Here is a 42,605-nt window from a genome sequence, read left to right as displayed (position 1 = left end):
CTCAACAAGAGCGGAACATTGCTAACGGTTGCCGCATGTTGATTATGAACGCGATCAACTTCTATAATCTGTTGTATCTATCGGAAAAACTGCGTCAGTGCAATCCAATCGAGCGAAATGAACTCTTAAAAACGATCCTGAAATCATCAACGCATACCTGGCATCACATCAATCTGGCTGGCGAGTACGATTTCTCTGATGGAACTATATCACCCGCAGTCTTTGACTGGAAAGCGTTGATGGATTTCCAACTTATACGCCCCTTTAGCGAGCAAACGCCCAAGTGACGGTTTTTGTACGAAACGGCAAAACTACCCTACCTCGAAAACAACAATCCGTCGCTGACGTTGCGGTATGCCAAAGGAATTCCGACGATTGGAAACAGCGCCGTTGACTATGATCGCGTGGAGTTTGATATTCGTCAAGACCTAGAAACGGGCATCAAAAGTGAGCTCCATTATGCCGTTTCGGCGGGGGTATTTCTGAATCGTCGGTCGGTGTATCTGATGGATTATAAGCACTTTATGGGAAATCGCACGTTCATCTTGTACGGCGATAGCTATACCAGATTTCGGTCGTTGCCTTTTTATGAATATAGCACGTCGGAACGTTATTTGGAAGCACACGTTACCAACGTTTACCGCCGCTTTTTGCTTACTCGCTTACCTTTTGTGCGCTTGGCGGGTCTAAAAGAAAACCTAATGGTACATTATTTACTAACTCCGATGGCCAAGCATTACACCGAAGTGGGTTATGCGTTGGATGGCCTTATTCCAGGTTTTCCGTTTTTTAGGGTAGAAGCGATTGCGGTTTTCAATAACTTCAAGTACGACCACACAGCTTTTCGGGTGGGGACAACGTTTAAGTTTGGTAATTAAAATCAAACCTCCCGAAAGTTTTAAAACTTTCGGGAGGTTAAAACGCGCTTCGTATGGATGCCATCACTTTGGCCGTAGCACCCGCGTTTTTCTGTACATAATTGTGGCAAATACCCGCCTTTTGCTGGCGGATTTCAAGGTTTTGATATACTTCAGTAAAAGCCGTCGTAAATTCTTGGGTAGTTGCAATCGTGGTAGCACCGCCCAAATGCAACAAATCCAGCGCTTCTTGGAATTTCTGATAATAGGGTTGCCCAAAGAAAATCGGCATTCCATACACCGCAGGCTCCATCGTATTGTGCAATCCATCCTTAAATGCCCCGCCGACGTAAGCAAAATCGGCATACCGAAATAGCGAAGCTAGCATACCAATCGTATCTAGGAAAAGAATGTCGAGGGGAGAATGCAGAGTGTCGAGTGGAGATGCTTCCTTACCCAACTCTAAACCGTCAACCTTAAACTCTAAACTGTAAACCGTAAACCGCTCACTATGTTTCTTGAGTAATTTTTGCCATTGTTGGATTTGTTCGGTATTGATTTCGTGAGGGGCAACGATGACCTTGAGCGGAGCTTCCCATTGATTCAAAAACGGAATCAACACCTCCATATCGTCGGGCCAGGCAGAGCCAATGACCAAAAGCGGGGCTGTGCCTTTAAATGCTTCAATCGCAGGATAACTTTTGGCTTGTTTGGCAATTTGCACGACGCGGTCGAGGCGGGTATCACCTGCAACGGTCGCGGACGAATAGCCTACGGAATTGAGTAATTGTTTGGATGCCTCGTTTTGTACCAAAATCTCGTTGAAACAAAACAACATTCGTCGGTAAAAGCCTCCGTAGGGTTTGAAAAACAGTTGGTTGGGACGAAAAATTGCAGAAAATAAAAAAGTGGGAATTTGTCTTTTTTTGAGTTCGTGGAGGTAGTTATACCAAAATTCGTATTTGATAAACAACGCCACGTCGGGTTGGACGCTATCCAAAAAACGCTTGACGTTTCGGGGAGTATCGACGGGTAAATAACAAACATCGTCCACCTGGTCGTAATCTTTGCGGATTTCGTAGCCCGACGGCGAGAAAAAACTTAGGACAATACGCGCATGAGGGTATTCGGCACGAATGGCTTCGATGACAGGCCGCCCTTGTTCAAATTCTCCCAACGACGCGGCATGAACCCAGAAGACGAGGGTGTTAGGTTCCTCGTTCCGTCGGAATGACAAAGTGCCTCTCTGCCCCTCTACCCATTTGCGCGTTTTGGGATGAAAAAGTGCGACGATGTTGGCCAGAAAGACCAAAAGATGTAGGCCAATGGTATAGAAAAATGCGAACAATTTTTGAATAAGTTACGTTAGACCAGTAAAAGTATTTAATCAACCTCTTACGTGTCAAATTAAATGAACTGGAATCGACTTACTGACGTCGCTCAATTAGAAGAAATCAAGGAAGAATCCCGCCAACATCCTGTTTTACTTTTTAAACACAGTACCCGTTGTTCAATTAGTGCCACTACACTGCGTCGGTTGGAAAGGGATTGGAACGAACAAGAAGTCGGCAATCTCAAGCCATATTACCTCGATTTGATAGCGTACCGACCCATTTCCAATAAAATTGCCGAAGAATTTGATGTATGGCATGAGTCACCCCAAGCCATACTGATTCGCAACGGAGAAAGTGTTTTCGACGCCTCGCACTACGATGTGACCTTCGACGCAATCAAAGAACAAGTAGCGTCATAGTTTGCTAAAAACAATACACAAGTGCTTGTGAAGGAGTACCGTCGGATGGGTATTGAGCTGGTGTTGTTCGCGTAAAACTTCCTTTTCTCGGTCATTGTGCGCGTGTTTTGTCATCTTCTTAAAAGTCAAAAACGAACGCAAGTAGAGGTACGCCCCAAAAAACACAAACCAAACCAAAGAGCTTACACTCACTTGGTTGGCATAAACAGCTCGGTACCGCAACCCTGCCAAACTCGCCATCGTTCGCAGGCGCTGCACGTTGCAGAGATACACCCGACCGTTGTAGAGGTGCTGGTCGTCGTAGCCTATCACCTCTGCTTCGTTCGACAAAAACATGTCGCTCCGCTCGGCTTCTACCCACACATTGGCCATTCGGCCGCTCATGCTGCTGTTGTTGGGTTTGGTGATAATCAGTAAACCGTTGGGTTTGAGGATTCTAGCCAGCTCTTTTAGCAAAGAGGCTTGGTCAGGAATATGCTCAATCGTTTCCATCAAAAGCACATAGTCGGCAGAGTTTGACGCAATGGGTAACGGCTTGGTCAAATCAATGGGAGAACAAGTCAAAGCATCGCTTCGGAGGATGTCGGGGTGCATATCAAAGGCACGGACGGTGGCCCCAGCTTTGTGCCAAAGATTAGCCACGTAGCCCGACCCCGCTGAGACGTCAATCACGGTTTTTTGCCGAACGTCGTTTTGGGCAAGGTATTGGTGGATAAACGTCAGTGCATTGCCTTTTGAATGCGGAACCAGCTTGATTTGCTCTTTTAAAGTTGACATAAGGTGTTAGGATATATCCACGGGGCGGCTTTTGAATTTTACCTTCCAGCGATCAATTTGTTTTTTGAGCCTTAACGTGGTATTTTCTTCGGGTTCTGGAAGGACTCCCAAAAATTTTGCCCCAATTTTAAGGTAATTTTTGAAAAAAGTATTGCTACTCAGCCCCCATTTTAAGATAAATTGCGTTCGACCGTCGTTGCGCTTTACCCGCGCGGTGCTTCGACTGGCAAAATGATACACCCTACTTTTGCCAATTCCCTTGTAATACCGAACCCCATAATGCCAGAGTTTGATCATAAAGTCGGGGTCGCTGTACATACCAGGAAAAAACTCAATGCTCAACCCACCTACGGCCCGATACACAAACGTTGGTAAGACCATCGGGTACCATTGGCTGCCATTCCAGTCGTCTTTGGGAAAGCTGGCGTATTCTGACAAAAATATTGCTTCGTCAAACTCCGAGGGGTGTTTTCCGTAGTTTTTGTTGGTAATAACACAGGCGTTGCCATTGTCAAAACCTTCAATCATCGTTCCGCTGATGCACCACTTGTCGTTTTTTTGCTGTTTTATTTCTTCCAACAAATACAAATCCCAATCAGGACAGACATACATGTCGTCGTCGATAAACACCAAATAATCGGCAATGGCCAAGTGGGATGCGGCGTTAAAGCCGTAACAAACCCCTGAGTTCTGGCTACTTTTGGTATAGCTAATATCGCCCTGCGCTTTTACCCATTCTTCGGTACCATCTTTTCCTTCGTTGACGTGAACGATGATTTGGTGCTGATAACGGCTATTTTTACGGAGGCTATTGACAAGGCACCTAAGGTAGTCGAGGTTGTTCCACGAAGGGATGAGAATCGAAAAGACGGGAGAATAGGAGAGGGAGACTTTTGTGTGCGTAAACTCCATGAAAGTATTTTGAGAATGAAAAAGACGGAGCTTTTCAGGAGGCAATCAACGCCCCCTGAAAAGCTCCGTCAAATTAAATTTACCAACCTTTTTGAAGAACGTACGCAATGTATCGAATGTCGTCTTCGGTCACGCGGGCGTGTAGTGGAAGCACGAGATAGCGCTCTTCGATGGCATCCATTTTGGGGAATTGCCCTGGCGTACGACCGCCAAAAATCGAATATTTATCGTTGCGATAATGCACCTGTCCCGACTCAATGCCGTGTTCGCGGAGGTGACGCATGAGGTCTTCGCGATGATCTACTTCGGCCGTGAGTAGCCATGCCGCGTGTTCACGGTCTGTGTATTCGCTACCAATCACCCGAATGCCAGGAATATCTTTGAGCAGCTCGCAGTACAAGCGGTAAAGCCGCTGACGATGTGCCAAATGTTCGTCAAATTCTTCCAAACCTGCCAAGCCCAAGCTGGCCGCAAGGTCGGTCATTTGGTATTTGTAGCCTACTTCTACAATGTCGTTTTCCCAAATTCCTTTTTGTTTGCTGGTGCGGTCAATGCCAAACCAACGCAGTCGTTTTGCTTTTTCGACCAAGGTTGGGTCTTTCACCACCAACATACCGCCGTCGCCCGTGGTAATGTGTTTGATGGCTTGGAACGAAAACATCGTAAAGTCGCTTTCGCTACCGATGTAGCGTCCTTTGTATTTGGCACCCACGGCGTGCGCCGCGTCTTCAATAATGAAGAGATTGTGCTTCTTTCCGAGTGCCCACAGTTCGTCCATTTCGCAGGGAAGACCGCCGTAATGAACGCAGACAATTGCCTTTGTTTTGGGCGTAATGAGCTGCTCCACGTGTTTTACGTCGATGTTGAGGTTGTCATCCACATCGGCAAACACAATGTTGACTCCCATATAAAGGAATGGGATGTTGGTGGCCGTACAAGTAAATACGGGGGCAATGACTTCATCGCCTGGTTGCAAATCGGCCAACAAATAAGCCAAGTGAAGAGCATCCGTCCCAGAGCCAACTGCCAAGCATTTGTTGGGGTACGTAAATTTTAACTCGAAGCGACGTTCAAATTCGTCCACTTTAGGGCCTTGGCCAATCCAACGTGAATGAAGGACTTCTGTGATGTTAGAAGCGGCTTTGGCAGGAATGTTAGGGTAGAACAGTACAATACCCTCCCTCGTATCCATAACAGGATACTCATTCATGGGTTTCTCCAGAATCTTGTCAAGAATCATACAAAGTTTGATAGATAATAGTACTCGTTTTTCTCAAAATTGGGCTGTGGAAAGAAGTGTAGGTTAAGCACTTCTTTTGTTAGAGAGACAACATAGCGTCTTATCGTTCAATAAAGATTCCTGAATATCCAAAAACCTTGTTTGTTTAGATATAAAACCGTATTGTCGAGACAAATATACAATAAATAGCGATAATGCAATATACAATATAGAAGAAAGCAAGAGAAATCAAAATTATTTTTAATGACTGTTGCAGTGTATTGATTTACAGTGAGTTATTGGGTGTGAGAACGCAGTTTGGCGCTGGGAAAATGGTAATTTTTAATGATTTTTGGGCTATTTTAACCACTTTGTAGCGACTTTTTAATCTAAAATTGGACTACAAAAGCACTTTTTTTCAAAAGTCTAGTGTGACACGGCTTTTAGTCCGATGATAGAGCCAATTAAAGTAATAAGAAAGAGGAGTCTCCAAAAAGTGATGGGTTCTTTAAATACAATGATGCCAATCAAAACAGTACCGACCGCACCAATCCCCGTCCACACGGCATAAGCAGAACCAAGAGGCAGTGTTTGAGTTGCTTTCAGCAAAAGCCCCATACTGGTACAAAGGGCGACCAAAAACCCAGCGTACCATAAATACATTTCGTTGCCTGTACATGTTTTTGCTTTACCTAAACAAAAGGCAAATACGACCTCAAATAAGCCTGCGATGGTCAAGATAATCCAGTTCATCCCTTTTTAATTTTGAGCAAAGGTCTAAAATTAGCTTGGGACAAAATTTTACAAATGATAAAAAATGAGGTCTATTTGAGTTCGGCCCTGATTCTGCTCAAACTCACTTGGGTTATGCCCAAATAAGAGGCAATGTATCCTAGCTGAACGCGTTGAATGAGGGCAGGGTTCTTTTGCAAAAGCTCGTTGTAGCGTTGGCCTGCCGTTCGGAACTGCCGAGAGATGAGCCGTTCTTCTGTTTTGACAAGCTCTTGTTCCGCCAATTTTCTCCCCCAATTAGCAAGGTGAATGTCTTGGCCGAAAAGTTGTTGTAGGTCGTGTATCTTGAGTTGATATAGGTCACAGTTATCCAACAGTTCAACGTCTTCATAGCCTTTCTGGTTTTCGACGTAGCTTTTCATTGAAATAACGATGTCGCCCTCTTGTCCAAACCAAAAAGTAATTTCATTGGCGGGAGTCTGTGCATAAGCGCGGACAATCCCTTTTTTGATAAAATAAATATCAGTTTCGACTTTGTCGGCCCGCAACAAAATATACCCTTTGGGATAACTCACTTCGCGAATATACTTTTTGAGCGCAAGTCTCGACAGGGCTGGAAGCAAGTATATTTTATCAAGTAGTGGGTCTAGTAAATCAGGTTGGTTTGCCAACTCATCACTCATTCCGCCTTGTATGGTCATCGTAATTAGTGGTCAGTACATTCCATTGCTTAGTAAACAACCGTTCCTTGGTATATCAACGACTTGATGGGGGAGATGCGGGAAACTGCTTCGGCGGAGCAACTCGCATCTACCAATACCACATTGGCATCGTCGCCTGCTTTGGGCCACTGCTGTTCGCCTTTGTCGGTGAGCGGCAAAGGGCCTGCTGTGGCCAATTTCAAGATTCTCGACAGACCAAACTCGGTCGAATACCCGTATAATTGAGCCGCGAGATTGGCTTTTTGCAAAACGCTTCCCGTACCGAACGTATTCCAATGATCTACGATGCTGTCGTTGCCTGTCATGACGTTGACTCCGTACTTCAACAGCGTAGGAATGGGCATGATGGTGGTTCCAAACGGAATGGTGGATAAAATTCCGATGCGGGCAGCGCCAAGTTTTTCGGCAATTTCTTCTTGTTTTGCTTTCTCAAGTTTGGCTAACGCGAAAGCGTGACTTACGTATGTTTTGCCTTTTAAAATGGGGTTTTCGTTGACTTTGGCAATCAAATATTCGATGGTTTTGAGCCCAGACTCTCCTGATTCATGCAAGTGAATATCAATGCCTTTGTGGTGGTCTAAGGCCAATTGGATGGTAAAGTCCATGGTTTTTTCGATGGCACCATCTAGGGTAAACGGATCAACGCCACCGATAAAATCAATGTCTGTTTGAGCGGCTTCTTTCATATAAGGGGCGGAGTCGGTATAGAACACTCCATGCTGAGGAAATGCCACCAATTCGGCACCAAAAACGTCTTTTTTGTTGCGCAAAGCCGCTTGCAGATTTTTCAGCGATTGGAGCTTAGAAGTAGGTTCAATATTGACGTGGCTACGCGCAAACCCCGTGCCGCGCGATTGCAACAATTCGATGAGTTTTTCGGCTTTTTGGGTCGAATTTTTGAGCATTTCGGGCAAAATCTGCTGCTCGAGCGCAATCATGCCTTTTACGCCATTGGTGCGTCTTTTGGTAGCTTGCCACTTATCGCCGTAAAACGTTTTGTCCAAATGGATGTGCATATCTTTGAACGAAGGCAGCATCAAGAGACCCTTCGCGTCGATAGCGTCGGCGGGTGGTTTTTGCGTGCTCACGTTTTTGATTTTCCCATTTTCAATTTCGACCGAAAACAATCCTGTTTTTGTACCCACAATCTCTTCGCCATCGTAATCAAATCCAGTTTCGAGGCGTACGTTTTTTAGGGTATAATGGCGGGCTGTTCCCGTTGGAGTATTCCAGATTATTTCCTTTTCGGAGAACTGAGAAGAGGGGCTAGGAACTAGCGACAGCCCAGACAAGCCAACGACTGAGTTTTGAAGAAAAGCTTTGCGAGAAAGAGTGGATGGCTTCATGATGGAAGTTGTTTTATTCTTTGGTATATTTTTGGGTGAGCAGCACCATCATTTCATCAATGCGTTTTTGACGGGTTTCGGGGCGTTTGGCAAAAAGCAATCGGGCTAATAGTTCTTTTTTAGCCGACTTACTCAGTCCCAAAAACTGAGCCATCAATCCCTCATGCCCCGCAAGTGCTTGTTCCAAATCGGGAGGAATGACTAAGGCTTCTACTTCGTCGAGCATCGTCCAAGAGCCATTGCGCTTGGCCACTTCGATACTTGCAAAACCCGTTTCCGTCATCAATCCTGCCTCGATAAGCTGCTCAACCTTTACTTTATTGATTTTCGACCACGTACTTTTTGCCTTGCGAGGGCAAAAAAACTGGTGTGATTTTTTGGAATCGACGGCTACTTTTTTGCTGTCTATCCAGCCAAAGCACAGCGCGACATCCACGGCCTCACTCCAAGTAATGGATGGTATAGCCGACGATTTTTTATAAAAAACAACCCAAACGGCCTGTTGAGATTGGTGATTTTGTTCCAACCAAGCGCGCCATTCCGCCTGATTTTGAGGGTAGAATACGTCTATTTCCATGCTATGTGGTACGGGCGTCCCGCCCGTCATTTTTAACCAAAGTATCTCACCTAGCTAATATCCTCATGGAAGTGATTAGGTAAAACATAGAAAGCGTAAGTGGGGTGCTTGCACTAGCTGCTTTCCTAGGCTGGAATAATTACCAACGAGTTGCATCAATGAGCGGCTCCATTGTTCAGTAGCAAGGTTAGATTTGAATTTGGGTGCAAGCATTAAAATTGAGAACTCCTGTTTATTGCTCCAGAGGAGCTACATCTTCGTAGAAAGCATGAACCACGCCTACAACGAAGTCAGTAGGGCAATGCTTGCGATGACAAGCACAAAGTTTTTGCCCCATTTCGATAGGTCGATGGCATGAGGTGTAAAACTGACCTCGGCTTTGCAAATACGTATTCACTCGTGGCACAAATTATCGGATTTCTAGCTTTGGATTGAAAATTGCTCGGTAGGTAATCTGTTAATAGCTAGCTAACACAAGCGAAACCCTCGCGCTATCAAGATTGTAAATCTTGAAATTTACGCCTACGTTTGAAGTATGAAACGCGACGATAGCTTGTGGAAAGCCATTTTGGAAGATGTTTTTGACGATTTTCTAAGATTTTTCTTCGAAAACGCCCATGAACTCTTCGATTTTGAGCGGCCTTTTGAATTTTTGGATAAAGAACTCGAACAGCTTTTTCCGACAAACCCCGACGATTTCTCGCCCAAGTACGTGGATAAACTTGTAAAAGTTTTTACCAAAGAAGGGAGTGAGCAGTGGATTTTGGTTCATATCGAAGTACAGGGAAGTAGTGATGCGACTTTTGAACATCGTATGTTTCAGTATTTTTATCGCATCTACGACAAATACCAACGCCCTGTCACGGCTTTTGCCATTCTGACCGACCGCAATAAGGGCTTTAAACCGAGTCATTTTCAACAGACCTATTTGGGTACACGTTTGCGCTATGATTTTAATGTTTACAAGGTGTTGCATCAGCGAGAGGACTTACTTTTAAAAAGTGAAAACCCTTTTGCGATGGTGGTACTGACGGCATTGGTTGCTTTGAAGAAGGGGAAAATAACCGAAGACGAGTTGTTTAGTAAGAAACTTGTTTTGGCCAAAAGTCTTTTGGAACGACAATTTAGCAAAGACAAAATCAGAGCCTTGATGAACTTTTTAAAACTCTATGTTCGTTTTGGAGAGGTGGAAAAAAACCATAAATTTGAAGAAGAAATAGCACTGTTGGCCAATAAAACAAAGAAAACCATGGGCATTGAAGAATTTGTCTTGGAGCGCGAGCGGCGTATCGGTGAAAAGAAAGGAATCGCAAAAGGTATTGAAAAGGGTATTGAAAAGGGTATTGAAAAAGGCATTGAAGCCAAAAGCATTGCATTTGCACAAGCTTTGCTCGCCGAGACTGATTTTGATGATGCCAAAATAGCCTCTTTGACAGGGCTAAGCCTCGAAGCTGTGCAGAAATTGAGGGTATCACAAAAATAAAACGTCACGTTGTGACCTCTGCGCTCTCGCTTGGCTCTGCCAAGAAGTGAGCAATATACAAAGGTTTCAAGTCGTCAGGATGCTTTTTGTCAATTGGCATTCATCTTGACGACCCGAAAATGTACTCCAAATGAAACGGGGTTTACTTTATCTATTGTTTTGACAAAAGCCGCCTTAATTTCCGATGAAAGGCTAGACTCAATGACCAAAGAATACCTAGGAATCACTTTTAATTCTACGCCAGCCCGTAAAAAAGCCCGATTTCTGAAGGTAGCACTACCTACACCGAACGTCTGAGTTTCAATCGTATTTCCAAAATCATCCCTCCAGTGCTGATACTGTTTCCCAATCACATCTTGGGTTAAGCCACCTGTAGTTAGAATAATAACCATGGGCGAGACGGGGGTTTTGCGCATTGCTCCCCATGCAACTTCAATCCCCCTTGTATCTCTTTGTAGTAAAACAACGGCAGAGGAACCACTGTAAGGTTGTAAACGATTGAGTTCAAAACGGCGTTGGTTATAGGAAAAATTCCAGAACCAATGCCAATGTCTGTGATGTTTCATTTTGTTTGTCCAGCCCAATCCTAAGCTGAACCCGCCTCTAAAATGAGTGTTTTTGTCGTTGTAATGAAGTGAGTTTCTGACCACTCCATAAGTCTGAGTAGAGCCGTAATCTATGAAATAATTTTCCTTCTGTCCATAGGCTGAATTACTTCTAACAAATACTAAAAAACAGAGAAGTGTAACGTAGCAACCACTTGAAATTTGCTTATTTGCTAATAACATAATCAATAATTTCTAAGGAGCGTGTCACTTTTTATAGTTACCATAATGGGAGTTTTTGCATTGATTCGCCGTAAGTCAACCGTAAAGAGAGAGCGTTCAAGTACTGGAGCCTGTATTTCTTTAAATTTTACAACCACTTTGCAACTCAAATCAGAAAAACCTTCTACTTGCTCTAAATTATACAAGACATTCATTACTTTCTGATTTTGGAGATTTTTTATAACGATAGAATCTCCACGGTAAGCAGGGAATTCATAATTGAAAAACTTGATAACGACTTTTTCTATTTCCAATCCGCTTTCATTGGTAAGAGTGATTTTCATTTGACGGGTGTATCCAAAAACAAAGCAACCCGATAGGAATGCCGTTAGTAAGGTGACAATAATCCATTTCATACGCGCTTAGTTTATTTTTCCATTCCCCTTGACTAATAACTCAAACACTGCTGATATCCTTGGCGAGAGCCCAATTCAGATGCCCCTCCTTTACACTCCACAACGTTCCATGTTACAGCACCAGTTTGGGGGGCAGTTGTCTTGTAAACTCGGTCAAACTGTCCTTGTTTTGACGTTGTATTAGGCAAAGATAAAATAACCCTAACATCCCGAGCATTCCACCCAATTACTAATAAAACAAAAAAAGCGTCGGTTGCCCAACGCTTTTTTGCAAAAAAAACTTTATTTCTTCTCCTCCACAGGTGGCGGAGCGCCAAAACGCTTATGGCTATTTTTGAGCTCTCCGTGTGAACTAATCAAAATGAGCGTTAGGAGCGCAATGCTTGCAATAACGAGCACAAAGTTTTTGCCCCATTTCGATAGGTCGATGGTACGCGGTGTAAAATTGACCTCGGCTTTACGAATCAGCACCGCCACAATCACCCAATTGACGATATAGAGGTACTGTTCGATGCGGTACGTACTCAAAAATGCCCCCGTTACCAGCAGGCTATATACCACATACAGCCCCCAATGTCCCAAAAACAAGGCATACACTTCGGAAGCGGAGTAGGAGAGAGGATTGGTTTTGGTAAGGTAATAGCGCACCCACCACAGCGCAGCCATCAATAAAACAAACGCCAACGCCACCAACTGCACCGTACGGTAAATGTCGCTTTCGGGCGCAAATTCGAGTTTGCTAAAGATGCCTTGCAGGCGCTCGACCGAAAACGATTGTTCCCATACCACGTAAGGAATAAAGAGCATGGACATCAGCAACGGAAACCAAGTTTTGGACTTGGGTTGGGTGTCGGCGGTGCGTTCCCAATCCGAGGTAAACGTGCCGTAGGCCATGCCTAATCCCCCAAAAAAGCCCAACGAATATTCCATCACGTTCCAGAAATTGAACTTAATCTCCGTAAGGCCGCCCAACACTTGTAAGAAATTGCCAAACGCAAACCCAAAGCCCCCGCCAAGTCCCGAAAATGCCGCTACGCGCAGGGCAGAGGTGTAGTTGTTGCGGACGAGGTACCACGTCAGGGCTGCTGCCGCCCCAAATACAGCCGCCCACATTTCGGAGCGGGGAGGGGTCATGTACCATTCAAATTCTTCAATGAGGAAAAAATAGGCAACGGCCGCTCCCACGACCATCTCGACAATCACTTCGTGCCACTTGACGGGATTTTGGGGGCTGTCAGTGAGGGCTAATCCAAATAATCCACCGCCCACGTAGCCGTATAGGCCACCCACGACAAACAACATAAGAAGGCCGTAGTAAACATTGACAAAATCGTCGCCGCGACCGTAGCCAACAAGGATTCCGTAGCTGGCAATTCCGCCCAAGCCCCAGCCGATGGCCCCCGCGAGGGTAGCAGCAAAGAGTTTGGCGTACCAGTCGGTGCGTCGCGCAACAAATAGAATGCTAAGGGTGCCCACTGCCCCCGCCCAAGCAGCCCCGTACTCGTGTCCGAATTGGCCACGAATGGCCCAAGCGGTTCCGAGCGACATCGCCACGAGGAGCATGGGGAAGTAAAGTTGTTTGTTTTTCATTGGATAAGAAAGGTGTTTATCAGGGTTTAGTATCGTTTTTAGATATACCTTTTTGGCCTTGAAAAAGGCTATTTGAGTAGTCTAAAAAACTAGCTAGTCAGTATTGTAATTATCCGATGAACATTAAAAACCTCCCACCCGTGGAAATAACAGAAAAGACTGTCAAAAAGAGTTTTGCGTGGCCGATTTTTGACGAAACAGAAGTAGAAGCCGTCGCTGAAGTAGTCCGTAGTGGCAAATGGGGTAACCCTGATTGCGGTGATTCGGTAGAGGAGTTTGAAAAAGAGTTTGCGGCTTATTGCGGTAGTAAATACGCCATTAGCTGTGTCAATGGCTCGGTGTCGCTGCGATTGGCCCTGATTGCTTGTGGTGTGAAGCCTGGTGATGAGGTTATCGTTCCTCCTTATACGTTTATTGCAACGGCATCGACGGTGATTGAGGCCAACTGTGTGCCTGTTTTTGTTGATATTGACCCCGAAACGTATAACATTAGCCCCGCTGCCATCGAAGCTGCCATCACGCCTCGCACCAAAGTGATTATTCCCGTACATTTTGGCGGGCAAGCTTGCGACATGGAGGCGATTATGGACATTGCGAAACGCCACAACCTGCGCGTTATCGAAGACGCCGCGCACGCCCACGGTGCCGAGTATAAAGGCAAAAAACTAGGGGCAATTGGGGACGTAGGGAGCTTCAGTTTTCAGTCTTCCAAAAACCTAACGGCGGGTGAAGGTGGCATCGTTGTCACCGACGACGACGAACTGTACGCCATGATGCACTCCTTGCGCAACGTCGGTCGCATTGAGGGCGGGCAGTGGTACGATCATTATAACCCAGGCTGTAACTACCGCATTACCCAAATGCAAGCGGTGTTGTTGTCGGCGCAATTGAAGCGTTTGGAACAACAAACCCTCGTGCGCGATGCCAATGGGTTGTATTTGAATCAATTACTGGAAAATGTTGAAGGCATTACTCCTTTGAAAAGAGGTTTTGGCGAAACCCGTCACTGTTACCATTTGTACATCATCAAGTACGACAAAACGTATTTTAATGGGTTGTCGAAAGTGGAATTTGTGGAGCGTTTGGCGGCTGAGGGTGTCCCTTGTTTTAGAGGATACCCGCATCCGTTGTACAAGCAACCGTTGTTCCAAAACAAAAACTTTATGTGTTATGCCATCCCCGACTACGTGGATTACAGCCAAGTACATTGCCCCGTGGCCGAACACGCGTGTAGCGATGAAGGGGTGTGGATTTTGCAACACGGAATGTTAGGAACAAAGGAAGACATGGAGTCGTTTGCCGAAGCGATTCTGAAAGTAAAACGCGAAGCATAACCATTCACCAACCATTTCTCAACTCATGTTTAAACAACGTACTTTTCTGCTTTTGATAGCGGTGCTGGGTGGAATGTTTTCGACCTATGCCCAATCGTTATCCCTCAAAAATGCCACAATTTTGGTGTCGCCGTCAGTGCCAGTGCCTATGCGTGAGACGGCGCCTAAAGTTCTCACGGAAGAAATAAACAAACGGACGCAGTTGCTGCTCAAACCCGCTGCGGCTTGGCCCAAAACGGGAGTAACGGTGGCAATGGCGCTGTCGAGCGATCGTGAACTGTTCGGAAAAGCGCTGCCTGCCCGAAAAGCAGGCGATGCGGCTGAGACTCGGGCGGAAGGTTTTCGGGTGGTGGCCGACGGAAACGTGGTGTGGATTATTGGCGCCGATGCCCGTGGGGTATTATTTGGAACGGGCTGGGTGCTGCGCCATTTGGAGATGTCGGCGGGGAATGCGTTGCTCGCACTTAATACCGACGTAGCGACGGCACCCGTTTATCCGATTCGCGGACACCAACTCGGCTATCGCCATACCGCCAATTCGTACGACGCGTGGACGGTGGGGCAGTTTGATCAACATTTCAGAGAATTAGCGATTTTTGGCACCAACGCCGTGGAAGGAATTCCGTTTCACGAAGATGAAAAACCCAATCCCCATTTTAAAATTCCTGCGTCGGAGATGCGGGTAAAAATGGGGGAGTTATGCCAACAATATGACCTCGATTACTGGGTATGGACGCCCGTGACATTTGAGCTGACCGATGCCGACAAGCGTGCGGCCGAATTGCGATTGCACGAAGAGTTTTATAAAAAATGTCCTCGCCTCGACCATATTTTTGTGCCAGGTGGCGACCCAGGTGACAATCACCCAAAATTGGTTTTGCCTTTTTTGAAAGACTTACACCAATTACTGACGAAGTACCACCCCAAAGCGAAAGTGTGGGTGTCATTACAGGGTTTTAGCGTGGAGCAAACTGATTATTTTTACCGCTATTTGGCCGAAAATAGTCCCGATTGGCTGCAAGGCGTGGTGTCGGGGCCAGGAAGTCCGCCAATGGCTGAAACGCGTTTTCGTTTGCCAAAAAAATACCAACACCGCCAGTACCCCGACATCACGCACAATGTTCGCTGTGAGTTTCCTGTGCGCGGTTGGGACCAAGCCTACGCGCTGACCCTCGGTCGCGAAGCGTCCAATCCGCGACCTTACGCGTTCTCCGAAATCCACCAAACGTACGCTCCTTTTACCGACGGCTTTGTGTCGTATTCGGATGGCTGTCACGACGACGTCAACAAGGTGGTATGGAGCATGAGAGGATGGAATCCCACGATGGATGTACGTGAAATTATGACGGATTATACCCGCTTCTTTTTTGGAAAAACCGCCGCCGAAAGCGCTGCTGACGGGATTGCGGCCCTCGAAAATAACTGGAAAGGCCCGTTGGTTCAAAATGGCGGGGTAGAGGCTACGTTTACTTTCTGGAAAGGGCTGGAAACGGCTAACCCTGCCTTGAAAAACAATTGGCGTTGGCAGATGCTTTTGCTACGTGCCAATTACGATACCTACACCCGCCGTCGATTGGTGTATGAGCAATCGCTTGAAAAACAGGCGAATGGAGTGCTTTCTCAGGCAACAGAGCTAGGCACTGAAAAAGCCATGAACGAGGCGTTGGCGCTAGTAAATCGGGCTGACCAACAAAATTGTGCGCCTGAGTTACGTCAGAAAATAGAGCAATTGTGTGCCGATTTATTCACATCAATTGGTTTGCAAACGAGCGTCAAGAAACACAATGCCAAAGGCTATGAGCGTGGTTGTGTGCTCGATTTTGTGGACTATCCGCTCAATAACCGTTGGTGGTTGGCCGATGAGTTTAAAAAAGTGTCAGCTTTACCTTCGGAGGAAGCCAAAAAAGCAAGATTGAAAGACATAGCCACGTGGGAAAACCCAGGTCAAGGAAGTTTTTACGACGACGTGTCGAGCGTAGCGAAAGGTCCCCGCGTGAAGACCGTTTCCGAAGATGCAACCGACGTAGCATGGTGGGAAGATGGTTTCAGTCGGACTCGTTTGTCGGCGCAGTTGTTTCAGAAATGTCCTGATTTAGAGTACGATAACCTCCAAATGGATGCGCGTTATATTGTTCGGGTGGTTGGGTCAGGAGAAGCGTTGTTGCGCGTGGATGGGCGTCGTTTGGAGCCGATTACGTACAGCCGTGAACCCAATGGCGTTAAAGAATGGATTGTGCCCTTGACGTTGACCCAAGACGGTAAATTGCACGTTACGTTTGATGAACCCGAGGAGTCACATTTGAACTGGCGGAAACAATCCAAAATCTCGGATGTTTGGTTGTTGAAGCAGTAGTTTATGAGCTAGAAAATCGGATAAACACATAGAACACTTAGAATTTTCACAGTAGATACATAGCCATAACTTATGTTTTCTTATGTGTATATTCTTATGTGATCTATGTGTTTTAAAATGAATGGCACAAACAATTACAACTCCCGAATCCGAATCGCACGGAAAGCCGCTTCGTCACCGTGGTCTTGAAGGAGAATATGCCCGCCAGGCATTCCAAAATCCTCCACTTCCTTAAACTTGCTAGCCGCCTTAGCTTCCTTAAATTCAGGGCTTCCAATGGTATATTCCACCACTTTTACGCCGTTGAGCCAGTGCGTTACGCGTTTGCCCTCTACTCGAATCCGTCCACGGTTCCACTCACCAATCGGTTTTTGCTGGCGCGAATTAGGCTCAATCAATTCATACAAACTCGCCGTACGACGTTTATCATTAGTATCTTTGGCAATGTCCTTGTTCCCTAAATCGTCAATGAGCTGATATTCTGGGCCTAGCATAGCGCCATTGGGGTATTTTTTGACAAAATATTTGAGACCCGTATTCGCACTTGGGGCGAGTTTAAATTCAAATTCTAAATCAAACTGCGTGTACGTTTTCTTGGTAATGATGTCGCCGCCCCGCACTACGGCCTTGCTTTCCCCTCGGCCTTTGTTGACCACCAATTCATTGTTTTCGATACCCCAACCTTCTTTGGGAAACTGATCACTTTTGGACGAAGTCCATTTACTGGTAGAGGTACCGTCAAACAGCATTTCCCACGGGCTTGGGGTGTGTAATTGTACCGAAGGGTGCATGGTATATAGACGGAATTGTTTACCATCGTTTACCACCATCCCGCTCGATTTGTCGCTTCCGAGAATAGGGTTTTGGTCGTATTTTATCCAGTGAATGAGGTCATTAGAGACGGCCACGTTGGTGCTCCATTCGCGCCAATCTTTAAAGGCCGATGCGTGGTAATAGCCATAATATTTTCCTTGGTATTTGATGATTTGGTTCATTGCTACCGCAAATTTGTCGTACCCATCAGGCCCTAAAGCAATCACAGGCTCATCTTGCACGTTTTTCCAAACCTTCAAATCGCTGGAGGTTGCGAGCCAAATTCCCAAGTCAGCCCGCTCGTAAAAGAGGTACCAAGTTTTGTTTTCGTACCAGATTGCAGGCGTCCCGTAAGCCCCTTTGCTGATGGGCGCTCCGTTGGTTTGGCGAATGTCCAAATTACCTTTTTCTTTCCAGTGAATGCGGTCGGTGGATGTCAACAAGTGAGCGACGTCGTCGCGGCCTTCGGCAAACATGTAATAAACACCATTAACTTTCACCACCGACATATCTTCTACCCAATCCAACCTATAAATAGGGTTTTGAGGGTGGCGTTTCCAGTGAATCCCGTCGGAAGAAGAGGCATAGCCGAGAAATTTGGTGGATTTGGGCTCGTTTTTGTAGCCCGTGTACCAAAGGTGGTAGGTATTTCCTTCGCGCAGGATATACCCCCGTTCGCGAATTTTTTCGTCCCACGTTTTTTTGCCTGTTCCTTCAAAAACGGGATTTTGAGGGTAAGCTTTAAAATCCACGATTTCGGAGGGAAATTGGGCGAAACTTTGATGTAAATAACAGTAAGAAAGGGCGAGGAAAAGGAGTTTTTTCATAGTGGGAAATAGAAATGGAAGGGAGGGGAAATTTACTCTTTCCCCAGTGAAAATGTGATGCCAAAGGTATTTTGGAAACGAACGGGCTTGCCCCATTTAACGGCAGGACTCCAGTTGTTCATTAGTTTGATAAGGCGAACAGCTTCTTCGTCGCAACCACCACCGATGCCCTTGATGACCCGTACCGATTCGGGAATTACTTTCCCTTTTTCATTGATGATAAAGCCTAGCCATACCTTCCCGCTGATTTTCTCTTTGGCGGCTTTTTCTGGATATTTCATGTTGTTGGCAATGACATTGCTGATGCCTTTTAATCCAGAAGCGTAGGCGGCAGGAACTTCCACGTCGGGGGCGATAAAACCTTCGTTGAGGCTTTTGGCGTAGATGTCGCTGCTATCGGCCAATACCCTCGCTTCGGCAGTATAAGGCGATTGGGGGTAGCCACTCACTTTACGAAAGAGTTCACCTGCCCGTTGGAAGTCGAGTTGTTGGTAGCGTTGTTTGGCAAGGGTCCAATAGTTGGTCATCAGCGTGGCTTGTACGGTGCTGTCTTTGGGATTAATGTCTAATATTTTTTCATAGATGGTCATGGTTACTTTGGCGGCGTCAGCATCTTTGGATAACTCCTGAATCGAACGCCAAAAACCTAAGCACTTGTCGCAGTTTTCGAGTTGCATGATGAGGTAGTCATCGTTTTCATTGCCAGTTACTTGTTTCGCCTTTTCGTACAGTTCTTTGGCTTGTTGATACTTGCCTGCTAAAAAGAGCTTGTCGGCTTGCGCTTTATGGCCAGTGCTGTCTTTGGGTGGGGTAGATTGTGCATGTAATGCGTTACTTATCAGGAATGTAAGTATGGTCAGTAGCGTAAGAAATCTCATATTTCTGGGTTAGATAATTTTGGGCAAAAATACCTTGATTTCTTAATTCTCCCACTATTTTTAATGTCGCTTTATGCCTTTTTTCTTTAAATTTTGACCTTTTTTGAGCCAAAAAAGGCTTTTTTGTTCAAATTAAAGTTTAACTATTTTCCTGCTAAATACTTATTACGGTATTCGATGGGGGTACAGCCTTTGATTTGCCGAAATTGTCGCGCAATATTTTTACTGTCGGTGAGGCCCATGTCAAGCGCGATTTCAAAAACCGTCATGTCAGTTTCGAGCAATTTTTGGGTAAATTTCTCAATACGTAAATTAAAAATATACTTATAAATCGGGTAGCCCGTAATGTCCTGAAAACGTTGCTCCAACGCCCGCCGCGACAACGGCACTTGTTTGACCACGTCATCAACTTGCAGGTTTTTGTCGATGTTTTGGTGAATAAATTTCAAAGACGAAGCAATGTACTTGTCGTTGGTGGCATAAATATCGGTGGATTGGCGCGTGATTACTTGCGTTGGTTTTACGTAAATGTCGTAGAAATCCGACGTGCCGTGTTCAATCATGTGGTGCAACAACTTGGCCGCATCGTAGCCGCCTTTTTCGGTGTCTTGGGCAATGCTCGAAAGCGGTGGATCCGAAAATTCACAAATCATTTCGTCATTATCGACGCCCAGTACGGCCACTTCTTCGGGGATACGAATATTGGCCAAACGGCAGGCTTCCGTAATGTGCTGCCCTTGGTTGTCGTCGCAAGCCATGAGGGCAAGGGGTTTGGGGAGCGAATTGAGCCATTGGCTCAGGGGGCTAGGTTTGTAGTACCAGAGCTCACTCGACCGCGACATGGCGTGCTCAAAATAATGCACGGTGTAGCCCGCTTTCTGGATGCGGGCTTCAAAACCTTCGGCTCGCTCGCGCGACCAAACGATGTCCTTGAAACCGTAAAACGCAAAATGTTTGAAGCCTTTGCGCAAAAAATATTCGGCTCCCAGGTGCCCCGCTTCGTAGTGGTCGCCCGTGATGTTGGGAATCTCTTTGAAACGTTCCTTGAAGTCTTGGGCAATGACAGGAATCCCCGCTTCCACGATTTTAGAAATCTTGGGGTCGTTGTACAACTGCCCAATGATGCCGTCGGCTTCCCATTCGAGGGCCCATTCCAAAATCCCGTCGATACCAATCGTTTCGCGCTGAAACAGGGGCATTCGACAGAAAATCCACGGGCCATGCTCTTTGGAGTACTTCGAAATTCCTTGAAGTAAGCCTTTACTGTATTCTTCGGCAAAGTCGATGAGAAGGATAATTTTGTACATCTAGGAAAAAAGTTCTTTCCAACTTTTAATGGTTGCGTTGGTCACAAGGGGTTTTGCCCAAAAACCAATGCTCAAAATATATCCCAAAGTAATCATCAAAAACAACATCGCCAAACGCAAGCCCACCAATTCGGCCAAACCTCCAATGACGAGGGGCACCACCGCACCGCCCGCAATGCCCGAACACAAAATACCCGAAAACGTCCCGTGGTGATAAGGAACGGAGTTGAGTGCCAACGAGACGATAATCGACCACATCACCGACGCAAAAAAACCACTCATTGGGAAGGCATACAGGGCCATTTCGAGTGGTCCAAACAAGCCTACTAAGACCGAAACAATGGCTCCAACGGTGAAAAGCAACAATACCCGACGGCTATCGAAGAGTTTTAATAAAACAAGCCCTAGAATACACCCGATTGTCAGAAGACCCCAAAAATACGAAATTACCGAAGCCCCTTCCGTAGCTGGGTCAACGTTGTGGTAGGTTTGCAGAAATTTTGACGTCCAGTTAGCAATGCCTTGCTCCGTACCGACGTACGCAAAAATTCCTAGAAAAAACAGGTAAACGTAGCGGTTTTTGAGTAAGTCGTTGAAGGCATTTTGGGTGTCAATCTTTTCGTCTTCTTTGAGCTCCACTTCGGGAAAATGTACCATTTTTACAACGATGACCATCAAAAGGGCTACCACCGCAAACACCCAATACAACGAAACCCATTTCAACTCGGCAGGTACGATGCCGTTGAGCGTAGAAATAAAGGCGTTAGCTTCTTGGCCAGAATGAACATTCAGTACTAAGTAGCTGTAAAGCATGGGACTTAAAAACGAAGCGCCGCCAAAAAACAACTGCGCCATCACGGAGTTGAAGGCAAAATTAGCTTCACCTCCTGCTACGCGCAGTAGAGGGTTAATCACCACTTGAAGCATGGCCATGCCGATGCCGATGATAAAAAGCGATAACAGCGATACTGTAAACGTGGGAACTAGCGCAAATAACAACGCACCACCAAATGCCAACAAAAAAGCCCAGAAAAGCACCTTTTTCTCGCGATATTTTTCGACCAATATCCCCGAAGGAATGGAGGCCACCCCGTAGGCCACAAAAAAGGCAAACGGTAAAAAGCCCGCCAAGCCGATGCTTAGGTTGAAGCTATCGACAATGTCGGGGATAATGGGGCCAAGAATATTACTCAAAAACGATATAACGAAGAAGATAACGAAAATGAGAATAACAATAAAGGTGTTTCTTTTCATGTGGTTTTGGGTTTTGGATTTGGTCGGGTTGTGAGCAACCCTCTGCACATTATCTCAAACTGCCCACCGTTACTTTGGCATCTTGCGATACCAACGCCGCAGCACCTAAGAGAGCGATGTCATCGTTTTGAGACTGAAGGATTTTGATTCTTTTGAGGGTTTCGGGATAGGCAAAATCCTCCAATGCTTCGCGCATTCCCGCTTCAAAAAACGAGTAAGCTTTGGCAATAGAACCACCCAATACAATGGCTTCGGGGTCGTAGGTGTACATGGCTGCTTTGATGGCAAAACCCAAATGTACACCAAATTCTTGCCATAAACGAAGGGCTTTTTTGTCGCCGTCGAGGGCGGCGTTGCTCACAAGCAGGGCCGTAGTGCCGTGAATGGCTTCAAAGAAGTTGCTCCCTGCGTAGTATTCGAGGTTGTGCTCGCGGTAAGGCAAAAGACCGATTTCGCCCGCGCCGCAGTTGCTCCCGTTGTATAATTGATTGTCGATGATAATGCCTGACCCTAAGCCAGTTCCGATGGTCATTCCAACGACCGAATTGTAGTGTTGGGCAACGCCATAACGGTGCTCGCCGAGGCTAAAACAGTTGGCATCGTTGTTGACATACACGGGTATGTTAAATTCTTCTTCTAAAATATCACGTAACGCTACTTTTTCCCACGAAGGGATATTGGCTACGTTATAAACGATGCCTTTTTCGACATCGACGACTGAGGGGACACCAATCCCAATGCTGCCAATGGGATGTTGGGTGAGGGGACGTATCAGGTCAAACAACTGCTCTAAAGTAGCCGACATGGACTCCTTTTCTTGGAGGAAAACCGTGTTTTGGTGGATAATTTCCCCGTTAAACTCGATTCCCGCTTTTACTTTGGTTCCTCCTAAATCTACTCCTATTTTCATTGGTGCTACTTTTTAAGTGTTAACGTTGCGTATTTACTTGAGCGAACGCGCGGTGGGTAACTATGAATTACGAATGATGAATGACGAATGAGCTACTTTACTTCGACTGTGCGGCTTGCTTTGCCTGCGGCGTCAAATGCTTTGAGCTTGATTTTGCCTGTTACTTGGACAGGGGCGGTGTATTCTGCTGACTTATCGGTAGGTTCGCTGCCGTCGGTTGTGTAGCGTACCCGAAGCCCAGGATAAGCGATATTGGCCTTCAATGTTCCGTTTTCGACGATTGCCCCTGGCAGCGGAATGCGGTAGTTGTAGCCACCGTTGAGGTAGCTAAGGCGAGGTAGGTCTTTTTGGGCGAGGGTATTGACAAAAATATTCCAGCTTGCCTGAATCGCTTTTTCGCGCGTGGTGCGGTCGGCAATGGTTTCCCAAGGGCGCTCGGCGCTCCATGCACTTTCGGCAAAGCCCATCAATTTGGGTAATGTATAATATTCGAGCATGTCGCGTCCTTTGATGGTTTCGCTCCACAATTGACATTCTACGCCAACGATATTTTTGCGGGCCTCGGGTCGTAAACGCTCTACGTTGTTGAATACCAAAGGTTTGCCAAAATTGTTGGTATAGGTAGTTTTAAACATGTCGTACGGGGCAAAAGTGTAGTTGTCGCGGGTATCGACAAAGCCAGCCCAGTAAAGCCCTGGCTCTTGCGACTCATTGTTGTAGGCCAAATCGAAGTAAAAATTGGTGACGTTGCACAGCACTACAGGATAACCCGCATTCGCCAAACGATAACCTAAATCAGGGTCGTAGAGGTTGTTCCACACGTACGGAACCACATTTTTACCCGCAAACTCAGGATTGACCTTGAGCGCACCGTCTTTGGTTTTTGTTAATCCTACTTCTTCCCAACCGTGTACTTGGAGGCCGCGTTTTTGTAAACGAGGCAGCAAACGGCGAATGAAATACGCGTGGAGGTTATGAAATTCGCCGATGCTCGGGTCTTTTTTGAGCAGGTCTTGGGCCCAAGGCGACTTGGTCCACGCACCTCCTGCTACTTCGTCGCCTCCAATGTGGAAAATATCCAACGAAAGCCCCGCTTCCTTGTACATTTTGATGATTTCGTCGGTCACTTTTTCGTAGAATCGGTAGGTGGACTCTTGCGTCACATCCGTCACGTTGTCTTTGTAGCTTTGTGCCGACAAATAAACAGATTCGTCCTTGGGATCCACCAAGCGGTATTCGTTGGCTTCCTTCTCTTTGCCTTCTTTCATCAAACGTTGATAACGTGCTTCCATCGCTTTGATGGCCGCCCGAGCGTGGCCTGGCAAGTTGACTTCGGGGATAATTTTGATGTGGCGAGCGTGGGCGTATTTTAGAATTTCAATAAAATCAGCTTTGGTATAAAAACCGCTTCCGTGGCGTCCTTTGCCATAAGCCTGAGGGCCAGAGCCGTAGCCTGGGTGCAAAGCGGCATCTTTGTACGACTTAACGTGCTGACGCTGACCGCCTACTTGCGTAAGTTCAGGTAAACCGTCGATTTCAACGCGCCAGCCTTCATCTTCCGTTACGTAAAACAAAAAATGGTTGAGTTTGTAAAATGCCAACACATCCAACTGACGGAGAATGGTCTCTTTGGTTTGAAAATTACGGCCTACGTCGAGGTGCATACTGCGGAATGGAAAGCGAGGAGCATCCTCGATTTGCAGAGCTTCCAACGCAATGGTGCCTGATTTTTGGGCTAAAGCCGCCGTTGGAATGAGCGCAACAAGGCTCTGAGTGCCGTAAAACACGCCCGCAGCGTCACTACCAACAATGGAAACTCCTTGTGGACTCACGCCTAATTTGTAAGCTTCTTTGCTAATTCCTTTGACATTTAACGCGGTGGTACTCAACGAAATGGTATTGGGGGCGGCTGGTGCATTTTTGGTTTTAAACTCGCTACCCGTTAGCTCTTTGAGGCGTTGAGCCAACAAATTGGCTTCATTTTCGAGTCCTGCGGCGTAGTGAATTGGGGTGGATGAGGTCAATGAAAAAGAACCTTGCCCCGTTACCACACTGATGGGAGAGGGGATAATGCGTTGCAATTGGTTAGCGGCCACGGGGCTTACTTGAAGATTTTCATTGTAGCGCAAACTGGCCGTAATGATGGGGTCTTGGTCATTGGGGCCGCGCAAAAGTTGCTCTTTGCGCGTAAACGGAACCACCGCACATTTTTCTATGGGAACAATTTGTGATTCTTCACCTTTGGCATCATAAAAGACAAAATATAACCCCAGTGGAGCGTCGGTTTCTTTGATAACACTTTCGGTACCACGGTAGCTAATGGCAACCGAATCGCCAGGCGCAAGACGAAATCCTTTGTTAGGAGAAAGCTTGTACCAGTCGCCGTTGATGTGCTCCAGGGTCGCGAGCTGGGGTGTAGGCGTGGGCGTAAGCGGGCGAGGAGCCATGTTAAAAAACAGTGCCCAAGCGCTATCGCTGAGGGTAAGTGAGCCATTGTTTTTGAGGTAAAATTTTGCTTCAAAAACATCGTTAGGCCCTGCAAAATTGTCAGTCAATTCCCACGAAATAGCAATATTACTTGCTTGATCGAACGCTCCTTCTGACGCAGATTTGCAGCCACTGAGCCACCAAATAAAAATACATAAGACAGTGATAGACGAAATAGTACGCATAAATACCGAGGTTAAGTAGCCCTAATAGTACGCTGATGCGTATTAAAAATACCATTCTGAGTACAGTATTTTTAATTCTTTCTTTAACCGACACCAACTAAGATGTCTCTTTCAAGCTCCCGTCTTATTTCGCTCGACGCACTTCGTGGGTTTACGGTGGCCGCCATGATTATGGTCAACTTCCCAGGTAGTAGCGATCACGTCTTTTTTACGCTTCGCCACACCGTTTGGAATGGGCTTTCGTTTACCGACTTGGTAGCTCCTATTTTTCTGTACGTCATTGGGGTATCCATTGTGCTGGCTTATTCAAAAAAGAAAGACGGCGACAAAAAAGAGTTGTATAAAAAAATCGTTGTTCGGTCGCTGAAAATCTACGCAGTAGGGATGTTTTTGAACCTGATGCCCGATTTTAATTTTGCCGAAGCCCGTTGGACAGGGACACTTCACCGTATTGCATTTGTGTTTTTGGGATGTGCAATTTTGTTTTTAAATACCAATTGGCGGCAACAGGCGTGGATAACCGCTGGTATTTTGGTAGGTTATTGGTTGGCCTTAACGCTCATTCCTACCCCAGGCGTGGGCAAAGTAATGCTCGAACCGGGTGTAAACATTGTGGCGTGGTTTGACTCAAAGTTTTTGCCAGGAAAAATGTGGCAAGGCACCTGGGATCCCGAAAGTATTTTGAGTACGTTGCCCTCAATCGCTTCGGGTATCACTGGGATGTTGGCTGGGCACTTGTTAATCACCGATTTAAACCCAAACCTAAAGGTCAATTACCTGATGACGGCGGGGGTGATTTCGTCAGTGCTGGGGTATTTTTGGGGACTTGGGTTTCCTGTCAACGAAAACCTTTGGACGAGTTCGTTCGTACTGGTAACTTCTGGTTTTGCGAGTTTGCTGTTGGGGGCGTTGTATTTTGCAGTTGATATTTTAGGAAAAACCAAAGGGACGCAAGTGGGAATCATCTTTGGGGCTAATGCTATTTCGGTATATGTGCTCGGAGACATCTTGGCGTTGTTTTTTTACGGAACCAAACTTGGTGATAAAACCCCGAACGAACACGCTGTCAATACTTTGGTGGGAATGGGAATGAGTCCTAACCTTGCTAGTTGGCTATATGCCCTGTTCTTTGTAGCCATCAACTTCGTCCCAGCCTATTGGCTGTATCGAAAAAAGATTTTTATCAAATTGTAATATGAGAAAACAATTCATTTGCCTTTGTTTTGCTTTGTGGGGAATCCAAACCACAGTGGAGGCACAAAAAGTAAAATTTGGGGTGCTTTCGGACGTACACGTTCCGACCATGCACGATGCCAAAGAACGCTTGACGGCGTTTGTGGACAGCATGAAAACGGCCAAGCCCGATTTTGTCGTTGATTTGGGCGATTTTGGAACCCCTGCGCCCAAGTATGCCTATGGTTTTGAGCTTTGGAATAGCATCCCAGGCCCCAAGTACCATGTTATTGGCAACCACGAAATGGACGGTGGATTTTCGCTGAAACAGGCGTTGGAGTACCGAAAAATGACTTCGTCATATTATTCGTTTGAGCAAAAAGGCTTCAATTTTATCGTCCTAGACGGCAACGACAAAAAATCGCCTGACGTGAAGGGCTACCAAGAACATTTAAACCCGCCGCAAATAGCGTGGCTACGCGACGAACTCGCCAAAGCCAAAGGACCGATTGTGATTTTCTCGCACCAAGGCTTAGGCAAAGACGGGGTGGACAATGCCGAAGAAGTTCGACAAATCCTTGAAAACCATAATGTAAAGGCGAAAAAAAACAAAGTAATTGCTAATTTCTACGGGCATATTCACTACGACCGCGCCGATAACATCAACGGAATCTGGTACGTCTGTATCAACTCCATGTCTTACAAATGGCTTGGGGAAGAGTACGGACGCGTTCGTTACAGCGAGGAAGTCGATAAAAATTTCAAATGGATAAAATACACTGCACCTTACCGTGATCCGCTGTTTACGGTGATTGAAATTTCTAAAAAAGGCAAAATCACTATGTCGGGGAAGAAGTCGCAGTGGGTCGGGCCTTCGCCCAAAGAAGTAGGGTTTCCACAAGGCAATAAAGACTACGATGTCCCCGAGATTCGCCCAAAAGTGTTGAAATTTTGACGAAAAAGCCCTTTCAGATGATGAAACTGCCGCTATTATTGATTGCTTTTTTGACGGCGTTTATGAGTTTGGCAAAACCCATTGACCTCACCAAAGCGCGCATTTATACTTCGATTTCGGACAAACAAGTACTGCTCCGAAGCCTTGAAATTCTTCAAGAAGAGGTAAAAAAACGAACCCAATTGACCTGGGAAGTGACGGATAAACTACCAATAGCTGCAACACCGCTGGTCGTGATTGTGCTGGAAAAAGACGTAGCTCTTTTGCCGACTGCGTGGCAAAAGGAGGTACGAAAACTGTCCACTATCTCAGCCGAAGGGTTTAAATTAGTGACTATTCCTGCTTCACAAGCTGTGTTGGTTGTGGGTAAAGATGCGCGCGGTGTTTTGTACGGAGTGGGGCGTTTGCTCCGAAAATTGGCTATGTACCCGCAAAAAATAACCATCGACGAGGAGGTACAACTAGCTACGAGTCCGCGCTATCCCGTGAGAGGTCATCAGCTAGGCTACCGCCCCAAAACCAATGCCTACGACGCCTTTTCGGTGGCACAATTTGACCAATACATCCGCGAATTAGCCCTTTTTGGAGCCAATAGCATCGAACTCGTTCCACCCCGCACCGACGACGACGTGAAAAGTGGGCACATGAAACTGCCTGCCATGGACATGATTCGGGAGCAGTCGCGGATTTGTAAAGAATATGGGCTGGACGTTTGGATGTGGTATCCCAACATGGGTTCTGATTATACGCACCCCGACTCCATTAAACTAGAATTGGAAGAACGTCACAAAGTATTTTCGGCCATTCCAAAGCTGGATCACGTCTTTGTACCAGGGGGCGACCCGGGCGATTTAGAACCCGATATTATGTTTGCGTGGCTCGATAAAATGTCTGTGGTTTTGAAAAAATACCATCCCAAAGCCAAAATCTGGGTGTCGCCGCAGGTATTTAAACCTAGTAAAAAGTGGTTTGATTCGTTTTTTGCACAGGTCAATCGAGGGTATCCGTGGTTTGGTGGTGTGGTGTTTGGGCCGTGGGTAAAAATGCCCGTGCAAGAAATTCGTCGCATCACCAAAGCGTCGATTCCGATTCGGCATTATCCCGATATTACCCACAATTACAGTTCTCAATACCCCGTTCCTCACTGGGATTTGATTTTTGCGCAAACGCTTGGTCGTGAAAGTATTAACCCCCGACCGCACGACGAAAAAACGATTCACAATGCCCTCGACGAATACGGCGTTGGGAGCATCAGTTACTCAGAAGGTACCAATGACGACGTGAATAAATTTGTGTGGAGCGACCAAGATTGGAATCCCGAAACTCCTGTTATCGAGACGCTTCGCGATTATGCGCGTTTGTTTGTTGGAATGGACTACCAAGAAACCGTAGCGCAGGGGCTTATTTCGCTCGAAAATACGTTTCGAGGGCTGTTACTGACCAACGAATCGGTGGAAAGAACCCTGATGCAATGGCAAGCAATGGAGCAAAAAGCACCGTTGGCAGTGTTACAAAATCCTCGTTTTCAAATGGGGCTGATTCGGGCGTATTACGATGCTTATACCCGCCGCCGATTGCTGTACGAAACCGAATTGGAGCAGCAAGCCAAAGATGCACTGCGGGGGGCGGTAAATGGAAAGTCGTTGGCGGCGATTCAGCAAGCGAAATTGATTTTGGAACGGGCGGTGAAAGCGCCGATTTTGCCCGAATATCGCCAAAAATGTTTCGATTTGGCTGATTCGCTTTTCAAAAGTATCGGCGCACAGTTGACGGTTGAACGCCACGGGGCGGTGTCGGGGCGGGGAAATTTTGTGGACAATATTGACCTTCCGCTTAATGATTCGCCGTGGTTATTGGACGAAATGGGTAAAATAGAGAAACTAACGAGTGAAGCCGAACGTCAACAAAAAATAGACCAATTGCTCCACCGCACCGACCCAGGCGCGGGAGGTTTTTACGACCATTTTGGCGCACCCGAAAGCTGGCATCGGGTGGTTTCGGATGTCTCATGGGAGAAAGACCCAGGCAGTTTACAGTCGCCGAGGGTAAGTTTTGGCGTTGGAATTGTTGGGGAAGAGTGGGTGGACGAAATCAGGGCAACAGGTTTTAAAGGACAAGTAACGCCGCGAGCTTGGATGAAGCAGGTCAAAACGCTGTACGAAGAGCCGTTGAAAATTGCTTATGATGAATTAGACCCCCAAGCCACCTACCGAATGCGCGTTTCTTACACGGGGCGTTTTCGTTCGCGGATGAAATTGGTGACCGACGACGGCGCGGTGATTCACGATTTTTTTCAAACGGGCGAAGAACCTCTTTTTGAGTTTGACATACCCCAAAAAACCACTGCCGACGGCAAAGTGACTTTTATTTGGACGTGTGGTGAGGGCGGCCAAGGCCCACAAGTCACCGAAATTTGGCTAATGAAGAAGTAAAACACCTTCCCGAAAGTTCAAAACTTTCGGGAAGGTATATAATTTACATCTTTACTTTGCGATTGGAACGAAATTCAAAAACACCGTTGCCTAAATTTGTTGGTAAAGAGGAAAAATAGTCGAAAGTGCTTTTAACGCGAAAATTGCTAACTTTTTGGTCAGACATTACTTTTTTGATAAGGTAATCGGCCTTAGAAATCCAAATGGTGACGTCTCCTTGCGCGTTACTTCCTTTGATTTTGAAGCAAAGTACCTCGTTGATATTTTCGTCCGAATCAAACTGCGGGTTTTTGGTGGATAAAAAAATACTTTCCCCTAAAATGTTATGGTTAGTGAGCAGTAATGCAGGGATTTGGATTGAAGTACGAGACGATACCCCACCTGCGGATGAGAGAAGTTCTTCTAACTTCTTATTGTTTTGGGTTGGATTGCCAATTCCCCACCAATATTGCGCTACATTGTTGGCGTTGCGGTTGATGACCATTAGCGAATTTGACAAACCAACTTCGTAATATTCAAAATTGAATCGCCCCTTTTTATCGTAGGCTGTTTTGAAGTACTTCGCTTTTTCAAAAGGTTGTGGTAAGTCGTAAAATTCCTGAAATACTTTGCCAGAGTCGAGGTAAAAAACGGCGTTTTCATAGACTTTTTGGCTTTTGGCAAACACTTCTTTGGCCGTTTGAGCGCATACACTTTGGAAACTGAAAAGCGCTAAAGAAAAAAGAGCGAAGTTTTTTTTCATGAACATCAATGTCTTATACTTCATTAAAAAATACGAATAAATAATTGTCAAACAGGTGAATGGCTTTCTATTGGTATGTTTTTTAAGAACCATTTTTCTGACGGGGCAATATATTAGTTACAGTGACAATTTCAAACAAAAAAGCCGCTGTCATTAGCGGCTTTGGGGAATGTTTTTAAGGGGAAGTTATCCTATTTTTTTGACCTCAACTGCCACGGGGCCTTTGGGGCGCATTTTTATTTGGAATGAAACTTTGTCTTTCTCTTTAACAGGCTCCTTCAATTCGTTGATATGTACGAAAATACTTTCGTTGGTCTTCGCGTCTTTAATAAAACCGTACCCTTTTTGCTCGTTGAAAAAATGAACACTACCAATGCGCTCCGAAGCATCTTCTTCGGCGTTCTGAATCTCGGGCGAATACTCGCGCGGCTTTTCAGGTTGTTTTTTTACAAGTGAAGGTGGCACACTCGATAAATTGCCATTTTCATCCACATAGGCCATCATGTCTTCTAGTCCTTTTCCTTTGCTAGACGACGCCAACCGTTCTTCTTTTCGTTCTTCTTTTCCTTTACGTTTCTTTATTTTTTTTTGTTCGCGCTCTTTCTTGGTAAATGTTGTTTTTGATCCGCTCATTTGGTACTTGGTTTAATGATGGTATTTCTTTGAATTAAATTGTGTAACAGAGATACCAAAGGATTAAAGAATGCGGTTTGACGGCGTAGATTAATTGCCTTGTGTGATTGTACAACTAAAGGGAAGCGAACAAAAACAGGAAGTTTGGTATGCTGATAGACTTTCTAACAACAAACATACCATTATAATTTCACTATCTCTTCCCAAAAGTTTCAAAACTTTTGGGAAGAGATAATTTCACCCTTCTGATGGCCTATATTGCTTTATTTTTTCTTGTCTTTACGCGCTTTGTATTCCTTAAATCGGTTTTCGTACTCCTTGATTTGCTCGGGGGTAAAGCGGTTGAGGTAGGTCTCTGGCAAAGCGAGGAGTTCGGGCGCTAATTTAGGAGCGGTGTCGATTAACTTATTGCGGCCACCCGCATTTTTGGTTAAGTCAAAAACATCGTAAAGTTCTCCCGCCACCGTATAGGCTTTGTACGAAAGCTTGTTGCCATCGACCGAAATGATTTGGTACAACTGCGTGTTAGAGCCTGCCCTGTCCATCCAGTCCTGCAAGCCAATAGTGTACATTTTAGGCCCACTGACCGACACCACATAGATGGGGCCATCGGGGTATTTACGGCTTTGTCCCAAAGGCATGTTAAGCCCACGCCCGTAAGTGTGGTCATGGCCTTGTAAAACCAAATCGACGTTGTATTTTTTGTAAATAGGCTCCATTTTTAAACGCCACTCATCGTTGTTACGTCCGTTGGCGGTCGAATAAATCGGATGGTGGTGCGTCACAATTGTCCAACGATTGGGGTTTTTCTCCAATACGCTTACCAACCATTTGGCTTGTTCTTCCAATACATTAGCATCAAGTAAGGCGGCTTGGGAGTTTAAAGAAACAAAACGTACGCCTTGATAATCAAAGTGATAAGCGGTTTCTTTGAGGCTTGTTGGGCCATTTTCTGGTAAAACAAACGAAGGCCGCCAGTGGATAGACAACGACGATTTGTTTGTCGCGGGGTCACGGAAGTATTCGTGATTGCCTGGGCTGGCCAGGGTTGGTACCATGCCGTTGATCCAGCCCCCAGCCTCAAACCACTCGCCCCATTGCCAGTCGGCGTTGGAGGTTGTGATGAGGTCTCCTGCATGAATCATCAAACTCACCGAAGGCATGGCCGAGTACGCCCCCCGAATGGTACGCGACCAGAGCGAACGAATGTCGTTTTGGGCATCCCCAAAATACAAAAATGAGAATGGCACGGCTTGGTCGTTGGCGGTTTTGAAATGAAACCACTCGCTCCAATATTCGCCCGCCCCCACACGATAACTGTATTTGGTGTTGGGTTTGAGGTTGGTAAAATGAACCGTATGATAAAGCACACGCTTGCCGTCCACGACAACAGTTTCGGTCGTGGCAGGTACCAATGTGGCTTTTTTGACAAAATCGGGCGAAGCATCGGCTTCATGAATGGCGCCAATGGCCGCAACAATGGTAGAATCCGTTCGCCAGTTGACCGATTGCGAAGTGGCGGCGTTGTTTTCCTGCCAACCCATAATAACGCGGTCGGGATAAGGGCTTGGCGTGTAAGGTTTGTGCGTTTGTGCCGCGCTCGTTAGGGCTAAAAAACTACCTAGTAGGAGGCCAAAAACGCCTGAGTTTTGGATAACTTTCATAGTAAAGGTCACTGACTTATGATTGTACAATTTGATCCATGATAAGGTTGGCGCGCGCGCCCGATTCACCCGTGCTTGGGCAGGAACCTTCACCTCTGAGTTGCTGAACAATTGTTTCAATGAGGGGTTGTTGAACGTGTTCAGGGTACGGTATTTCAAAGGTTTCGGTGCCTTCGGCGGTTTCAACGCGAATGGTGAAGCGCTCGAAAAATGAAAAAATGATTTTTCCTTTTGAACCAATCAACTCCGATTCGTCGAGGCGTTGTTCGGGGTTGAGGGTATAGCACCAGCTGCCCGTTCCCAATACACCCGACTCAAATTCAAAGGAGGCCACTACAATGTCGTCGGCTTGGTACAGTCCAGCTTGGTTTCTGCTAATGCCTTTGGCCGACGCAATAGGTCCAAAAATGTATTCTAACAAGTCGAACTGGTGCGATGCTAAATCGTGGAAATGCCCTCCACCCGAAATCGCGGGGTCAACGCGCCAACGCGGTTGGGCTCCGTCACCAATTTCTTCGGAGTAAGGGTTATAATGAATTTGAACTTTCACCAAACGAATATCGCCAATCACCTTTTGGTCCACCAACTCTTTGAGTTTAAGAAAATAAGGCAACTGACGGCGGTAATAAGCCACAAACAACGGCACCCCCGTTTCGCGACTGAGTTGGTTCATTTGGGCGCATTCGTCGGCAGTGAGCGCCATCGGTTTTTCTACATACACGGCCTTGCCCGCTTTCATGGCCTTAGCGGCATATTCGAGGTGAACGTTGGGCGGAGTAGCAATGTAAATGGCGTTGACGTCGGGGTCGTTGATGAGGTCATCGACATCGTTGTACCATTTGGGCACACCGTGGCGTTGGGCATAATCGGCGGCTTTTTGGGCATCGCGGCCCATGACAGCCACAAGCGACGAGTGCGGCACTTTGCTAAAAGCAGGCCCACTTTTCTTTTCGGTTACGTTGCCACAACCAATCATTCCCCAGTTGATATGTTCCATAAAAGCGAAAGTTTTCAATGAATATGCTAAAATTTTTGGGCTTATTTAATCAAATGACAAGATTGGGGGAAGTATCGGATTGGACGGCGTCTCCAACGGCTTGTTTAATCACCGAAAGGTCATGACGGAGGCGCTGCGTAAACAGCGCAATGTCAAAACTATGCACCACAATATTGGCACCTTCGTTGATCCATTTGATTTGGCGTTCAGGTTCCAGCGAAAAATGAATGCCAATCGATAATCCATGGGCGCGGGTTTTATGAATGATGGTACGAACGGCCTCCTCAAAAACGGGATGGTCGTACTGCTCGGGCAAGCCCAAACTCACCGACAAATCGTGCGGGCCAATGAACACCGCATCTAAGCCTTTGACCGACAGCAAATCGTCGAGGCGTTCGAGGGCGGGCACACTTTCGATGTTGGCAATACAAATGTTGGCGGCGTTGTGGTTGGCAATATACTGTGCGAGTTCGGCAGGCATTTCTGCGCCTTCGTGGAGGTATTGGTGCAGTACTTCGCCTTTCAGCGGGCGGTACTTTACGCCACCTACTAATTCGCGAATTTGGGTGACTGATTCCAAATAAGGTGCTACCACTCCCAGCGCGCCGCCGTCAATCACTTGGCACGCCAAAAATGGGTCGGGGCTGGGAATACGAACGATGGGCGTTATGTCCAAGGCGCGGAAAATTTGGCACATTTTGGCCAATTCACCACGGTCTAGCGGAATGTGTTCGGTATCAATAAAAACAAAATCAAGCCCTACTTTTTTGAGCGCAGCAGGCCACATGGGCGAGGTGGACGTAAAGCAAGTGCCATAGACATTTTGGCCGTTTTGTAGTTTTTGGAGTAAGTTAAGGGTCATGGTTGGAATCTGAAAAGGAAGTGTTTCTTAATAACAACGGTAGAAGTAATACGTTTGGGGCAAAGGATGAGGCTATTTATATGAGAATCTATTTTGGCACGTTTATTGGGAAAAGGTAATTTATTCACCGAAGGTGAGCAACATCAATAACTGTAAAAGACAATGGAAGCACCGAAAGAATTTGTAGCTTTGCTTCGAGATACACAAATGATTTTGGACAGTATGCCTGACGAAGCCCTCGATATATCGGTGGTTATACCACTTTTCAACGAAGAAGAATCTCTACCTGAACTTACTGCGTGGATAAAACGCGTGATGGATGAGCACCAATTTAGCTACGAAGTGTTGCTTATCGACGACGGAAGTTCTGACGATTCTTGGTCAATTATTCAAAAATTGGCGGTCGATAATCCAAGTATCAAAGGGATTCGTTTCAACCGCAACTACGGCAAAACGCCCGCCTTGCAAACGGGTTTTCAGGTGGTAAAAGGCAAAGTAGTGATTACGATGGATGCCGACCTCCAAGATAGCCCTGACGAAATACCTGAACTGTACCGAATGATTACGGAAGATGGGTACGATTTGGTGTCGGGCTGGAAACAAAAGCGCTACGACCCTCTTAGCAAAACCTTGCCTACCAAACTTTTTAATGCCGTAACGCGCAGTATTTCAGGGGTATATCTTCACGATTTTAACTGTGGATTGAAAGCCTATAAACAGCGCGTTGTTAAAAACATTACGCTTTACGGCGAAATGCACCGCTATATTCCCGTGGTGGCTAAGTGGAGTGGGTTCCGTAAAATTGGTGAAAAAGTAGTGCAACACCGCGCACGTAAATACGGAAGCACGAAGTTTGGGCTCGAACGCTTTGTCAATGGCTTTTTAGACCTGCTCTCTATCACGTTTGTACATCGTTTTAGCAAAGCCCCCATGCACTTCTTCGGATTGTGGGGAACGCTTTCGTTTTTGATTGGTTTTTTGATAACGACGGCATTGATTATCAAGAAGCTATATCTGATTTACACGCACGAGCCCTATCGAAATGTCACCGAAAATCCACTGTTTTACTTGGCATTGGTTGCGATTGTCATAGGGTTTCAGCTTTTCCTAGCAGGATTTTTGGGAGAAATGATGGTGAAACAGCATACCGTGAAACAGCCAGACTACCTGGTGTCGGAACAGATTGGGCTTTAACGTGCGGCAAATGTGTGGTTGGTTACTTCTAACCAACCTTTGAGGTTGCTCTCAACCGAGCGAAACAAGGTTTTGAGAAACCTTGGGAGTCAGATTTGAGAATCTGCCTTCACGTGTGGTTGGTTACTTCTAACCAACCATTGAGGTTGCTCCCAACCGAATGTTTCAAGGTTTTGAGAAACCTTGGGAGTTAGATTTGAGAATCTGCCTTCACGTGCTGTAGTCTCAGCCCTGTTTGCATTAATATTTTTGTTAGCGGCTGGCAGCAGTCAATGGGCTGTCCAAAAATTATTTCACAACCTCGGAACATAATGGTTCTATTATATCCATATAAGTATCGGGATGAATATTAGAGCAGAAGGTTAATGCTTTTGGGTTTTGGCGATTGAGAAAAATGGAAGAGGAAGAACCTGCTGTTCCACCATTTATTTTTAAAATAGACTCCGTTTCAGAAGATTTTACCAACACCCAACCAATTGCCGAATAAACATCTGGTTTAGCCAAAACAGCATTAGAAACTTGTAGGTCAGTCGTTTTATTCTTCACATCTAAAGTTGCCATTGCAAATTTTGCTAAATCTTCGGAGGTGGAAATAATACCAATACAACCATCAAGAATTCCTCCGTCCCAATGGGGTGTATAATTCCCTTCTTTATCCAAGCCATTAATCACTTTTGTAGAAATCCTATTAATGCTAAATGCCGAATGCTGCATTTTCAATGGCTTGAAAATTCTCTTTTCAACTATTTCTGCAAATGATTCTCCCTGAATCCTCGACAGAACATAACTAAGCAAACCAAAGCCTAAATTTGAATACATTACCCTTTCTCCAGGCTGTGATTCCATTTTAAGGTCATTTTTTAAATAGCTTATTAAATCCTCTTCATAATAATTACTAAAAGGGTTTTCTTTAATGAAATTTCTTCTATCGTCATAACCAATTGGCATTCTCGGAAGCCCAGAGGTATGCATACCTAATTGTTTCAACGTTATAGCTGGATTATCTTTTAGTTCAAAATGAAGGAAATCTGAAATTGGGTCGTCAAGACTTACTTTACCTTCAACTATTAATTGAGCTAGTATATTCCCTGTAAAAGATTTAGTAACAGAGCCTATTTCAAATGCCGATGTTTTATTATTTGGATAAGAAATTTCCTCTCCTTCATTTTTTAATCCATAATAAGTTGTCGTATTATTTTCTGTCACAGAAATAGAGACTTCCGTGTGAACTGGCAAAATTTTAAGAATGGTTGTAATCTTATCTATAAACTCTTCAGTTCGTGTCATTTTATGGTTTTGTTGTTTTTGCTTGCCGCTAACTCAAATAAAGACGCAACTATTGCGTCTTTATTTGAAAGATAGACAAGTCCTCACTAATTTCCAAGTAATTATTGTACCCCCTTTAAAATAAATGATTTAGCTATTTTTATTTAGATGAACCCTAAAAAACAATACAATATGCGCCAACGAAAAATGCAAGCAGCATAACAACTCCTGACTACTTAGTATCCGCACAAATAGGGTTTTAACGTGCGGTTGGTTACTTCTAACCAGCCGTTGAGGTTGCTTCCAACCGAGTGTTTTAAGGTTTTGAGAAACCTTGAGAGTCAGATTTGAGAATCTGCCTTCACGTGCGGTTGGTTACTTCTAACCAACCGCTGAGGTTGCTCCCAACCGAATGTTTCAAGGTTTTGAGAAACCTTGGGAGCCAGATTTGAGAATCTGCCTTCAGGTGCGGTTGGCTACTTCTAACCAACGGCAGAGGTTGCTCTCAACCGAATGTTTCAAGGTTTTGAGAAACCTTGGGAGTCAGATTTGAGAATCTGCCTTCACGTGCGGTTGGTTACTTCTAATCAACGGCTGAGTTTGCTCTCAACCGAATGTTTTGAGGTTTTGAGAAACCTTGGGAGTCAGATTTGAGAATCTGCCTTCACGTGCGTTTGGTTACTTCTAACCAACCGTTAAGGTTGCTTTCAACCAAATGAAACAAGGTTTTGAGAAACCTTGGGAGTCAGATTGGAGAATCTGTCTTCACGTGCGGTTGGTTACTTATAACCAGCCGTTGAGGTTGCTTCCAACTGAATGTTTTAAGGTTTTGAGAAACCTTGGGAGTCAGATTTGAGAATCTGCCTTCACTTGCAGCAATGTGGGATTCACTCTCGCATTTTTTTGTAAAAAAACGGATATTGTAGTTAAATTGTGGAATTATATAGCTTTCTTGCATATAAATGAATATTTAAACTACAAGAACGATGATTACTTATTTGCTAAGTTTGGTTTGTAGCCTTTACGCTAGTGGAGGTACTCAGGAAGTTGCCCAAGTGGAAAACCACTCGGTGCGCATTGTCGGAAGTTTTCGCGACAATACCTCGAAAGATTTTCTCAGGAAAAGCACCATTCGGGCGGTGTTTAAGTCTGGGAAAAAGATGACGTACGAGACCAATGCCAACGGAGTGTATGAGATTGTAGTACCAGACTCTACCCAATTTCTGACGTTTGAATCAGAAGGATATCAATCCCAGACACTTCCTGTTACATTTATCGGCAAAATTTCGAGTCATGCTACATTTCCAGTGATGCCAGAAATGGTGCATAAAGACTCGCTTCAAGTTTCTGGGACCCTTACACAACTATTGTTGGTGTCTTTCCAATTGCCCGATGAAATGGATGTCAATCATTCAATTACGAAAAATAATTCTTCGTATTATATGATAAATACGAATTACCGTAAAGAATACAATAAAGGTAAGCATTGGCCCAGTCTTCCTTTTCCATTAGCTAAAGGTACTTACGAATACAAATCAACAACGCCAGAAGGCAAGAAGCTATTTTTCAAGCAGTTTGAGATGAAGGATGGGCTTAATTTTATCGAAGTTATTCCCCAGCCAGAAGAATCACTTTTACCGCCAGCGATGGCATTAACTGACCAAGTTTTGTACTTTTCACAGAGCACGTATGAGTTGAGTGAAGAGGTGAAAACGAGTTTGGATGCGATAAGTAAAGCCTTACTTGCTCAACCACAGACCAAACTCCAAATCACAGGCCATACCGATAACGTGGGGGAATCTGATAAAAATCTCATTTTGTCGGAGTACCGCGCCAAAGTAGTAGCGAGCTATTTGGAACAAAAGGGCGTTTCGACGAGTCAATTGGTGGTAGAATGGAAGGGAGCAGCTGCGCCTGCGGTGTCAAACGACGTGGAAGACAACAAAGTGAAAAATCGTCGAGTGGAGCTAAAAGTCCTTTAGTAACAGGTTGAACGCATTGAAAAGAAAGTAGCCTCAGCGAGGCTACTTTCTTTTCAATGCGTTTGTGGATACTTTGCGTGAAAAAACTTAAAATTCCCCAAACTGCCCGTACATATCTTTCAATTTAGGGTCGCGTTCGGTATTCCGAATGTCTTTTCGCATGGCTTTTACGCCTTCAATGTCAGTCAGAAGTCCCAGTACTTGATACGCCCCAAACCGCACAAAATAAGCAGGGTCGTTGCGGGCCATGGTTTCGAGCATTGGAAGGGCTTTTCGCTGCACTGGACCGTCTGATTTGATGAGGTATTTTCCAAACACTTGCAAAAAATTGTATATCTCCGCCGATTTTAAACGCTTCATTTTCGTGATAAACCAGTCGTACTGCTCTGGTTTAGCCAAGCCTGCGTAGTAATTGGCCACGGCCGTCACGATTTCGCTGTTAGGGGCGTTTTCAAAGCGTTTGGCTACGTCAACCGCGTCGTCGGGCTTTCCGATGAGGTAGGCATCGAGTGCTGCCGACACCACTTGATACGAGCTGTCGTTGAGGGCTTCGCGGAAAAGCGGGTCGTTGGAGTTGTCCCCAAATGAACCCAGCGTAATGATAGCCTCCATGCGTACATGGGGGTGGGCATCTACGCGGGCTTTACTTTGGACAAGTCGCTCAACTTCATTAAACTGCAAACCATCGTATTCGGAGAAGTTGGAAACGGCTAATTGTCTGATTTTCCAAAACTTATCACTCATTGCTTTCATCATGAGTTGGCGCACGGTGGAGTCGGCGAGTTGGTTTTCTAAGCCCGTAATGGCCTCATAGCGAGCTAGGTATTTATCGCAATGCTGGTACTGAAAGATTAATTCAGGCTTTGATTTTTCGTAATTAATCTCGCCCAGTAGTTGCCGCTCGGCGTCAAAATCCACCAAATCAGGGCGCTGTTTTACTGGAATTTCAAACGTTTGTTTTGCTTTGTTGACAACAATGTCGTGGGTTTCTTTTTGCCCATTTACCCAGACATCTACCTTGAGGGGTAAACGGTGAATCGGGGTATAGAGCGAGTCCTGTAACTGAGTGACTTTGAGCGTCACTTTGTCGGCGTCGTACGATTTTTCTACTTTCAATGTCGGATGGCCTGGTGATAAGAACCACTGATTGAAAAACCAGTTCAAGTCTTCACCCGTTACTTCTTCAAATGACTCCCGTAAATCGTTCACTTCGGCGGTTCCAAATCCGTAGCGAATGAGGTAATTGCGCGTGGCGGCAAAAAAAGCTTCGTCGCCAATGTACTTGCGAAGCATGTGCAGTACCAATCCTCCTTTGGCGTACGAATGGTTGTCGAACATGTCTTCCATGTCGGTGTAATTGTACCGAATGAGGGGTTCTTGTTTTTGCTCCGACTCGCCCAAATATTGCTGCAAAGAGCCTTGTGCCCAAAAATCAGCTTGTTCGGTGCCGAGTTTATGTTCGTTCCAGAGGTATTCTGAATAATTGGCAAACGCCTCGTTGAGCGGCAAATGCACCCACGATTCACAAGTGACCAAATTTCCAAACCAATGGTGCATCAGTTCGTGTGCGATGACGTCGTCAGAGTTTCCATCTAGCAAAGCACGGGTATCGGTTTGGACATTTTCGGCATGGACGGTCATGGACGTGTTTTCCATCGCACCCGCCACAAAGTCGCGAACGGCGATTTGGGCGTATTTATCCCACTGAAATTCAACGCCAAACTTATTTTCAAAGAAATCAATCATTTCGCGGGTACGACCAAAAATGGCTTTGGCGTGTGGCCCATATTCGGGTTCTACGTAATAGCTCAGTTCGAGGCCATTGCGGATGGTATCTTTTACCACCGCAAAATCGCCCACAACAAAGGCTGCGAGGTAAGGTGCGTGTGGGAGTTTTTGTACCCAGCGGTCGGTGCGGGTACTATCAGCGTTGAGGCGAGACTCAATAAGTTTACCGTTGGAAAGCGTTTTAAAGCGTTTTTCGACCGTCAGCCGAATGTCTTGGGTCATCTTTTCGTTGGGACTATCGACCGTTGGCATCCAGCAAGAATTATATTCGGTTTCTCCCTGCGTCCAAATCTGTTGTGGTTTGCCTTCGTCCAATCCGTCGGCATTGATAAAATAAAGCCCTTTGTCGCCCTTTGTGCCCACAATTCCCGCAGGAAGTTCATTGGGTTTGGCAACGTAGTCGATGAGTACGTGAAGCGTGTCAAAACGCGAGTACTTACGACGGAGTTTGATGGTCAATAATCGCTTGTCGTAGGTATATTCGAGCGGGTCGTTGAGGTATTCGTAGATGTACTTTTTCTGAAGCGAATCGTACTTCTTGAGGGTATCTAGCTGGAAAATACCTTTGATGTCAAAGCCTTTGGCATCTAATTCAAGGGTATTTTGGGGGTAAAAAAAAGGTTTAAACGTAATGACCGCACTCCCAAGCGCGTGCTGACGAAGCCAATCGAAGCGCAAGTCGAGTTGGGTATGTAAAATATCGTTTTTAAGGGTGCGGGTTGGGCGGATTGGCCCCTTTTTTGCTACCCAAACAGGCGCTTTGCGCAGCGTGTCAGTTGGGTTATTTGTCTTTGAAAATGAGCAAAATGCTATAAAACAACTAAATAAAAGTAATGCGATTCGTTTTACCATTAGTTCAATCCTTTGTCTTTAGGACGTTGAAAGTCAAAAAGGTAATTTGTGAAAATGAGAAAAAAACAGTGAGTTATCACAGATTCAATAATAACGCAAAGTTCGGAAAGGTATTGGAAACAACGCAACAATTCACAAAAAAAGCGCCAATCGATGTAACTCGACTGGCGCTTTTGCCGGTCTGACTATCGTCTGACCTTATACCAATTCGTTTTTTACCAAATACTCGGCAATCTGAACAGCGTTGGTCGCGGCTCCTTTGCGGAGGTTGTCGGCCACAATCCAAAGATTGAGGGTTTTAGGCTGTGATTCGTCGCGGCGAATACGTCCAACAAACGTCTCATCCTTACCGTGTGCCGTCAAAGGCATTGGATATACTTTATTTTGTGGGTCGTCTTGGATTACCACGCCTTCGGCTTGGCCCAAGATTTCGTAAATATCTTTGAGGTCAAACTCATTTTCAAACTCAATATTAACCGCCTCTGAGTGACCACCAATCGTTGGGATACGCACCGTCGTAGCAGTAACGGCGATGTTGTCATCCATCATGATTTTCTTGGTTTCGT

At 45.6% G+C, this 42,605-nt stretch carries 36 protein-coding genes (1 of these 36 cut by a window edge); 11 read left to right on the top strand and 25 right to left on the bottom strand.

What is annotated here, in order from left to right; translation table 11 throughout:
* Together K339_RS34410 and K339_RS0121485 are read left to right on the top strand one after the other, a co-directional pair.
* On the top strand, positions 1-287 hold a 287-nt coding region (locus K339_RS34410), incomplete at its 5' end, for a Tn3 family transposase (RefSeq protein ID WP_157607607.1).
* 6 nt (positions 288-293) lie between these two features.
* The gene (locus K339_RS0121485) at positions 294-878 is read left to right on the top strand and encodes a DUF5686 family C-terminal domain-containing protein (protein ID WP_028525447.1); all 585 of its coding nucleotides are present in this window, start codon (positions 294-296) and stop codon (positions 876-878) included.
* A gap of 37 nt (positions 879-915) precedes the next feature.
* Here the strand turns inward: K339_RS0121485 and K339_RS0121480 are convergent, their stop codons facing one another.
* Complete coding sequence (locus tag K339_RS0121480) at positions 916-2,205, bottom strand: 3-deoxy-D-manno-octulosonic acid transferase (protein ID WP_028525446.1); 1,290 nt, start codon at positions 2,203-2,205, stop codon at positions 916-918.
* A 63-nt stretch (positions 2,206-2,268) separates the two neighbouring features.
* On the opposite strand from K339_RS0121480, the gene ytxJ reads away from it, so the two are divergent.
* Positions 2,269-2,610, top strand: a complete 342-nt coding sequence (gene ytxJ, locus K339_RS0121475; protein WP_028525445.1) for a bacillithiol system redox-active protein YtxJ — start codon at positions 2,269-2,271, stop codon at positions 2,608-2,610.
* Here the strand turns inward: ytxJ and K339_RS0121470 are convergent.
* The 7 genes from K339_RS0121470 to K339_RS0121440 all read right to left on the bottom strand — a co-directional run bounded on the left by K339_RS0121470 (position 2,605) and on the right by K339_RS0121440 (position 8,895).
* A complete protein-coding gene (locus tag K339_RS0121470) occupies positions 2,605-3,387 on the bottom strand; it encodes a class I SAM-dependent methyltransferase (protein ID WP_028525444.1) in 783 nt (260 codons plus the stop codon). The genes ytxJ and K339_RS0121470 overlap by 6 nt on opposite strands.
* A 6-nt stretch (positions 3,388-3,393) precedes the next feature.
* A complete protein-coding gene (locus tag K339_RS0121465) occupies positions 3,394-4,299 on the bottom strand; it encodes a glycosyltransferase family 2 protein (protein ID WP_051398159.1) in 906 nt (301 codons plus the stop codon).
* Between the two features lie 79 nt (positions 4,300-4,378).
* A complete protein-coding gene (locus K339_RS0121460) occupies positions 4,379-5,539 on the bottom strand; it encodes a DegT/DnrJ/EryC1/StrS family aminotransferase (RefSeq protein WP_051398158.1) in 1,161 nt (386 codons plus the stop codon).
* 405 nt (positions 5,540-5,944) lie between these two features.
* Positions 5,945-6,271: a DMT family transporter gene (locus tag K339_RS0121455; protein ID WP_028525441.1), complete on the bottom strand. Its 327-nt coding sequence runs from the start codon at positions 6,269-6,271 to the stop codon at positions 5,945-5,947.
* Between the two features lie 71 nt (positions 6,272-6,342).
* Positions 6,343-6,951: a Crp/Fnr family transcriptional regulator gene (locus K339_RS0121450; protein ID WP_229598788.1), complete on the bottom strand. Its 609-nt coding sequence runs from the start codon at positions 6,949-6,951 to the stop codon at positions 6,343-6,345.
* A 29-nt stretch (positions 6,952-6,980) separates the two neighbouring features.
* A complete protein-coding gene (locus K339_RS0121445) occupies positions 6,981-8,318 on the bottom strand; it encodes an amidohydrolase (RefSeq protein ID WP_028525439.1) in 1,338 nt (445 codons plus the stop codon).
* A 13-nt stretch (positions 8,319-8,331) separates the two neighbouring features.
* Positions 8,332-8,895 (bottom strand): YdeI/OmpD-associated family protein, encoded by a 564-nt coding sequence (locus K339_RS0121440; protein ID WP_028525438.1) that lies wholly within the window; start codon positions 8,893-8,895, stop codon positions 8,332-8,334.
* 535 nt (positions 8,896-9,430) lie between these two features.
* Between K339_RS0121440 and K339_RS0121435 the strand changes: the two genes are divergently transcribed.
* The gene (locus K339_RS0121435) at positions 9,431-10,378 is read left to right on the top strand and encodes an RpnC/YadD family protein (RefSeq protein WP_028525437.1); all 948 of its coding nucleotides are present in this window, start codon (positions 9,431-9,433) and stop codon (positions 10,376-10,378) included.
* Positions 10,379-10,467: 89 nt separating this feature from the next.
* Here K339_RS0121435 and K339_RS0121430 read toward each other — a convergent pair whose 3' ends face one another.
* From K339_RS0121430 to K339_RS0121420, 3 genes are all read right to left on the bottom strand, one after another.
* Positions 10,468-10,944 carry a hypothetical protein gene (locus tag K339_RS0121430; protein WP_157607683.1) on the bottom strand — a complete coding sequence of 159 codons (477 nt, stop codon included), beginning with the start codon at positions 10,942-10,944 and terminating at the stop codon, positions 10,468-10,470.
* 224 nt (positions 10,945-11,168) lie between these two features.
* Positions 11,169-11,561 carry a hypothetical protein gene (locus tag K339_RS0121425; protein ID WP_157607682.1) on the bottom strand — a complete coding sequence of 131 codons (393 nt, stop codon included), beginning with the start codon at positions 11,559-11,561 and terminating at the stop codon, positions 11,169-11,171.
* Between the two features lie 282 nt (positions 11,562-11,843).
* On the bottom strand, positions 11,844-13,151 hold the full coding sequence (locus K339_RS0121420) for a hypothetical protein (protein ID WP_028525434.1): 1,308 nt from the start codon (positions 13,149-13,151) through the stop codon (positions 11,844-11,846).
* A gap of 116 nt (positions 13,152-13,267) precedes the next feature.
* On the opposite strand from K339_RS0121420, the gene K339_RS0121415 reads away from it, so the two are divergent.
* The gene (locus K339_RS0121415) at positions 13,268-14,485 is read left to right on the top strand and encodes a DegT/DnrJ/EryC1/StrS family aminotransferase (RefSeq protein WP_051398157.1); all 1,218 of its coding nucleotides are present in this window, start codon (positions 13,268-13,270) and stop codon (positions 14,483-14,485) included.
* 25 nt (positions 14,486-14,510) lie between these two features.
* Positions 14,511-16,838 carry a hypothetical protein gene (locus K339_RS0121410; protein WP_028525432.1) on the top strand — a complete coding sequence of 776 codons (2,328 nt, stop codon included), beginning with the start codon at positions 14,511-14,513 and terminating at the stop codon, positions 16,836-16,838.
* 134 nt (positions 16,839-16,972) lie between these two features.
* Here K339_RS0121410 and K339_RS37620 read toward each other — a convergent pair whose 3' ends face one another.
* From K339_RS37620 to K339_RS0121375, 6 genes are all read right to left on the bottom strand, one after another.
* On the bottom strand, positions 16,973-18,478 hold the full coding sequence (locus tag K339_RS37620) for a 3-keto-alpha-glucoside-1,2-lyase-like domain-containing protein (RefSeq protein WP_064751000.1): 1,506 nt from the start codon (positions 18,476-18,478) through the stop codon (positions 16,973-16,975).
* A gap of 32 nt (positions 18,479-18,510) precedes the next feature.
* Positions 18,511-19,356, bottom strand: a complete 846-nt coding sequence (locus tag K339_RS36155) for an energy transducer TonB (protein ID WP_051398156.1) — start codon at positions 19,354-19,356, stop codon at positions 18,511-18,513.
* 143 nt (positions 19,357-19,499) lie between these two features.
* Positions 19,500-20,663: an AraC family transcriptional regulator gene (locus tag K339_RS0121390; RefSeq protein ID WP_028525431.1), complete on the bottom strand. Its 1,164-nt coding sequence runs from the start codon at positions 20,661-20,663 to the stop codon at positions 19,500-19,502.
* The gene (locus K339_RS0121385) at positions 20,664-21,917 is read right to left on the bottom strand and encodes a sugar MFS transporter (RefSeq protein WP_028525430.1); all 1,254 of its coding nucleotides are present in this window, start codon (positions 21,915-21,917) and stop codon (positions 20,664-20,666) included. It abuts the gene before it with no gap.
* Positions 21,918-21,966: 49 nt separating this feature from the next.
* On the bottom strand, positions 21,967-22,827 hold the full coding sequence (locus K339_RS0121380; protein ID WP_028525429.1) for an ROK family protein: 861 nt from the start codon (positions 22,825-22,827) through the stop codon (positions 21,967-21,969).
* 92 nt (positions 22,828-22,919) lie between these two features.
* A complete protein-coding gene (locus tag K339_RS0121375; RefSeq protein WP_028525428.1) occupies positions 22,920-25,499 on the bottom strand; it encodes a family 20 glycosylhydrolase in 2,580 nt (859 codons plus the stop codon).
* A gap of 102 nt (positions 25,500-25,601) precedes the next feature.
* On the opposite strand from K339_RS0121375, the gene K339_RS0121370 reads away from it, so the two are divergent.
* Genes K339_RS0121370 through K339_RS0121360 form a run of 3 tightly spaced genes read left to right on the top strand, consistent with a single transcriptional unit; the run spans position 25,602 to position 30,059 of the window.
* Positions 25,602-26,693 (top strand): acyltransferase family protein, encoded by a 1,092-nt coding sequence (locus K339_RS0121370; RefSeq protein WP_028525427.1) that lies wholly within the window; start codon positions 25,602-25,604, stop codon positions 26,691-26,693.
* A gap of 1 nt (position 26,694) precedes the next feature.
* Positions 26,695-27,627, top strand: coding sequence for a metallophosphoesterase family protein (locus K339_RS0121365; RefSeq protein WP_028525426.1), 933 nt, complete (start codon positions 26,695-26,697; stop codon positions 27,625-27,627).
* Between the two features lie 17 nt (positions 27,628-27,644).
* A complete protein-coding gene (locus K339_RS0121360; protein WP_229598787.1) occupies positions 27,645-30,059 on the top strand; it encodes a hypothetical protein in 2,415 nt (804 codons plus the stop codon).
* Positions 30,060-30,102: 43 nt separating this feature from the next.
* Here the strand turns inward: K339_RS0121360 and K339_RS0121355 are convergent, their stop codons facing one another.
* From K339_RS0121355 to K339_RS0121335, 5 genes are all read right to left on the bottom strand, one after another.
* Positions 30,103-30,801 carry a DUF2092 domain-containing protein gene (locus K339_RS0121355; protein ID WP_028525424.1) on the bottom strand — a complete coding sequence of 233 codons (699 nt, stop codon included), beginning with the start codon at positions 30,799-30,801 and terminating at the stop codon, positions 30,103-30,105.
* Positions 30,802-30,987: 186 nt separating this feature from the next.
* A complete protein-coding gene (locus K339_RS0121350) occupies positions 30,988-31,434 on the bottom strand; it encodes a cold-shock protein (RefSeq protein ID WP_028525423.1) in 447 nt (148 codons plus the stop codon).
* Positions 31,435-31,697: 263 nt separating this feature from the next.
* Positions 31,698-33,098, bottom strand: a complete 1,401-nt coding sequence (locus tag K339_RS0121345) for a purple acid phosphatase family protein (RefSeq protein WP_037301438.1) — start codon at positions 33,096-33,098, stop codon at positions 31,698-31,700.
* 16 nt (positions 33,099-33,114) lie between these two features.
* On the bottom strand, positions 33,115-34,095 hold the full coding sequence (locus K339_RS0121340) for a Gfo/Idh/MocA family protein (RefSeq protein ID WP_028525421.1): 981 nt from the start codon (positions 34,093-34,095) through the stop codon (positions 33,115-33,117).
* Positions 34,096-34,144: 49 nt separating this feature from the next.
* Positions 34,145-34,957, bottom strand: coding sequence for an HpcH/HpaI aldolase family protein (locus tag K339_RS0121335; RefSeq protein ID WP_028525420.1), 813 nt, complete (start codon positions 34,955-34,957; stop codon positions 34,145-34,147).
* A 222-nt stretch (positions 34,958-35,179) separates the two neighbouring features.
* On the opposite strand from K339_RS0121335, the gene K339_RS0121330 reads away from it, so the two are divergent.
* Positions 35,180-36,151, top strand: coding sequence for a glycosyltransferase family 2 protein (locus K339_RS0121330; protein ID WP_028525419.1), 972 nt, complete (start codon positions 35,180-35,182; stop codon positions 36,149-36,151).
* A gap of 288 nt (positions 36,152-36,439) precedes the next feature.
* Here K339_RS0121330 and K339_RS0121325 read toward each other — a convergent pair whose 3' ends face one another.
* Entirely contained in the window at positions 36,440-37,438 is a 999-nt protein-coding gene (locus K339_RS0121325) for a serine hydrolase domain-containing protein (RefSeq protein WP_028525418.1), read from the bottom strand.
* Between the two features lie 965 nt (positions 37,439-38,403).
* Here K339_RS0121325 and K339_RS36150 point away from each other — a divergent pair.
* Complete coding sequence (locus tag K339_RS36150; protein ID WP_051398155.1) at positions 38,404-39,399, top strand: OmpA family protein; 996 nt, start codon at positions 38,404-38,406, stop codon at positions 39,397-39,399.
* Between the two features lie 87 nt (positions 39,400-39,486).
* Here K339_RS36150 and K339_RS0121315 read toward each other — a convergent pair whose 3' ends face one another.
* Complete coding sequence (locus K339_RS0121315) at positions 39,487-42,039, bottom strand: M1 family aminopeptidase (RefSeq protein WP_028525417.1); 2,553 nt, start codon at positions 42,037-42,039, stop codon at positions 39,487-39,489.
* A 198-nt stretch (positions 42,040-42,237) separates the two neighbouring features.
* Positions 42,238-42,605 carry the final stretch of an aspartate-semialdehyde dehydrogenase gene (locus K339_RS0121310; RefSeq protein ID WP_028525416.1) on the bottom strand. 625 nt of this gene lie beyond the right edge of the window, so only the last 368 of its 993 coding nucleotides appear in the window; the start codon falls outside the window, past its right edge — the gene reads right to left on this strand; it ends in the stop codon at positions 42,238-42,240.

The organism is Runella limosa DSM 17973, from assembly GCF_000482465.1.
Lineage (GTDB): Bacteria > Bacteroidota > Bacteroidia > Cytophagales > Spirosomataceae > Runella > Runella limosa.
Note: the sequence above shows the minus strand (reverse complement) of the source record. Positions and strands in the feature narration are given on the sequence as shown.

What these genes read in the sequence shown, in the direction of transcription:
- ytxJ (WP_028525445.1), top strand. Translation starts at nt 2,269, where the DNA reads ATGAACTGGAATCGACTTACTGACGTCGCTCAATTAGAAGAAATCAAG.
- K339_RS0121470 (WP_028525444.1), bottom strand. Translation starts at nt 3,387, where the DNA reads ATGTCAACTTTAAAAGAGCAAATCAAGCTGGTTCCGCATTCAAAAGGC.
- K339_RS0121465 (WP_051398159.1), bottom strand. Translation starts at nt 4,299, where the DNA reads ATGGAGTTTACGCACACAAAAGTCTCCCTCTCCTATTCTCCCGTCTTT.
- K339_RS0121460 (WP_051398158.1), bottom strand. Translation starts at nt 5,539, where the DNA reads ATGATTCTTGACAAGATTCTGGAGAAACCCATGAATGAGTATCCTGTT.
- K339_RS0121455 (WP_028525441.1), bottom strand. Translation starts at nt 6,271, where the DNA reads ATGAACTGGATTATCTTGACCATCGCAGGCTTATTTGAGGTCGTATTT.
- K339_RS0121450 (WP_229598788.1), bottom strand. Translation starts at nt 6,951, where the DNA reads ATGACCATACAAGGCGGAATGAGTGATGAGTTGGCAAACCAACCTGAT.
- K339_RS0121445 (WP_028525439.1), bottom strand. Translation starts at nt 8,318, where the DNA reads ATGAAGCCATCCACTCTTTCTCGCAAAGCTTTTCTTCAAAACTCAGTC.
- K339_RS0121440 (WP_028525438.1), bottom strand. Translation starts at nt 8,895, where the DNA reads ATGGAAATAGACGTATTCTACCCTCAAAATCAGGCGGAATGGCGCGCT.
- K339_RS0121435 (WP_028525437.1), top strand. Translation starts at nt 9,431, where the DNA reads ATGAAACGCGACGATAGCTTGTGGAAAGCCATTTTGGAAGATGTTTTT.
- K339_RS0121430 (WP_157607683.1), bottom strand. Translation starts at nt 10,944, where the DNA reads ATGAAACATCACAGACATTGGCATTGGTTCTGGAATTTTTCCTATAAC.
- K339_RS0121425 (WP_157607682.1), bottom strand. Translation starts at nt 11,561, where the DNA reads ATGAAATGGATTATTGTCACCTTACTAACGGCATTCCTATCGGGTTGC.
- K339_RS0121420 (WP_028525434.1), bottom strand. Translation starts at nt 13,151, where the DNA reads ATGAAAAACAAACAACTTTACTTCCCCATGCTCCTCGTGGCGATGTCG.
- K339_RS0121415 (WP_051398157.1), top strand. Translation starts at nt 13,268, where the DNA reads ATGAACATTAAAAACCTCCCACCCGTGGAAATAACAGAAAAGACTGTC.
- K339_RS0121410 (WP_028525432.1), top strand. Translation starts at nt 14,511, where the DNA reads ATGTTTAAACAACGTACTTTTCTGCTTTTGATAGCGGTGCTGGGTGGA.
- K339_RS37620 (WP_064751000.1), bottom strand. Translation starts at nt 18,478, where the DNA reads ATGAAAAAACTCCTTTTCCTCGCCCTTTCTTACTGTTATTTACATCAA.
- K339_RS36155 (WP_051398156.1), bottom strand. Translation starts at nt 19,356, where the DNA reads ATGAGATTTCTTACGCTACTGACCATACTTACATTCCTGATAAGTAAC.
- K339_RS0121390 (WP_028525431.1), bottom strand. Translation starts at nt 20,663, where the DNA reads ATGTACAAAATTATCCTTCTCATCGACTTTGCCGAAGAATACAGTAAA.
- K339_RS0121385 (WP_028525430.1), bottom strand. Translation starts at nt 21,917, where the DNA reads ATGAAAAGAAACACCTTTATTGTTATTCTCATTTTCGTTATCTTCTTC.
- K339_RS0121380 (WP_028525429.1), bottom strand. Translation starts at nt 22,827, where the DNA reads ATGAAAATAGGAGTAGATTTAGGAGGAACCAAAGTAAAAGCGGGAATC.
- K339_RS0121375 (WP_028525428.1), bottom strand. Translation starts at nt 25,499, where the DNA reads ATGCGTACTATTTCGTCTATCACTGTCTTATGTATTTTTATTTGGTGG.
- K339_RS0121370 (WP_028525427.1), top strand. Translation starts at nt 25,602, where the DNA reads ATGTCTCTTTCAAGCTCCCGTCTTATTTCGCTCGACGCACTTCGTGGG.
- K339_RS0121365 (WP_028525426.1), top strand. Translation starts at nt 26,695, where the DNA reads ATGAGAAAACAATTCATTTGCCTTTGTTTTGCTTTGTGGGGAATCCAA.
- K339_RS0121360 (WP_229598787.1), top strand. Translation starts at nt 27,645, where the DNA reads ATGATGAAACTGCCGCTATTATTGATTGCTTTTTTGACGGCGTTTATG.
- K339_RS0121355 (WP_028525424.1), bottom strand. Translation starts at nt 30,801, where the DNA reads ATGAAAAAAAACTTCGCTCTTTTTTCTTTAGCGCTTTTCAGTTTCCAA.
- K339_RS0121350 (WP_028525423.1), bottom strand. Translation starts at nt 31,434, where the DNA reads ATGAGCGGATCAAAAACAACATTTACCAAGAAAGAGCGCGAACAAAAA.
- K339_RS0121345 (WP_037301438.1), bottom strand. Translation starts at nt 33,098, where the DNA reads ATGAAAGTTATCCAAAACTCAGGCGTTTTTGGCCTCCTACTAGGTAGT.
- K339_RS0121340 (WP_028525421.1), bottom strand. Translation starts at nt 34,095, where the DNA reads ATGGAACATATCAACTGGGGAATGATTGGTTGTGGCAACGTAACCGAA.
- K339_RS0121335 (WP_028525420.1), bottom strand. Translation starts at nt 34,957, where the DNA reads ATGACCCTTAACTTACTCCAAAAACTACAAAACGGCCAAAATGTCTAT.
- K339_RS0121330 (WP_028525419.1), top strand. Translation starts at nt 35,180, where the DNA reads ATGCCTGACGAAGCCCTCGATATATCGGTGGTTATACCACTTTTCAAC.
- K339_RS0121325 (WP_028525418.1), bottom strand. Translation starts at nt 37,438, where the DNA reads ATGACACGAACTGAAGAGTTTATAGATAAGATTACAACCATTCTTAAA.
- K339_RS36150 (WP_051398155.1), top strand. Translation starts at nt 38,404, where the DNA reads ATGATTACTTATTTGCTAAGTTTGGTTTGTAGCCTTTACGCTAGTGGA.
- K339_RS0121315 (WP_028525417.1), bottom strand. Translation starts at nt 42,039, where the DNA reads ATGGTAAAACGAATCGCATTACTTTTATTTAGTTGTTTTATAGCATTT.